This window comes from Desemzia sp. FAM 23988 (genome assembly GCF_045528365.1).
Taxonomy (GTDB): Bacteria; Bacillota; Bacilli; order Lactobacillales; family Carnobacteriaceae; genus Desemzia.
This window is the reverse complement of sequence record NZ_JBGQQS010000018.1, coordinates 1-49,806: the sequence shown is the minus strand read 5'-3', so window position 1 is coordinate 49,806 and position 49,806 is coordinate 1. Positions and strand designations below refer to the sequence as shown.

50 protein-coding genes, 4 pseudogenes and 1 riboswitch are annotated in these 49,806 nt (G+C 35.3%); of the genes and pseudogenes, 13 read left to right on the top strand and 41 right to left on the bottom strand.

The window, feature by feature from the left end; translation table 11 throughout:
• Positions 1-250: 250 nt before the first annotated feature.
• From ACEN4L_RS10140 to lacA (ACEN4L_RS10100), 9 genes are all read right to left on the bottom strand, one after another.
• A complete protein-coding gene (locus tag ACEN4L_RS10140; RefSeq protein ID WP_071862908.1) occupies positions 251-1,150 on the bottom strand; it encodes an aldose 1-epimerase family protein in 900 nt (299 codons plus the stop codon).
• A 20-nt stretch (positions 1,151-1,170) separates the two neighbouring features.
• Complete coding sequence (locus ACEN4L_RS10135) at positions 1,171-1,443, bottom strand: DUF3884 family protein (protein WP_002305107.1); 273 nt, start codon at positions 1,441-1,443, stop codon at positions 1,171-1,173.
• A gap of 22 nt (positions 1,444-1,465) precedes the next feature.
• Positions 1,466-2,872, bottom strand: a complete 1,407-nt coding sequence (lacG, locus tag ACEN4L_RS10130; protein WP_407097556.1) for a 6-phospho-beta-galactosidase — start codon at positions 2,870-2,872, stop codon at positions 1,466-1,468.
• Positions 2,873-3,018: 146 nt separating this feature from the next.
• The gene (locus ACEN4L_RS10125) at positions 3,019-4,725 is read right to left on the bottom strand and encodes a lactose-specific PTS transporter subunit EIIC (protein WP_407097557.1); all 1,707 of its coding nucleotides are present in this window, start codon (positions 4,723-4,725) and stop codon (positions 3,019-3,021) included.
• Positions 4,725-5,042 carry a PTS lactose/cellobiose transporter subunit IIA gene (locus ACEN4L_RS10120; protein ID WP_002290550.1) on the bottom strand — a complete coding sequence of 106 codons (318 nt, stop codon included), beginning with the start codon at positions 5,040-5,042 and terminating at the stop codon, positions 4,725-4,727. Before ACEN4L_RS10120 ends, ACEN4L_RS10125 begins: the two co-directional genes overlap by 1 nt.
• 27 nt (positions 5,043-5,069) lie before the next feature.
• Complete coding sequence (gene lacD / locus ACEN4L_RS10115; RefSeq protein WP_002290551.1) at positions 5,070-6,050, bottom strand: tagatose-bisphosphate aldolase; 981 nt, start codon at positions 6,048-6,050, stop codon at positions 5,070-5,072.
• Positions 6,051-6,052: 2 nt separating this feature from the next.
• Positions 6,053-6,985 (bottom strand): tagatose-6-phosphate kinase, encoded by a 933-nt coding sequence (lacC, locus tag ACEN4L_RS10110; RefSeq protein ID WP_002290553.1) that lies wholly within the window; start codon positions 6,983-6,985, stop codon positions 6,053-6,055.
• Positions 6,986-6,995: 10 nt separating this feature from the next.
• Positions 6,996-7,511, bottom strand: coding sequence for a galactose-6-phosphate isomerase subunit LacB (gene lacB, locus ACEN4L_RS10105; RefSeq protein ID WP_407097558.1), 516 nt, complete (start codon positions 7,509-7,511; stop codon positions 6,996-6,998).
• A gap of 16 nt (positions 7,512-7,527) precedes the next feature.
• Entirely contained in the window at positions 7,528-7,953 is a 426-nt protein-coding gene (lacA, locus tag ACEN4L_RS10100; RefSeq protein ID WP_407097559.1) for a galactose-6-phosphate isomerase subunit LacA, read from the bottom strand.
• 486 nt (positions 7,954-8,439) lie between these two features.
• On the opposite strand from lacA (ACEN4L_RS10100), the gene ACEN4L_RS10095 reads away from it, so the two are divergent.
• Both ACEN4L_RS10095 and ACEN4L_RS10090 read left to right on the top strand, forming a co-directional pair.
• Positions 8,440-9,207 (top strand): DeoR/GlpR family DNA-binding transcription regulator, encoded by a 768-nt coding sequence (locus ACEN4L_RS10095; RefSeq protein ID WP_138472684.1) that lies wholly within the window; start codon positions 8,440-8,442, stop codon positions 9,205-9,207.
• A 4-nt stretch (positions 9,208-9,211) separates the two neighbouring features.
• Entirely contained in the window at positions 9,212-10,057 is an 846-nt protein-coding gene (locus ACEN4L_RS10090; protein ID WP_407097560.1) for an HAD family hydrolase, read from the top strand.
• Positions 10,058-10,280: 223 nt separating this feature from the next.
• Here ACEN4L_RS10090 and ACEN4L_RS10085 read toward each other — a convergent pair.
• The 6 genes and pseudogenes from ACEN4L_RS10085 to ACEN4L_RS10060 form a co-directional block, all read right to left on the bottom strand.
• Positions 10,281-10,385: pseudogene (locus ACEN4L_RS10085) on the bottom strand (zeta toxin); the annotation flags it as partial.
• Positions 10,379-10,570 (bottom strand): annotated as a pseudogene (locus ACEN4L_RS10080) (recombinase family protein); the annotation flags it as partial. The pseudogenes ACEN4L_RS10080 and ACEN4L_RS10085, both read right to left, overlap by 7 nt.
• A 1,456-nt stretch (positions 10,571-12,026) precedes the next feature.
• Complete coding sequence (locus tag ACEN4L_RS10075) at positions 12,027-12,959, bottom strand: hexose kinase (protein ID WP_407097561.1); 933 nt, start codon at positions 12,957-12,959, stop codon at positions 12,027-12,029.
• Positions 12,960-13,077: 118 nt separating this feature from the next.
• A complete protein-coding gene (locus ACEN4L_RS10070) occupies positions 13,078-14,769 on the bottom strand; it encodes a PTS lactose transporter subunit IIBC (protein WP_407097562.1) in 1,692 nt (563 codons plus the stop codon).
• A 2-nt stretch (positions 14,770-14,771) separates the two neighbouring features.
• Entirely contained in the window at positions 14,772-16,226 is a 1,455-nt protein-coding gene (locus tag ACEN4L_RS10065) for a glycoside hydrolase family 1 protein (protein ID WP_407097563.1), read from the bottom strand.
• A 49-nt stretch (positions 16,227-16,275) separates the two neighbouring features.
• Positions 16,276-16,587 (bottom strand): PTS lactose/cellobiose transporter subunit IIA, encoded by a 312-nt coding sequence (locus tag ACEN4L_RS10060; RefSeq protein ID WP_029451375.1) that lies wholly within the window; start codon positions 16,585-16,587, stop codon positions 16,276-16,278.
• A gap of 224 nt (positions 16,588-16,811) precedes the next feature.
• Between ACEN4L_RS10060 and ACEN4L_RS10055 the strand changes: the two genes are divergently transcribed.
• From ACEN4L_RS10055 to lacD (ACEN4L_RS10040), 4 genes and pseudogenes are all read left to right on the top strand, one after another.
• Positions 16,812-17,570 (top strand): DeoR/GlpR family DNA-binding transcription regulator, encoded by a 759-nt coding sequence (locus ACEN4L_RS10055; RefSeq protein ID WP_407097564.1) that lies wholly within the window; start codon positions 16,812-16,814, stop codon positions 17,568-17,570.
• A gap of 23 nt (positions 17,571-17,593) precedes the next feature.
• Complete coding sequence (gene lacA / locus ACEN4L_RS10050; RefSeq protein WP_087057217.1) at positions 17,594-18,022, top strand: galactose-6-phosphate isomerase subunit LacA; 429 nt, start codon at positions 17,594-17,596, stop codon at positions 18,020-18,022.
• 14 nt (positions 18,023-18,036) lie between these two features.
• Positions 18,037-18,564: a galactose-6-phosphate isomerase subunit LacB gene (gene lacB, locus ACEN4L_RS10045; protein ID WP_087057218.1), complete on the top strand. Its 528-nt coding sequence runs from the start codon at positions 18,037-18,039 to the stop codon at positions 18,562-18,564.
• 4 nt (positions 18,565-18,568) lie between these two features.
• Positions 18,569-19,558, top strand: a pseudogene (gene lacD / locus ACEN4L_RS10040) (tagatose-bisphosphate aldolase).
• A 451-nt stretch (positions 19,559-20,009) separates the two neighbouring features.
• On the opposite strand, the gene ACEN4L_RS10035 reads toward lacD (ACEN4L_RS10040), so the two are convergent.
• Positions 20,010-20,612 (bottom strand): hypothetical protein, encoded by a 603-nt coding sequence (locus ACEN4L_RS10035; protein ID WP_407097565.1) that lies wholly within the window; start codon positions 20,610-20,612, stop codon positions 20,010-20,012.
• A 265-nt stretch (positions 20,613-20,877) separates the two neighbouring features.
• On the opposite strand from ACEN4L_RS10035, the gene ACEN4L_RS10030 reads away from it, so the two are divergent.
• Positions 20,878-21,255: a hypothetical protein gene (locus ACEN4L_RS10030; RefSeq protein ID WP_407097566.1), complete on the top strand. Its 378-nt coding sequence runs from the start codon at positions 20,878-20,880 to the stop codon at positions 21,253-21,255.
• Positions 21,256-21,542: 287 nt separating this feature from the next.
• Here the strand turns inward: ACEN4L_RS10030 and ACEN4L_RS10025 are convergent, their stop codons facing one another.
• Positions 21,543-22,622 (bottom strand): IS30 family transposase, encoded by a 1,080-nt coding sequence (locus ACEN4L_RS10025; RefSeq protein WP_407097567.1) that lies wholly within the window; start codon positions 22,620-22,622, stop codon positions 21,543-21,545.
• 116 nt (positions 22,623-22,738) lie between these two features.
• Here ACEN4L_RS10025 and ACEN4L_RS10020 point away from each other — a divergent pair, with 116 nt between their 5' ends.
• Positions 22,739-23,731 (top strand): HNH endonuclease, encoded by a 993-nt coding sequence (locus ACEN4L_RS10020; protein ID WP_407097568.1) that lies wholly within the window; start codon positions 22,739-22,741, stop codon positions 23,729-23,731.
• 246 nt (positions 23,732-23,977) lie between these two features.
• Here the strand turns inward: ACEN4L_RS10020 and ACEN4L_RS10015 are convergent, their stop codons facing one another.
• Positions 23,978-24,622 (bottom strand): hypothetical protein, encoded by a 645-nt coding sequence (locus ACEN4L_RS10015; RefSeq protein ID WP_407097569.1) that lies wholly within the window; start codon positions 24,620-24,622, stop codon positions 23,978-23,980.
• A 118-nt stretch (positions 24,623-24,740) separates the two neighbouring features.
• Between ACEN4L_RS10015 and ACEN4L_RS10010 the strand changes: the two are divergent.
• Positions 24,741-24,927, top strand: a pseudogene (locus ACEN4L_RS10010) (IS30 family transposase); the annotation flags it as partial.
• 173 nt (positions 24,928-25,100) lie between these two features.
• On the opposite strand, the gene ACEN4L_RS10005 reads toward ACEN4L_RS10010, so the two are convergent.
• The 6 genes from ACEN4L_RS10005 to ACEN4L_RS09980 all read right to left on the bottom strand — a co-directional run bounded on the left by ACEN4L_RS10005 (position 25,101) and on the right by ACEN4L_RS09980 (position 29,195).
• Positions 25,101-25,361: a JAB domain-containing protein gene (locus tag ACEN4L_RS10005; RefSeq protein ID WP_407097570.1), complete on the bottom strand. Its 261-nt coding sequence runs from the start codon at positions 25,359-25,361 to the stop codon at positions 25,101-25,103.
• Between the two features lie 608 nt (positions 25,362-25,969).
• Positions 25,970-26,875, bottom strand: coding sequence for a hypothetical protein (locus tag ACEN4L_RS10000; RefSeq protein ID WP_407097571.1), 906 nt, complete (start codon positions 26,873-26,875; stop codon positions 25,970-25,972).
• Positions 26,868-27,089, bottom strand: coding sequence for a hypothetical protein (locus ACEN4L_RS09995; RefSeq protein WP_230523995.1), 222 nt, complete (start codon positions 27,087-27,089; stop codon positions 26,868-26,870). The genes ACEN4L_RS10000 and ACEN4L_RS09995 overlap by 8 nt, the downstream gene beginning before the upstream one ends.
• A 78-nt stretch (positions 27,090-27,167) precedes the next feature.
• Positions 27,168-27,271, bottom strand: a riboswitch (SAM riboswitch).
• Between the two features lie 105 nt (positions 27,272-27,376).
• Positions 27,377-27,547 carry a hypothetical protein gene (locus ACEN4L_RS09990; protein WP_407097608.1) on the bottom strand — a complete coding sequence of 57 codons (171 nt, stop codon included), beginning with the start codon at positions 27,545-27,547 and terminating at the stop codon, positions 27,377-27,379.
• Positions 27,548-27,555: 8 nt separating this feature from the next.
• Positions 27,556-28,830 carry a Y-family DNA polymerase gene (locus ACEN4L_RS09985; RefSeq protein WP_407097607.1) on the bottom strand — a complete coding sequence of 425 codons (1,275 nt, stop codon included), beginning with the start codon at positions 28,828-28,830 and terminating at the stop codon, positions 27,556-27,558.
• Positions 28,831-28,859: 29 nt separating this feature from the next.
• Positions 28,860-29,195: a hypothetical protein gene (locus tag ACEN4L_RS09980; RefSeq protein WP_407097606.1), complete on the bottom strand. Its 336-nt coding sequence runs from the start codon at positions 29,193-29,195 to the stop codon at positions 28,860-28,862.
• A gap of 423 nt (positions 29,196-29,618) precedes the next feature.
• Here ACEN4L_RS09980 and ACEN4L_RS09975 point away from each other — a divergent pair, with 423 nt between their 5' ends.
• Positions 29,619-30,932: an IS1380 family transposase gene (locus ACEN4L_RS09975; RefSeq protein ID WP_407097605.1), complete on the top strand. Its 1,314-nt coding sequence runs from the start codon at positions 29,619-29,621 to the stop codon at positions 30,930-30,932.
• 270 nt (positions 30,933-31,202) lie between these two features.
• Here ACEN4L_RS09975 and ACEN4L_RS09970 read toward each other — a convergent pair whose 3' ends face one another.
• From ACEN4L_RS09970 to ACEN4L_RS09935, 8 genes are all read right to left on the bottom strand, one after another.
• Positions 31,203-31,412, bottom strand: coding sequence for a hypothetical protein (locus tag ACEN4L_RS09970; RefSeq protein ID WP_079650692.1), 210 nt, complete (start codon positions 31,410-31,412; stop codon positions 31,203-31,205).
• Between the two features lie 165 nt (positions 31,413-31,577).
• Positions 31,578-32,396: a GyrI-like domain-containing protein gene (locus tag ACEN4L_RS09965; RefSeq protein WP_407123611.1), complete on the bottom strand. Its 819-nt coding sequence runs from the start codon at positions 32,394-32,396 to the stop codon at positions 31,578-31,580.
• Positions 32,397-32,648: 252 nt separating this feature from the next.
• Positions 32,649-32,978, bottom strand: coding sequence for a hypothetical protein (locus tag ACEN4L_RS09960; protein ID WP_092480960.1), 330 nt, complete (start codon positions 32,976-32,978; stop codon positions 32,649-32,651).
• 91 nt (positions 32,979-33,069) lie between these two features.
• Entirely contained in the window at positions 33,070-33,774 is a 705-nt protein-coding gene (locus ACEN4L_RS09955) for an FAD-dependent oxidoreductase (RefSeq protein ID WP_407097603.1), read from the bottom strand.
• Positions 33,775-33,964: 190 nt separating this feature from the next.
• A complete protein-coding gene (locus ACEN4L_RS09950) occupies positions 33,965-34,564 on the bottom strand; it encodes a nitroreductase family protein (RefSeq protein WP_092480958.1) in 600 nt (199 codons plus the stop codon).
• 159 nt (positions 34,565-34,723) lie between these two features.
• Entirely contained in the window at positions 34,724-35,116 is a 393-nt protein-coding gene (locus ACEN4L_RS09945; RefSeq protein WP_407097602.1) for a DUF1398 family protein, read from the bottom strand.
• A 374-nt stretch (positions 35,117-35,490) separates the two neighbouring features.
• A complete protein-coding gene (locus tag ACEN4L_RS09940; protein ID WP_407097601.1) occupies positions 35,491-36,324 on the bottom strand; it encodes a histidinol-phosphatase HisJ family protein in 834 nt (277 codons plus the stop codon).
• 29 nt (positions 36,325-36,353) lie between these two features.
• Positions 36,354-36,980, bottom strand: coding sequence for a sugar O-acetyltransferase (locus ACEN4L_RS09935; RefSeq protein ID WP_407097600.1), 627 nt, complete (start codon positions 36,978-36,980; stop codon positions 36,354-36,356).
• Positions 36,981-37,106: 126 nt separating this feature from the next.
• On the opposite strand from ACEN4L_RS09935, the gene ACEN4L_RS09930 reads away from it, so the two are divergent.
• The gene (locus ACEN4L_RS09930) at positions 37,107-38,090 is read left to right on the top strand and encodes an ROK family protein (RefSeq protein WP_407097599.1); all 984 of its coding nucleotides are present in this window, start codon (positions 37,107-37,109) and stop codon (positions 38,088-38,090) included.
• Between the two features lie 312 nt (positions 38,091-38,402).
• On the opposite strand, the gene ACEN4L_RS09925 is transcribed toward ACEN4L_RS09930, so the two are convergent.
• The 9 genes from ACEN4L_RS09925 to ACEN4L_RS09885 all read right to left on the bottom strand — a co-directional run bounded on the left by ACEN4L_RS09925 (position 38,403) and on the right by ACEN4L_RS09885 (position 47,543).
• The gene (locus ACEN4L_RS09925; protein ID WP_407097598.1) at positions 38,403-38,855 is read right to left on the bottom strand and encodes a DIP1984 family protein; all 453 of its coding nucleotides are present in this window, start codon (positions 38,853-38,855) and stop codon (positions 38,403-38,405) included.
• Positions 38,856-39,250: 395 nt separating this feature from the next.
• Complete coding sequence (locus ACEN4L_RS09920) at positions 39,251-40,315, bottom strand: Gfo/Idh/MocA family protein (RefSeq protein ID WP_407097597.1); 1,065 nt, start codon at positions 40,313-40,315, stop codon at positions 39,251-39,253.
• Between the two features lie 15 nt (positions 40,316-40,330).
• Entirely contained in the window at positions 40,331-41,299 is a 969-nt protein-coding gene (locus tag ACEN4L_RS09915) for a sugar phosphate isomerase/epimerase family protein (protein WP_407097596.1), read from the bottom strand.
• A 57-nt stretch (positions 41,300-41,356) separates the two neighbouring features.
• Positions 41,357-42,076: a ThuA domain-containing protein gene (locus ACEN4L_RS09910; RefSeq protein ID WP_407097595.1), complete on the bottom strand. Its 720-nt coding sequence runs from the start codon at positions 42,074-42,076 to the stop codon at positions 41,357-41,359.
• A gap of 15 nt (positions 42,077-42,091) precedes the next feature.
• Complete coding sequence (locus ACEN4L_RS09905) at positions 42,092-43,201, bottom strand: Gfo/Idh/MocA family protein (protein WP_407097594.1); 1,110 nt, start codon at positions 43,199-43,201, stop codon at positions 42,092-42,094.
• Positions 43,202-43,286: 85 nt separating this feature from the next.
• Positions 43,287-43,901: a DUF624 domain-containing protein gene (locus ACEN4L_RS09900; RefSeq protein WP_407097593.1), complete on the bottom strand. Its 615-nt coding sequence runs from the start codon at positions 43,899-43,901 to the stop codon at positions 43,287-43,289.
• Between the two features lie 7 nt (positions 43,902-43,908).
• The gene (locus tag ACEN4L_RS09895) at positions 43,909-44,796 is read right to left on the bottom strand and encodes a carbohydrate ABC transporter permease (RefSeq protein ID WP_407097592.1); all 888 of its coding nucleotides are present in this window, start codon (positions 44,794-44,796) and stop codon (positions 43,909-43,911) included.
• 15 nt (positions 44,797-44,811) lie between these two features.
• Positions 44,812-45,732, bottom strand: a complete 921-nt coding sequence (locus ACEN4L_RS09890; protein ID WP_407097609.1) for an ABC transporter permease — start codon at positions 45,730-45,732, stop codon at positions 44,812-44,814.
• Between the two features lie 134 nt (positions 45,733-45,866).
• A complete protein-coding gene (locus ACEN4L_RS09885) occupies positions 45,867-47,543 on the bottom strand; it encodes an extracellular solute-binding protein (RefSeq protein WP_407097591.1) in 1,677 nt (558 codons plus the stop codon).
• A 186-nt stretch (positions 47,544-47,729) separates the two neighbouring features.
• Between ACEN4L_RS09885 and ACEN4L_RS09880 the strand changes: the two genes are divergently transcribed.
• Together ACEN4L_RS09880 and ACEN4L_RS09875 are read left to right on the top strand one after the other, a co-directional pair.
• Positions 47,730-49,229, top strand: a complete 1,500-nt coding sequence (locus tag ACEN4L_RS09880) for a response regulator (RefSeq protein ID WP_407097590.1) — start codon at positions 47,730-47,732, stop codon at positions 49,227-49,229.
• Positions 49,216-49,686, top strand: coding sequence for a hypothetical protein (locus tag ACEN4L_RS09875; RefSeq protein ID WP_407097589.1), 471 nt, complete (start codon positions 49,216-49,218; stop codon positions 49,684-49,686). Before ACEN4L_RS09880 ends, ACEN4L_RS09875 begins: the two co-directional genes overlap by 14 nt.
• Positions 49,687-49,806 lie beyond the last annotated feature (120 nt).

Here is a 49,806-nt window from a genome sequence, read left to right as displayed (position 1 = left end):
GTGAGACGGGGACGATGGTGTGATGGGGTTGTTTTGGCATAACAAAAATTCCTCCTTCTGATTAAGATAGTCTTATCATACAGGAAGAATTTCCGGCTTTCTATGCGGTTAATTTCATCGGGCTTACGTTGACATAGACCCACAAAAAACTTAAAAACCTTGCGATGTAAGACTGGCACGGAGAAGACCAATCTATCATCACAAGGTAAGAGTATTCAAATCTTATTGAAGACTCAAATAATAACAAATTTTAATTAAGGATAGTAATATCATAGATTTTTCTAGAAGTTTCTTGAGGTGAAATTTTCGTTACCTGTCTTTTATCTTCTAAGAAATTACCTTCTTCAAGTGAAGTGGAGAGACCACTCCAAGGTTCCAAAGCAATGAATGGACTTTTATTAGTTGTAGACCACAGAATCAAGTTCGGAAAATCATCAAAATCTACTCGAAGACCTTTACCAGACTTCCTTGACCGAAGCGTTACGCTACGAGACTTGAGCTGGTCAAGTGTAATGGCATCATGGGAAAAAAGTGAGTAGTCCAAATCGAGAATCTTTTGATTTTCCAAAAAAGGTGTCCGATCTTGCAAATCTAATAATCCTGTCTCAGGAAAACTCTTTGGTATCGAGCAAGACTCAACCTCACTAAATTCAATATAATAATCCTCATAGTTTTCACCTTCTACTAAAGGACAATTGAATGCTGGATGGGCTCCAATAAAGTAAGGCATTGTTTTTTCCATTTCCAAGTTCGTTACCTGAAATTCGGTTCTAATTGATTTACCATTCAAGGTATAAACAACTCTCAGTTCAAACTGATATAGGTAATTATCAAGCATCTCAGCATTTGGTTTAATACTAAAGGTCACGCTATTATCATTGACTTCTTCCAGAATAAATTCTTCTTTTCGAACAAAACCATGTCTACGAATAAGACCTGTAAAAAAGGGTCTTTCTTGAGGTCTATAAATAGCCCAATCATTTCGTAAACTACCACAGATAGGAAATAGAATAGGCGCCTGTCCATTCCAATAATTTGGATCAGCTTGCCAGAGATACTCTATCCCATCCTTGTCTTTAATCGAAGTCAGTTGACCACCCAGTGTTTTAAACTGAACAGTAAGATACTCGTTTTTTAATTCGATAGTCACAACTAATTCCTTTCTTTTTATTATTGGAAAGGCAAATAATTTACCTCGAAGTGAATAGTCTCACGTATTTCTACATCGAGTGATTGTAAAAATTCCCATTCAAATGCTGATAACTCTAAATCAGAATGGCAAATCCACTCTTTTCCAGTTGAAACATACCATTTACCACATTTTAGCAACGGGGTAGCTTCAAGCTCAGGAATCATAGGACAATCTTCGAAACTAACAATATATACCTTTTCAAAGCCTGGTCTAAATAAGTGTTGTACTTTTTCTAAAGTATCGGATAACAATTTTTTACATTTTCAAGTAATATTACTCTATCACTTGAGTTTCTGCTACTTTCTTATACCAATGAGCTGATTTCTTAGGATAGCGTTCTTGCGTGTCAAAGTCTACATAGAATAGTCCATAACGTTTTTCGTATCCGTTTGACCATGAGAAGACATCCATAAGTGACCAGATGAAGTAACCTTTAACATTTGCACCATCCGCAATTGCGTCTGATAAAACTTCCAAGTGTTTCTTCACGTAATCAATACGACCATCATCATAAACGGTATTATCTACAAACTCATCTTTGTATCCAAGACCGTTTTCAGTGATGTAAATCTTCTTGTAGTTTGGATAATCATTTTTCACTCGCATGATTTGGTCATACAAGCCTTCAGGATAAATAATCCAGTCCCAATCCGTTCTAGGCACATAATCTGGTGCGATTCGGCGACCAACACCTTTAATCTGGTACTTAGAACTTCCTTTTTCACCCTTACCATTGTGAATGATTTCAGTCTCACCATCAAAGGCTTGCATCCAATCACTCATGTAGTAGTTGATACCAAGGAAATCGTTCAAATCTTTAGCTGCTTCAAGTGCTTGGAAGTCTTCATCACGAAGATCAAGTTCTCCACCATTTTCAGCTAGGATGTGGTTGACCCCTTCCATCGTTTTATCTGAATAGTGTCCAAGGTAGGTTGCATCCAAGATAAATTTGTTATGGATGATATCTTCTAACTCAGCGGCACGAACATCTGCTGGATTTTCTGGATCATAAGGGTATTTGGTTGGCAACGCATGTACTACACCAATTTCGCCTTTATAACCTTTATCTTTATACAATTTCACAGCACGTGCATGAGAAACCATCATATTGTGGTGTGATTGGAAGACTTTGGCAAGATCATATTGAATGCCTGGAGGGAATTTACCAACCAAGTATTGACCATCTCCAATTGGGCCAATTTCATTGAAAGTTGTCCAGTAGTTTACTTCTGGGAACTCTTCAAAACAGAAAGCGGCATAATCTACAAAGTGTTCTATATTTTCGCGGTTTAAGAAATCTCCATCTGAGTGAAAAACTTCTGGTGTGTCAAAGTGGTGCAAAGTCACGAATGGCTCAACATGACATTTGTGGCACTCGGCAAAAAGATTATGGTAGAATTCAACACCTTTTTCATTTACTTCGCCATAGCCAGTTGGGAAAATACGAGACCAGGCAATTGAAATACGAATACCATTAACGCCATATTTTTCAGCTAATTCTAAATCAACAGGATATTTATGGTAAAAATCACTTGCAGGCTCTGCTGTGTACCAATAATTGTCTTCAAGATACTTATCCCATGCAACTGGGCCTTTACCATCCGTGTGAGTCGCACCTTCTGCTTGATAAGCAGCTGTAGCACCACCAAAAATAAAATCTTTAGGAAGTATTTTAGTCATAACTATAAATCCTTTCAAAAAAAGCATTTGAGACGATATTCTGAGTTCCGGAAACCAAGGAAATGAAATGAAATGCAATGATATGGTTAACAATATTATAAGGAACTGAAAGAATAATCTCGTCTCAAATAACTTTTACAAATTTATTAATCAAACTGTTGTTGAACAAATGCAAGAGCACCTTGTCCATCACGTGTCAATTTGATATATTGAGCTCCTTCAGTTTTTGCAAGTTTAATGCCCAATTTATCTGTTTCAGCCTTCATATCATCGAAGTTTGAAGCGACCTGTGGAGCCAAGATAACCAAGTCAAACTCTGGCAACATTTCACGGTGAGCACCGTAACCACCCGCTGCCGCTTTGACTGGAACATTGTATTCTGCTGCTGCTTTGTTCAAGGCATTGGCAAGCAAGCCACTTGTACCTCCACCTGCACAAAGAACAAGGACATTAGTTTCTTTTGTGATATTATTGTTTGCTGCTACATCTTCTTTAGCAACGCCTGCTTTTCCAAGAACGGCATCTGCTTTAGCAGTATTGAAGTTTGCAGCTACTTTTTCTTTAAGAGCATCGTTTGTTTTACTAGAACGTTCTTCTTCAAGAATTTGTTCATCGTATACCTTAACAAATGGGTAATAAATGATAGTATCAACAACTACCAAGAGTCCGGCTAAGATAAATGATAGAACTTGGAAGTTAGTACCGAGTACAATTCCCAACGGACCAGGAGTAACCCATGGAAGGTTGGCAGAGAATGAGTTCATGTTCAATGTGTCAACAAAGAATTTAAAGATCCAAACGTTGACAATCGGAGCGAAAATGAACGGTACAAAGAAAATCGGATTCAATACGATTGGTGCACCAAATAAGATTGGCTCATTAACCCCAAAGAATGTTGGAACAACTGAGGCACGTCCGATGGCACGGTTACGTTCTGATTTACAAATCCACATGAACAAGAATGGAACAATCAATGTAGCTCCTGTTCCACCCATGGTAACAATAAACATTTGAGTACCAGAAGTGATAACTTTATCTGCATGTTGTCCAGCTTGGATAAGATGCAAGTTGGCATCGATATTGGCATAAGTGATAGCAGCGATTGCTGGTTCGACAATTGAAGGACCGTGGATACCAACAAACCAGAAGAAGGCATAAGCACCAAAGATAAGTGTAATTCCAAGGTAACCATCTGCAGCTGAGAAGAGAGGAGCAAGAAGGGTACCGATTGATTCTGCAACGGTTACACCAAGAGTTCCCTTAACAATGAGTTCAAGTCCATAAAGGAGAACAACCGATACAGTGAATGGAATCAAGTCTTTAAATACTTGAGAGATATTTGGTGGAACCTCTTCAGGCATACGAATAGTAACATTATTTTTCACACAGACCTTGTAAACATTAACTGTCACAAAGGCTGCAATAAATGCTGTCAAAAGACCTTTTGTTCCCATGAAGGCTGTCAAGAAGCCTCCTTCTTTTGCAGGCTCAGCTGCCATCAAAAGGAACCCTACCATAGACGCTAGCATCGTAGATAAGAAGTTAATCTGATTGGTCGCAGGTAGGTCACGGTTCATTGAGTCCGTCAAAGCTTTAGCGGTAGTACCACCAACAAAGAATGCTAGGATACCCATCGAATAGCTATAAGGAGTCATCAAGAAGGTCTCAATGTCTTTTGACCAGTGGAATCCCCAAGCATTTGGGACATAGGCAATAAGGATAAAGATAGATGAGAAAAGGATGACTGGCATACCAGCGATAAATCCATCACGAATAGCACGAAGATAGATGTTTCGAGAGATTTTCTCAAAGAATGGTTTCCCTTTCTCAATAAGTTCAATGAGTTTATGCATTATTTTGCTCCTCTTTTATAAAGTTCGATGAGGTGATGAATCACATCTTTTAATAAGACAGTAGTCATTAAGTGGTCCTGACCATGCATCATGGTAACGCTGTATGGAAGTTCCTCCCCAGAAGCTTCTCGAGCCAACATAGCTGTCTGAGAATTGTGAGCCTCTGCAATACAGCTTCCTGCTTCTACTACAAGACTATCTGCCTTAGCGAAATCACCATTTTCAGCCGCTTTAAGCGCTTCTAAAAGTTTAGAGCGAGCATCTCCAGCATAAGCAACAATTTCAAACCCTAAGAGAGTCATTTCTTCTCTGTTCACAACAATATCCTCCGTTTTATGTTTTTACTATACTTTATCAGTCCATGGACTAGCTGTTTTAACAAGAACTTTGTTAAGTTCATCAATATTTTCGAATCCAGTAGTACGCAACCATTCACGTGCTGCTTTTTCACCTTCTTTGATGTAAGGTTCTACAGATCCTGCCCAAGTAGCACGTCCACAAAGCACACCATTAAACTTGGCACCTGAGTCGTGAGCAAATTGCAATGTTTCTTGGAACAATTTAGCAGATACACCTGCACTTAGGTAGATGTATGGAAGGTTAGTCGCTTCTTCTTGTGCTTTAAAGAAGTCAGCAGCTTCAGCTTTACTGTAAACCACTTCACCATCAGCAAAACCTTCGACATATTTAACGTTAACTGGTACTTCTACTTTAAGAACATCAATGTTAAAGCGTGGATCAGAGAAAACTTTCATCGCTTCAATGACTTTGCGAGGTTTCACTTTTGCATATTCAACAGAACCTGCATCTGAGATTTCTTCATCATAAGCAAGGATTTCCAAGAAGAAAGGAATATCTTCAGCGACACATTCAGAACCAACACGTTCAATATAAGCTTGTTTTTGTTGGTTAAGTTCATCTGAGCTGTCTACATCATAGTAAAGCAAGAACTTAACGGCATCAGCGCCTTGCTCTTTGATACGTTTTGCAGACCAAACATCCAAGCAGTCAGGCAAACGTTTTGTACTTGATGTATCATAACCTGTTTTTTCATAGGCAAGAAGAAGACCTGCTTCTTTATCCAATGCTTTTGTTGCTGGAAGTCCATATTCAGGGTCAAGCAACATTGAAGAAGCGTATTTTGTAAGTTCATCAGCAACCAAAACCTTTAGTTCTTCCATTTGAGCTACAGTTGGTTCTGTATCTTGATACTGTGCCATCAAACGTTTCAAAGCACCACGTTGGTCAAATGCCAAAGCTGAGATAACACCGTTTTTATCTGAAATTTTTTCCAAAGATTTGCGTTTCTGTTCTGTAAGTACCATTTTCATACCTCTTTTACTCCAATTTGTGAGTTTAGTGTTTCGTAATTAGTCATATTCACATGCCCTGTCATTGTTTCTTGAGCATTTAACATACCCAATGTCATCGCATGTTTTAATAAGTCAGCGTCACTTTTTTTACTATTTAAAGCTGATGCAATACCAGCTACCGTTGAGTCCCCTGATCCGACTGGATTAACAACTGGGATATCAGGAATATCTACCTTATAGAAAACATCACCATGTTTTGCAAAGGCACCGTTTCGACCTAATGAGACCACTATCCATTCGATACCACTAAAAAGTGACTCTTTAAGAACGTCTTTGAGTTCTTCAATATCTTTTGTTACTTCTTTTCCAAGCAACTGTGAAAGTTCCTCATTATTAGGTTTGATGGCAGTAGGTTTAGCCGACGATTTTAGAACTGTTTCAAGAGGTGCACCTGAACAATCCAAAACGACTGCTACTCCTTCATCCGAAGCAAGTTGGATAAGTTTTTCATAATAATCGTTGGGAAGTCCTGAAGGTAAACTTCCTGAAATTGTCACAACTTCTGATTGTTTAATAAGATTGCTATAGTGGTCAAGAAAGCCTTCTGCTTCTTCATGAGAAATTGTTGGTCCTTGTTCCAAAATTTCTGTTTGGTTACCCTCGTGTAAGATAGCAATACAGTTTCTAGTGTTTCCTGAGATTTTATAAAAAGCTGGACTAACAGGAGATTGTTCTAATTCGCTTTCAATAAATTCACCAATTTTACCACCTAAGAAACCTGTAGCAGTAACTTTATCACCAGATTCATACAAGACTCTAGTAACATTTAAGCCTTTTCCACCAGCTGTCTTACTAACATCTTTCACCCTATTCACTGTATCAATTTTCAATGTTTCTAGAGGATAAGAGATGTCTACTGAAGGATTTAGTGTGACTGTCAGAATCATTTGTTATACCTTAATCGTGGTAGTCACCACGGTCCCATCTTTCAAGGAATTCTGTAAAGAAATCTTCATCTACTTGATGTGCATTATGTGTTTCAACGTGTTCGATTTTTGCAATCAATTTTTTATTTTCTTCTGTTGGTTTGTACTCAGCTTCAATGAAAGCTTCAATGATGTCATTCATAAGAAGACCACCAGTAATCATTCCACCGAAACCGATAACATTCGCATTTAACTCTTCTTTTGCATATATAGCTGATGTCATATCACGAACCAACGCTGAGCGAACACCTGGAACTTTATTGACTGCATTGTTAATGCCGACACCTGTACCACAGATACATACTCCCAAGTCTGCTTGACCACTTACTACTGCTTCACCGACTTTTTTACCATAGATAGGGTAGTGAGTACGTGCGTGGTCATATGCCCCGAAATCAAGGACCTCATGTCCTTTTGATTTCAAGAATTCTGATACTGCCATTTTTTCATCTGTGACAATGTGGTCACATCCAATTGCGATTCTCATTCCTTAACTCCTTTTCTTAACACATCTTGTTAAGCATATCTACTCGGATTTGATGACGTCCGCCATCATATTTACCATTGACGAAACCTTTAGCGATGTTTTTAGCAAGCTCATCACCGACGATTTCAGCGCCAACCGTAATCATTCGTGAATTGTTATGTCCACGTGTCATATAAGCTGAGCGTTCATCTGAAACTTCTGCTGCAACCATACCTTTAATTTTAGTTGCTACCATGAATGGACCAGCTCCATAAGCATCAATTACAATACCTAAGTTTTGCTCATCTTTATTTACTTCAGAGGCAACTGCCAAGGTAACATCAACAAAATCTTGTCCGTCCTTAGTCACATCAATTACCTCAAAACCTTCTTCTACAAGAAAATTTTTCACAATATCTTTTAATCTCGTACCTTTGAGATCTGCACCAACAACAATAGCCATTTTGACCACCTCCTAAATTTTAGAAAGAAATGCTACGTAGAAGTAGAAAACATTTTGCAAAATGTTCGAAAAAACGTTTTCGTCATTTCTTTGTTTATATAATATCAAACATTCAAACAAAAAGCAACGCTTTTTGTTTATTTTTTGTTTTTTTATTTGTTTTTTTAAAAAATAGATAACACCGTTAAATTATTGTTCATTTTTGTTCATTTAATCCATCACAAAATGGACGTGAAATATCTATTCAAGTATTACAAAAGTCTTTTACTTTCTATAACTTACTGATTAAGAGGTCCTACTTTATTTTCGTCTTATACAAAATCTGACCTAAGCTAATATACGTCAATCCTCTGTTCTTATTTCATCATCTAACATTTGTTTTTGTTTGAAATTGTTTGTTTTACCTTGAAAATATTGTCTTTTATGATACAATTAAAAGAGAATTATCTTTGGAAAAAAATTACTTTATGAAAGAAGAGTCTTCATATGAACAAAAAACGACGATTAGAAAAAATTTTAGATATGTTAAAGATTGATGGGACCATAACCATAAAAGAAATAATAGATGAACTAGATATTTCCGATATGACAGCCCGTAGAGACCTTGATGCTCTAGAAGCTGATGGACTTTTAACACGTACTCATGGTGGTGCACAATTGCTTTCCTCTAAAAAGCCACTTGAAAAGACACATATCGAGAAGAAAAGTCTAAATACAAAAGAAAAAATTGACATTGCTAAAAAAGCCTGCTCTTTAATCAAAGATGGCGATACTATTTTTATTGGACCCGGAACTACACTTGAACAACTGGCATTAGAATTGAAAGGTCGTAAAGGTTATAAAATTCGTGTCATTACAAATAGTCTCCCTGTGTTCTTGATTCTAAATGGTAGCGAAACCATTGATTTATTGCTTCTTGGCGGTGAATATAGAGAAATAACTGGAGCTTTTGTAGGTTCAATGGCTTCGACAAATTTAAAAGCAATGAGATTTGCCAAAGCTTTTGTTAGTGCAAATGCTGTTACCCATAATTCTATTGCTACATATAGTGACAAGGAAGGTGTGATTCAACAACTTGCCCTAAACAATGCTGTAGAAAAATTCTTATTAGTAGACAGTACTAAATTCGATCGATACGATTTCTTTAACTTCTATAATCTAGATCAACTCGATACCATCATTACAGATAACCAGATTAGCCCTCAACACTTAGAGGAATTTAGCCAGTACACTACTATTTTAAAAGCGGACTAGAATTATGACTTATAAAAATATTGTTTTTGACCTTGATGACACTCTTTATGACCATCAACTCCCCTTTAAACGTAGCGTTGAGAAATGTTTTCCAACGATTGATATCCAACAAATAGATAACATTTACAAACGTTTCAGATATTGGTCTGATGTTGCTTTTCCTAAATACACGAAAAAACTCATCAGTATTGAGCAGCTTAGAATTTTTCGCTGTCAGAAGACTATGGAAGAATTTGGCATCGATAGTATTTCTAGGACAGAAGCTCTAGACTTCCAAGCTGACTATGAATATGAACTCGATCAGATTACGATGATTCCTGAGATACATCAACTACTGCTGGCTCTACATAAAAACCACATCCCAATAGGTATTCTAACTAATGGCCCTGTTGACTTACAGAGTCGAAAACTTCAAAATATTGGTGCCTATCAATATTTTGAAAAGCAAAATATCATCATTAGTCAGTCCACTCACGGAGGAGCTGCAGAAAATAGCTATGAAGGTAATGTAAAAATCTTACAAAGTTACCGAAATGTCCAATTATCTAAAAGGGCTATAGAAATTCTTAAAGAGGAAATTGAGTTAAATCACCAACATATAAGATTCAATCCTGATTATAAAGATAATGGATGGATTTTTACTTCCAAAAGTCGTCATAAACCCGACTATAATGGAACACCTCTTCATTATAGTGTCCTTAACAATTTCCTCAACTCACCTGAAAATGGAAAATTAAATCGAAAAGGTAATCCAAAACGAGCAGGAATTGATATTGATAATAAACTTAGTTTTAATAAACATATTACGACCCATATATTCCGTCATACGCATATTAGTTTCTTAGCATAGCAAGGAATACCCCTAGAAGCAATTCAAGACCGTGTAGGGCATTCTAGAGGTAGTCGTGTAACAGAAATTTATTTGCACATCACTAAAAAAACAAAGGATCAAATTATACCTATCCTTGATACTCTTACACAATAAGTGTGGCAAATCTGTGGTAAAACATAAGAAAAAGGCTTGTCCATATTGGACAAACCCTTTATTTTCAAGCTTATATAACCTAATTAAGCTTTACCAGCTGATTAGAATAGGATGTTGCATGTTTTACTACGTCTTTTTCATAGAGTTTCACTAATTCGTCAAAATTTGGGTGCTGTTGTTTGAACGTATCGTTATATCTCCTTCTCTAATAAAATTAAGCATTTCTTTCAAAGCAGGTCTATTTGTATCTTTACCACTTATTTTTTCTGTATATAATTTATAACACCCTGCTTCACTTAATCTTTTTAATTGTCTATTAAGATTCTGATCTTTGCTACTAACTCTTGCATAGCCTATTCTATGTTTTTCCTTATTCAATAAAACCACCTTTTCGTATATGACCTATTTAAATGTCCTAACGTATATATTATAAATAAAACATCCTAAAAATGCACCTGTAACAACATTTATTTATATCTAATATTACTTTTCATTTTTTAGGTGTTTAAGGTGTACTCTAATGACCTAATTATATATATATCGAATTTATTTTATTTTTGTTCATTTAATCTCTTGACTTTAATCTTTACAAAAACTAGGGTAGCGATAGGCTTTGGTTTCGAGTTATGGGCAGACTTATCCCTTGTATCAAATGGAAAAAGTCTGCATTATCTTTCAAAACTAGGTCCAGCTGACGGCATGGATCTGAGAAAGTTCCCTTTAGACTGTATTTAACGCTCTCTGGGGCGTTAATACGAACGCTTTAATACTTACTCCTTGTCGACTGTTTGACTGTCTTTCGACAACTGCTTTCGCTTCTTATATGCGTTCTTCCTTACCAGTTATACAGAGCCTGTCCCACCGCTTACTAGAAAATATTTGCTTTTGATCGCAAAGTATCTACAAAGTCCATAAGTATCATCAGCGCTTGTTTTACAAGTTAATCATGCTTATTCGTACAGTACAGGGTGCTTTAACCCACAACATAATTTTTTGCGTTTTACCATGAGTAGCACAAACTACTTTTAGGCTTTTACTTGAGCATTGACAAATCTTTACTCAATTAGGACATTAAACATAAGGGATATGCTATCTAACGCCCCACCAATTCCTTTTAACTACGGCTCGTGACACCACATTCAATTTCTTTATAATATTCAATTTTAACATCAAAAAAAGGGCATCAGTTATTCGACTGATGCCCTTTTTCTATCTATGTATTTTGCTAGAATCTATCCAGTACCCCTTGATGTAAACGTTTATATAAATGTACAAAATTGACAATACCAGAAATTATGGTAAAATGTACTTATAAACTTGATAAACAAGTGGGCGTTAGACAGATTTCATTGATAGGGCGTTATCAATCGAAATTCTTCTGAAATTATTTTGCGATAATTTCGGAAGCTAGCGCTTTTTTTTGCGCTTTTTTCCAACTGCTCTTTATTTGATTAAAATCAGTATAACGATTTATACATCTTATTGCAAGGAAAAAGATATAAAATACTAAATTAATTTTATTTAAACATTACACTATAATTCCATTATAGTATTGTATTTTTAGTTTGTCATTAAAAATCATACCAATAACGTTTAGAACAATTCTTATGCATAGTTCCCTATAAAACAAGTTGAAATCGTCTGTAAAAGCTCGTCAGAAACATAATTTCATATCATCTTATAGACTTATTTAAGCCTATATAAAAAATACCGTAATTCCTATCCCTTCTTCATCTTCAATTGCATTATAAAATGTTTCCATCAAGAATTTTAAATTGATTGATAGAAAAAAACCAAGAAAAAGATTTATCTTCCTCTTGGGTACTAAATAGAATTATTTAATTTTTATAATTTTCACTTGTTCGAATAATGCTTCGAAATTATCTACATTAATATATCCCGTTTTTTCTTCTTGTGTGTTAAGCATACCAGTAACCATCCCAGTTTTTATAACAACTTCAGGGGTTTCATTTTTATATAAAGCGTATGCCAAACCAGCGATCGTTGAATCTCCAGAACCAACTGGGTTTTTTACATCAATTGTTGGAATCTCGACACGGTAGTAATTATTTTTATTCTTAACTAAAGCACCATCTGCTCCTAAAGTTACAACAATCCATTCAATGCCATCGAATTTTTCATCTTCTAAAGCTTCAACCAGTGTTGGTTCTGACTTAATTTCTTTTCCAATTAAGTCCGCGATCTCAGTTTCGTTTGGTTTGATTAGAAAGGGTTTGTAGTCACTTTCGATACTCCTTTTCAAAGTGGCACCTGAAGTATCTAACAAAACTCTTGCATTAGCCAGAGTTGCTTTTTCAGTTAATACTGAATAAAAATCGTGATGAATACCTTTAGGCAAGCTGCCTGAAATGGTCACATAGTTCGCATCTGATAATATTTTTTCGAAGTTTGCTATATAGTTAGCTTGTTCTTCTTTTGATACTTGGGGGCCTGATTCTAAAATTTCAGTTTGTTGACCTTCATGTAAAACAGCGATACAACTTCTCGTTTCACCTGCTATTTTTGAGAAGGCGTGGTGAATCCCATCTTTATCTAATTGATCGGTTAAGTAATCTCCAAAATGACCCCCAACAACACCCGTAGCTTTAACAGGTGCGCCTAATTGGGTCAATACTCTGGCAACATTTAATCCTTTTCCTCCCGCTGTTTTTGAAACCTGGGCAATTCGATTAACGGTATTTATGTGTAATTGTTCCAATGGATAGGTAATATCAATGGATGGATTCATCGTCACGGTTAAAATCATTTTAAAACTCCTATATTGTTCACTGATTTTTGTAAAAAGATACCCAAGAAAAAAATGTCTGTCTTCTTGGGTAACAAATAAAAATATTTAGTTTACATTTAATGGCTATTTGACCATTTTAGAATTGGGTCATTACAAAGTCCATGGCTTTTTCGGGATCATTTGTTAATGATATATATTCTGTACCTTTCGTTTTTATTAATTTAATCCCCAGTTTATCTGTATCTTTCTTTATTACTTCATAATTAGATGCTACTTGAGGGGCTAAAATAACTAAATCATAGTCACTTAAAATATCATTATGGGACCCATAACTACCAGCAGTGGCTTCTACATCCGTGTTATATTTCTCTGAAGCTTTATTTAAAGCATTACTCAACAACCCACTGGTTCCTCCACCTGCGCAAAGGACGAGTACGTGTTTTCTTTCATCTAGAACAGTATTCGATGTAGGTATTGCTTCCTCTGGGACCTCTGGAAAACTTATTTCCTTCGTATCCTCTTGTACATCTATTGTTTCTATTTCATCACTATTTGCTTCCGCAGCTAATTCATCTTCGTATACTTGATTATCATATACTTTAAAGAATGGGAAATAAATTAACGCATCCACTATAAGTAACACAATAGCTAATACAAATGAAAGTGGGTGGAAACCAGCTGCAATAGGAATGCCAATTGGTCCTGGTATGGTCCATGGTAAGACGAATATAAAGGCAGTCATCCCAAGGACTTCAACAAACATTTTAAAGATCCAAATATTTACGATAGGTGCTAAAATAAATGGAATGAAAAACACAGGATTAAGTACTATAGGCGCTCCAAATAAGATTGGCTCATTCACAGCAAATGTACTTGGAATAAAAGTTGCCTTTCCTACAGCTTTGTTTCTTTTTGATTTAGAGAAGAACATAAATAAATATGGAACTACTAATGTCGCTCCTGTTCCTCCAAATGTCATAACAAACGCTCTCGCCGGGTCCGTTAATAACTTTGTAGCTCTTCCCCCTGCTAAGTGGGTTTGAATATTGATATCTATATTTAAATATTCAACAGCAGAAGTTGCTGGTCGAACGATAGATGGACCATGAATCCCAATAAACCAGAAGAAAGACATGGCTCCTGCTATAAGAGCTAAACCAAAGTAACCGTCTGAAGCAGTAAATAATGGCTGAAAAATGCCAATGAGCCATTCTGCAAAACTTGTACTAAAAGTTGATCTGACTATAAAATCCACTAATAATGTGATGGAAATTGTAGCGGCAAAAGGAGCAATATCCGCAAAAGCTTGGGATATATTGGGTGGAACCTCTTCTGGCATCTTTATAATAATTTCTCTTGTTACAAAGAATTTATAAACGTGTACCGTTAAGATAGCTGCTACGAAAGCAGTTATCAACCCAGACGTCCCCATAAATGCAGTTGCAAAGCCATTTTCTATTTGGTCTACCGATAAGATTAAGAAACCTGAAATAGCTCCCATTGAAATGGAGTTACTATTTAATTTATGTTTATTCGGTAAGTCTCTATTGAAAGAGTCGGTTAAAGCTTTTGACGTATTACTCGCAACAAGCAAACCAACAATTCCCATTGTGTACCTATATGGCTTCATTATCCACAGTTTAGTCGCTTCACTCCAATGATATCCAAAAACTTCTGGGAGATTCGCCACTAACATAAACAAACTAGAAAATAAGATAACAGGCATCGCTGCAGTAAAACCATCTTTAATAGCTCTTAAATATTTGTTTCTAGATAACTTTTCAAAAAAAGGTTGCGCCTTTTCTATTTGTGCTATTAAATTATTCATAATTACTCATCCTCGCTATGAATGACTTCTTTATTAAATAGATAATCTCCATTCGATTCAATCACTTTATGGTACCAGTCAAAACTCTTCTTTTTATATCTTTTCATCGTTCCTGTCATATCATCATAATAATCAACAAAGATAAAGCCCCAACGTTTTTCCATTTTACCTGTTGAACCGCTAACAAAATCCATTACAGCCCAATTTGTATACGCAATAACTTCTACACCATCACCGATTGCTTTGTTTAGCTCTAATAGATAGTCACGTAAACTGTCGATTCTATAATCGTCAATAACCGTTAACTCTCCATTTTCATCTTCTTCTGGTTCCTCAATCTTAGAAAAACCATTTTCAACAATCATTTGTGGTAAGTGATAACGATCGTGAACGATATTTAGAATATGTCTTAATCCAATCGGATCAATTTTCCATCCCCATTCGTTTTCTTCAAGTTCTGGATTTCGTAAACCACTGATAACATTAACGTCTTTATCTGAAATATCTTCATAATCGTGTCTAGCTACTCCACTGTTGTAATAGCTATAAGCTACAAAGTCTACTGTGTGATCTTTAATGAGTTGTAGCTCTTCTTTTGTAATATCTAATTGTAAATTCTTTTCTTTTACTTCTTTAATTTTATAGTCAGGATATTCTCCAAAAGCATGAACATCCGTAAAGAATAACATCTCACGCGTCTCGAAAAAGGCTTGTAGAGCATCTTCAGGTTTAGGCGTTAATGGATAAATCGGTCCAATCGTTGTCGTACAACCTAACTGCAATTCAGGATTAATTTCTTTAGCAATCTTAATTGCTTCTGAATTCGCTACAAATCTATTATGAAATACCTGGAAATGAAGCGATTCATCCATTGTACTCGGATCTTGAGTTACTCCTGCTGAGAAAAGAGGCATCTCATCAGATATATTCACCTCATTAAAGGTCAACCAATATTTAACTTTATGGTGATACCTCTCAATAATCGTACGAACATATTTTTTGTAGTATTCAATGACCTTTTTATTCGCAAAGCCATTGTAATGATCCGCTAAATAGAGAGGTATTTCTCCAGAATGAGTAATTGTTACGATTGGCTCAATTCCGTAAGATAATAATTCATCGAATAAATCATCATAAAATTGCAAACCTGCTTCGTTCGGCTCTTCTTCAATTCCATTTGGATAGATTCTAGTCCATGCAATCGATGTACGAAATGCCTTCAATCCTAACTCTGCAAAAAGAGCAACATCTTCTTTATATCTGTCATAAAACTCTATTGCTCGATGCTTCAAATTTCCTGGTTCCGGATGCTTTGTACGCCCTTGTCTTGTACCATTAGGCACTACATCAGCAACTGCCGGTCCTTTACCATCTCTATCCCATGCTCCTTCAAAATGATATGCTGCTGCCGCACTTCCAAAAAGAAAACCATCCGGAAAATTATTCCGTTCAACCATTTTACATTCTCCTTTATTTTAAAATGTTATTAGAAAAACTATGGATTATTTAAGGTTTATAGATATCCATTAAAAACTCTAAGATATCTTTTAACAAAATTGTCGTCATTAAATGATCTTGACCGTGTACAAAGATGAATCCCAATTCAACTTCTTCTCCGCCTGCTTCTTTTGCTAACAATTGAGTTTGGCTATTATGGGCTAAGTTTAGACTAGCATTTCCTTCTTCAATTAATTGTTTGACTTCTTCTTTACTTTCTCCATTTTTAACTTTTTGAATTGCTTCTATGAAATTTGATCTTGCTTCTCCTGAATACGCGACAATTTCAAAACCAATCCTTGCTACTTGTTCTTTGTCCATTATATACATCTCCCCACATCTATTCGTTTTGTTTGTTTAATGTTCGTTACAAACAATATAAACCGTTTTCATATGTTTGTCAAGGCTAAACATCTATTTAACATAATTACTTTAAACAGTTGACATCCTTGCCTCATATTTGTATTATAACCTCAAACAGCTTATGCTCGATTCAAACATTTAATTGTTTGTTTATCACTGTAAAGTCGATTGGAGGTACAGGAATGATTAAAGAGCGTCGTCACAGAATGATTTTGCAACTATTAGATGAAAAAAATGCCGTGAAAGTTTCCGATTTAGTCGAAACACTCAACGTAACAGATATGACTATTCGAAGAGATTTACAAGAACTAGAGGACGAGAACCTTCTTATAAGGACACACGGAGGGGCTCGTAAAACTGAAAATCAAACTTTACCATTTCTAGAGTTGAGTCATCAAACAAAAAGAGAAATTAATCCGGATGAAAAGAATGAAATCGCTCAATTGATCGCCTCAAATATCCATGATAACGAAACAGTATTTCTAGGATCGGGTTCTACAATTGAATTGGTTTATGATTATCTGGATTTAAATCATGCGAAAATTATTACAAATTCAATATACGTCTTTGACAAGTTCAAATACGATGAAAGATACGAATTGATATTAACGGGTGGAACCTATCGCTCTAAAACAGGCTCATTCACCGGCACAATAGCAAATGATTTTATTTCTACTATTAATGTAGAAAAATCATTTATAGGGGTTAATGCTTTAAATGAGTATTCTCTATACAATGCAAATGAAGATGAGGGTGTTATCCAGCGTTCCATTTTAAAGAACTCTCGTAAAAAATATGTCATTGCAGACTTTGAAAAATTCGACAAAGTGGATTTTTATCAATTTTACGACTTAAGAGATATCGATTATTTAATTACAGATAGTAAAGTGCCTCAAGAGACGAAAGACAAATATTCCAAGTGGGTACAAATAATTAATTAAAAACGAAAAATGGAGGAAAAAATATGAACTTATATTTATCTGCTGATAAGGATGGCCAAGAATTAAAAGAGATTCTTGAAGCCTACTTAGTAGAAGAAGATTTCCAAGTCATCGATCTAACAGAGTCTCCTGCAGAAGACTTTGTCGAATCTGCTAATCTAATTGTCCAAAAATTAAAAAAAGATGAAGAAGGATTAGGAATCGCCATAGATGCCTATGGTGCGGGAAGCTTCATGGCCGCTAACAAATATAAAGGAATCGTAGCTGCTGAAGTTTCAGATGAATGGTCTGCTTACATGACTAGAAGACATAACAATGCTCGTATTATTACATTAGGTAGTCAAATTGTTGGAACGGAACTTGCGAAAACTACTGCTAAAGCATTTGTGACTGCGGATTATGACGGTGGACGTCACCAAATCCGTGTCGATATGCTCAACGCTATGTGCTAGGGAGGATTTAAAAGATGAAAATTGCAATTGGTTGTGATCACATTGTTACAGATTTGAAAATTGCTGTAGCGGATCATTTTAGAGAATTAGGTCATGAAGTTATGGATGTTGGAACTTACGGTTTTGTCCGTACACACTATCCTATCTATGGTAAAAAAGTTGGCGAACTCGTTGCTTCAGGTGAAGCAGATTATGGCGTAGTGATTTGTGGAACAGGTGTCGGAATTTCTAACGCTGCAAACAAAGTACCAGGCGTTCGAGTGGCTCATGTGCGCGATATGACAACGGCTTTATACGCTCGCCGTGAATTAGATGCAAACGTGATTGGTTTCGGCGGTAAAATTACGGGCGAACACCTCATTCGTGAAACGGTTGATGCTTTTATTCACGAAGAATACCAACCCACTCCTGAAAACGAAAAACTCATTGAAAAAATTAATCAATTAGATGAAGGAATTACTTCCACTAAAGAAAACACAGACGAACAATTTGATGAATACTTAGAAAAATGGGACCAAGGATTTTATAATGACGAGGAGTAGAAAAATGTTACAACTAACTCATAATAAAAAAGATGCATTAGACCGCTTATCTTCAACAGACGGAAAATTTTATGCATTAGCCATTGATCAACGTGGTGCAATGAACAGAATGTTTGATGATTTAGGTATTGAAGCAACTACTGAAGATATTCAAGCCTTAAAAAAAGGTGTATCTGAAGAATTAACACCCTACGCTTCATCCATTTTATTAGACCCAGAATATGGTTTACCTGGTGCAAAAGTACGCCATGAAAAGGCAGGTTTGCTTTTAGCCTATGAACAAACAGGTTTCGATCCGGATCAACCGGGACGCCAACCCCGTTTAATTGAAGATTTATCAGTTGCTCGTATAGTCGAAGAAGGATCAGACGGTGTAAAGCTACTATTATACTACGACGTTGATGAGAGCGATGAAATTAATGACAAGAAGAAAGCCTTTGTTGAACGTGTAGGGAGTGAATGTGTGGGCAAAGATGTTCCTCATTTCTTAGAAATCTTAACGTATGATGCTAACATGGAAGATACGAAATCCGCATAATATGCAAAAGTTAAACCGCACAAAGTGAATGAAGCGATAATTGAATTCTCTAAACCACAATACAATGTGGACGTTTTAAAGGTGGAAACACCCGTAAACATGAACTTTGTTGGAGGTTACTCAGAAGGTGAAGTTGTTCACACTAAAGAAGAAGCGGCTAAATACTTTAAAGAGCAAGACGAAGCCACTCACTTGCCTTTTATTTTCTTAAGTGCAGGGGTAAGTGCTGAGTTATTTATGAGGACCTTAGAATTTGCTCAAGAAGCCGGTTCGACATTTAACGGTGTGTTATGTGGACGCGCAACTTGGAAAGGTGTGGTTGAACCGTTTGCTACAGAAGGTGAAGATGCCGCTAAAGAATGGTTACGTACCGAAGGTAAAGAAAACATCACTAAATTAAATAAAGTCATTGTCCGCACAGCAACTTCTTGGCACGATATTATAGAAGTAGAATAAATATTTATTATAAAGGCCACTCAATTCATTGAGTGTCTTTTTTACGGTTCTTTGTCAATTGGGTTGATAATAATATCTAGAGGATACAGTCAATCTGTATTCTCTTTTTTAGATTTGAAAAATAAATACTTATGGATAAAATATTAGAGTAGTGCGGTTCATTTTTTATAAGCCCCTGATTTTGAATCGGTGACCTTTAGACTTTCAGCAAGAAAAATCGTGACTAGATTATAACTAGGACTAAAAAATGAACCAGCGACCTCCAAATACTTGGCTTCTCCAACAACATCACAATGAGCGCCAATCTCCCCACCTGTCAAGTGTCCTGACTTTAACAATCCAAAATCCGTCGCCTTGTTGATTCAGCTAACACTTTAAATATTTCTTAAAATCCCATCCGCACTCCTCTTTTCTAAGCAATCTTATTTATATTTATTTAGCTATTTTTTATCTATTTATTTGTCACAATGGGCGATAATGTTAAATCACCAAAAGTTTCTTTTACTTCTTCTAAAATAGCTGTAAATGTAAATTCACTTTCATTTTTATTAATAGAAAAAGTAATTGGTTCATCATCTGTATCAGGTTCATTTAGGGTTATGTTATCTTCTTCTTCATCTATTGAATAATTAAAACCTCGTTGAAATAAGTTTGAATTAAAAGTAACCGTACTTTCGCTGAAACTAGCTGTATAAGCTTCTCCATTTGTTGAAACAACATTCCAATTGTTTTCTTGAAGTTCATCTTGTATAGACTGACTGCAACCTGCTAAAGCAAAAGAGAATAGCAAGATGAAAAGTCCTGTGAATATTTTTTTCATAATTGTTCTCCTTTGCTTGGCTTGTTCGATTTCTGTTTTGATCATTGGAATGTTATCAACGCTCATGATCAGACCGCCTTGCTTATTTAGTCCGAGTGCTTTGCGTTCCTTTTGGTATTCCAACGTCGAGATCCGTCCCTCTTGTGCTTCTATTTCACGAAGAAGAGTTCTAGCCTTATCTTCCAGCTGCTCTTGCCTATTAAAAAAAGACCGACCATTTGCTTTGTCATTCATCGGTTGCCCGTTTGTTTGTGCTTGATGGTCAAAAACTCTTGAGTTATGGTTCCGACTCAATTATTGTTACTAAAAATATGGGCTATAAAATAAATGTTTGTGTGAAAATAAGTAAATAAACTTTATACAATGACAGATGATAACCATATTTAAGCTGAGCAAATAATTGAATAAATACAGAAAATAAATAAATATATTTTTATTAAACTTTCAATTTATAAACTATAGTATAATTAAAAAAACGTGTTTTTAAGGAGGCGTACATATGTTAATTGTTGAGACTAAAGAACAGTTAAAGAAAGCTAAAAAAGAAAAGCAAGAAGAATTTATAGTTATAGGAGAGCTAGCACAAAAGTTATACAAAACAAGAAAAATATCTAACTTAAGCGAAAAAGCAGCAATTGGCCTAACTATAGCTTTTGGGGTAGGAGCAGCAGCAACGCCATTTACAGGCGGTTTATCACTAGGAGCAACAGGAGCAGTGGCAACAGCTGCCACTACGACAGTAGGAGGGGCTCAAGTAGTATACGTGGCTATGTCTATAGGAGGCATTTTACTTTTATTTGCCCTTTATAAAGATTACGACGTTGATTTTGAAGTTAGCGCTGATAGAACAGTTAGAGTCAAATGTACCAAAAAATAAAAATACTTTTATTATTTATCAGACACTTATAATCGACATACATAAAATGTTAGGAATTAAATAATTTATATACCTATTTTGGGATACCCTATATAATTAGATGATTATACTTGTGTCTTTTTTGTTATTTTTTCTTTAAAATGCTCTATTAAATATTGTTTACATAATGCAAATTAATAATAAACGTAAATTTCAAGTTTAAGTTAGCCACTTGTAGTTACTCTGTTTTACGTTTTAATATCTAGCTATCGAACTGTAATGAGTCCTGTTTGTTAAAAATTCACGAATCAAGTGGCCATACGTTCTTGTTGGAATGCTTTCACGAAACAGTCATGTGGTGTTTGATAATCTAAGATTCTTCTAGGATAGTCATTCATCCATTGTTGAATTCGTAAGCATTGAGCTTCGTTCACATCAGTCATCGGCTTCCCTTTGGGAAGGAAACGGCGAATCAATTTATGCTGGTTCTCGCTTGTCCCGCGTTCCCATGAAGTATAAGGATGACTAAAATAGACATCCACTACATCTTGCAAGGCTTCGTGCAGTCCTGTGAATTCAGATCCATTGTCGGAGGTTACCGTTTTAAACAGGCAGCTAAAGTGTTCACCAGCACGCTCTCGCAATACATGAACTGCCTGGTCAACTGAATGAGCGTCTTTTCCATTCAATTTTAAGATGACTTCAAAACGTGTTTGCCTTTCGGCTAACATCAGTAAAACGGCATCTGATTTCACCTTGTTTCCTACAACAGTATCGATTTCCCAATGGCCGAATGTTTCTCGAGTTCCGATGATTTCTGGACGCTCGTCTATGGATTTTCCTAATATGCGCTTGTTAAGATTCGATTTATGATTCTGTTTTTTTATTTTGCGAGACAGCTTTTCGAGCAAGTCTAAGTTCGTTGTTTTCATGATGCCTCGATCAATCCACTGATAAAGAGTGGTGGTGCAAGGAATGATTGAAGGATTGAACAATCCCTGATTTAAGGCAAAACCAATTACAACATCTGGGGACCACTTTTCATGGATCATCTTGTCATCAGCCCAGTTAGTAAAAGCATCTGTATCGGCCCATTTGGGCCGTCTACCAGAGTTCAGACGCTCTTTATCGTAGTGAGATTGTCCTGCGTCAGCGCTATAAACAGAGTCATAATAGTCATACACTTTGCCATTTTGATTTTGGCGTTTTAATTGTGTAACTGTCCCTCTTTTGATTTCATTATGGATGGTTTGTGGAGCTCGCTCAATAACTCCAGAAATCTGTCGGTTTGAATAGCCTTCTTTTTTTAGAACCTCTATTTGGCAGCGTTCCGCATAAGAAAGGTGTTTTCCCTTACGTGAATCTATGTTATTCTTAGTTTGCGTCATGTGAATTCATCCTTGTCTATTGAGAGTTAGTGGTAACTTCAATATAACATGAAATTCACATGGCGTTTTTTAGTTAGCGGTGGCTAACTTCATTATATAATCCACCAAAAGAACTTATGGAAACAATCGATATATCTCAAGCTACTTTTTCCAAACTTTTACGTGGAGGTATGCCTAGTGAAGATGATAAAAATGCCTCTTTTAATTTACAAAAAGTAATTTCATGGCGAAATAGTCAAAACCAGTCAGATATCGAACAACTAATTATCGGTGAAGAATACAACAACAAAGAAATCGCTGAAGCTTTCAAGTGTTCAACGCAAGGAGGTATGCGTAGATCTCATACTAGTAACTCTTTAGTACTCTTTTCAGATCACTCAGGAAATTCAGTATATGAAGACATGTGGATCGACGATATCTTACACTATACTGGTATGGGATTAAAAGGCGATCAAACACTTGAAAAAACACAAAATAAAATTCTGGCCAATTCGAATAAAAATCGTGTAAAAGTTTTCTTGTTCGAAACACACCAACCGACTATACATACTTATTTAGGTCAAGTAGTTTTAACTGACGATCCTTATACTATTCAAGAGAAAGATAGTAAAGGCAATTTGCGACTAGTATACAAATTTCCTCTTAAAAAATTAGCCAGTAACTTCAGTATTAGCAAAGACACTATTGAAAAATCAGAACGCGAAAAAGAAAAAAAGATTAAAGTATTAACTCCTAAAGAAATAGCTGAAAAGGCAAAACTAATTAGCGATACAAACAAAGATCTATATGAAAAACGCATAAGTAAAGACAAGACTACTCGAGGATATCGTTACACGAAAAAGAAAGAGTTTATAAGAGATCCTTTTATCGCTACATATGTTAAGGATATTGCAAAAGGTATCTGCCAGTTGTGTGAGCAAGTAGCCCCCTTTGAAAAAGAAGGTAAGCCCTTTTTACATTCACATCATATAGAATACCTTTCAAACGGTGGATTAGACACCATTGAAAATTGTATCGCTGTATGTCCAAATTGCCATGCTCGTATTCATGAACTCGAAGATATTAAAGACAAAGAGAAATTATTAAAAAAAGTCTCTGAACGAAGCTAATGTAAAAAAACTATTTTAAGTTCTTTTCACACATGGTTTTGCCTTGCTTAGAGTTTGAAATAACCTTAGAATCGTTCTCTTTATGTTCAAAAAAACAAAAAAAGCAGAATTTTTCAGAAAAAAATGAAATACTCTGCTTTTACTACTTTATGTTTCTTTCGAACCTCTGTATAACATGTATATAATTAAAGACCACATCTTTAATTCATTCTCTGTTCTTTTTACTACCTACTTTGATTATACACCTTAAAAGTATCCATCTTGTTCTTGAATTAAATTAATAAGATCTTCATCAAAAGCGATTATCATAGAATAGGGCTTATCTATGCCGCTTTCTAAATCAATATTGGTATGCAATTGTAATCCAACAGCTACATTATCCCATAATATAGTGCGAGAATAAGAAGTCATGTTCTCTGCAATATTAGTAGTATCAGCATTTAATGGATCTGAATAACCGCTTAAATCCGTGATATTTAATTCTTCAAATACTTGCTCGACTTCACTTTTATATAAATTACTCAGTGCTACAAGGTATATGTACCCATCATTATCTACTAACACCTTCTTATGGTCACCTATAGAAAGTGTCTCTGATACATCATCTCGGCTATTGTCAGAGACAATCTCATCTTCTATATAAAAGAATTCTTTTATAAACTCTGCTGTTTCATAAGGTCTACTTGGATCAAATCCACCTACTCCTATATTTAAAGACTGCTTACCATCAACTCCGCCTGAATCAATACTAGTTTCTAAAGAATCAGATGATTTATCACTACTATGCTCAGTAGATACTTGAGTTTCATTGACCTTTTCATTACTAGTAGATTCTGTATTACTACAACCATATAAAAAAAATATTAAAGAAAGAAATAATATCTTTTTCATGTAATCCCTCCTGTTTCTTATATCGCCGATTGTAAAATTAGTCTAGACAAATAAACAAGCTATTTGTGATACATTCAAAATGTAATTCCAACTAGAGAAAACATAGGCGCCGTCACGAATGACCTACACACATATTACCACGGATGAACTGGTGATGATAGAGTCTTACTACCATCAAAACATCAAAATCTTGAAAATTACTGAGTACCTGAAACGATCTCGAACACCGGTTTATAACGCCATTAACTTATTAAATAAGGCCATAGGATCTTAAATACTACCAACAATGCAAAGAAAATAAGAAAAATATATTAAGAGCAATAAAATGTAATTGTCTTATTTATTACCTGCTATTCAGTTTTTTCCCTATTATAAAAATAACCCTTTCGGTTTCTCAAATCCTTCTTCAAGTAATTGTTCTTATATTTAATTTAGAAAAAACCAAAATCTTTAAAAGAAAACCAATGTCTATCACTAACTATGATATGTCCAAAACTTCAATTCCTAATATGCTCCCTGCCTCTACTACTCTTTCCGTAAAATACAAATCAGCTTGTGAAGGTTCTAAATTTCCACTGGGATGGGCAATATTGGAATTTAGTCTACCTTGAAAGACACGGTGTATCGCATTTATTCCATTCTGAGAATCTAAAACAACTAATAGTACCACTTCATGAGCCTCGTCTCCTATTTCAATTATTCCAATTTGAGAAGCCAAATAAGTTGAAGTTATTTTCACTTGGTATTCAACTGGTTTTTCAATTGCTACTTGTTTTACCTTAGTAATTTCAATAATTTTATTTTGTACGTTCAGTTTATTGCACCCCTCAGTTCAATTATCAACATATTTCTCTTTTGCTGAAGAGTACTTTGGATCTAACTAACTAATTCATTATGTAAATATACGTTCTTAATTTCGAATTCTGTTTTTTTATCCCTAATTATTTTATTTAAGGACAAGATTTTTATCCTTTTGATCATATAAGTTTGTGCAGATGACAATTAAAATTTATCAAACATGAAGTTGCACACAAATAATTCAACTGCTTGAATGTAAATGATCAAATAATGTATGTACGCTAATGTAAAAAGATTATTTTAGGGTCTTTTCACATATGGTTATATGGTTATCTTGCTTATAATTTGAAATTACCTTAGAATCGTTTTCTTTACTTCCATAAAAATAAAAAAAGCAGAGAATTTCAGTTTGTCTGAAATTCTCTGCCTTCTCTATTTTATATTCCTATTTGAAACTAAAATATCTTGTTTAATAATCAAATTTTTTCCAGATAGACGTAAATCTTATCAAGGTTAAACGTTCTATTATTTGTATGGATATCTGGGAACTTATTTGGGGAAAATAAATAAGTATAACTCTTCTAAAAGTGTGTCTTTTAAAAAAGGTTTCATTGCTAAATCAAATTCTTTTTTACTTTTATAACTATCACTATATTTTAAATCATACAACATAGATATCACTTTATTTCTAGGAATATCAAAACTGATATTCCTTTTTTTGAAATTTGGATAGATATGGTAAAATTCTTTAATTCGTTGTTCTTTTTCTTGTCTTTCTCTTAATTCCTGTCTTTTTCTCCATTCTACTGCTTCTTTTTCATACTCTTTTTCTCTTTTCACCTTATTTTCCAGATATTGTTGTTGCCTTTCTTCAGGTGAAATATATACTATTTCTCCACTATTTTGAAACTTTTCAGGCAGAAACAAATTGATATTGATAAGTAAACTTCTAGTTTCACTAGGTGTTAAAAAAGCACGCTCATAGCATTTCTTCAGCCATTCTCTTTTTTGAGGTTTTATTCCACCTATATACCATTCTAAAATCATTGGATATAAGTATGTATCATAACCTGGAATACCAAATTCCCCATCTGTGTCTTTTGCAATTAAAGCATGCAAAATTAAGTGTTCGAATAGATCACAATAAACTAATTGCTCTTTCTTTTGTAATTCAAATGGGTATTTATTATTAGAAATATACTCCTTGTTAGATAAATTTAGATGTTTATTTTCAGCGATATGATGACAATATAAACCTTCAGAAGTTCTTTTATAATTTCCTGGCGCAATTGATTTGATTTGCTTTCTTAAGAATTTTTTGTAGGATTTTTCTCTAAAATAATCATCTTTGCTTGGTCCATATTTATTTAACGCCAATTGTAAAATTAAGCTAGACAAATAAAAAAGAGAAACTGTTGTAAACAAGTACACTAGTTTCTCTTCGGTTTTATTCAATATAATTTCTTTTATCCTTAATATCTTCTAACATTTCAATAGTTTCTTCAATTTTAGGAAGAATTTCTTCGTACCAAGACAATCTTTTCCTACGGATTAAAACACCTACAGCATGTGGCCTTGGATCAATTTCCTCCCAATAGGATTGTCGATCCAATACGACTTTTTTAAGATCCTCAAAATACTCTTTAACTTCAACTGCACTTACTTCCATTACAACAACATCTCCTTTTATTATTTTGCAATAAAAAAAGCGCCACTTAGTAATTAAGAAGTGTTCGCCTGAATGTTTTACTTATTTTTCAAGTTTACACTTGTTGGATTTAGCACCGTTCCCTTAAGGTCGGTTGCTGAAGCATCATCGGGCCAATTCCCTCCACTTTCTCTTAATAAGTTTTGCTATTCTATTGTCAATATAAAATAGCAAAATTTCTTTAAAATGTCAATACTATGGTCGCTAAACTCGTAGTTACAGATTTCCTATTAAATTTCGTGGTTAGCTTATTTACCTTGTACAGCTATTTTGTAACTCAAAGATAAATAATAGATTAATCTATCTTCAGGTATAGTTTCTAATATACTCTCCGATAGACCCCACATAAATTCCTGTAGTTCCTCTAAAGGTATCCTGTTTTCTTCATAATTTTGTATCACTTCGTGTAATTTTTCCATATCTTTTGCTATCCTTTATGACCACCAACAAGTCCACTTCGCTGGATAGCTGTCCCTCCTTTAGTTAGGCTACTTGCATGGACTATAGAGCTAAAACCGTATTTTTCTCTAATTCTATCTACAACTAGCTCTAAATCTTCTGCAAGAATCGTTTTTTCAGCATCTTCAAACAAATTCAACTGCAATTCTTTTTTATAATCAATTTTCCCACATCGTATTCCTATTTGACGTACTGGTTGTTTTTTATAATAGGTTCTGAATATCTGCAAACAGGATTCTATAATTTTAGTATTTGACGAGGTGGGATAAATTTTCATTTGGTGACTAAATCCTTTATCTAGTATCTCTCTAGAATAGCCTATAGATAGGTGAACCACTCCTGTCTCAGCATGATGTTTTCTTAACCGTGCTGCAACTTCATCAGCCATTTCTCTGATAACTACTTCAATTTCATATTGATTTATATAATCTCTTTTTAAGATTTGGCTTTTACCAAATCCTTTAGCCTTTGGAATATATTTTTCAGAAATAATACTATGATCTATCCCATGAGCGTGATAAAAGAGCTGCTCTCCAATAACACCATGAATTCGTTTCAAAGCTTTCGCATCATACTGAGAGAGTCTATAAACAGAATCTATCCCTAATTGATAAAGATTACTTGCTGTATTTTTTCCAATTCCCCACATTTCTGTTATTGGGTGAATGTTCCAAACCTTTTCTGAAACATCTTCATAATGCCAAACCGCTATTTGCGACTTATTTTTTTTCGCTTCATTATCTAACGCTAACTTGGCTAGTAAGGGATTATCACCAATTCCAATCGCCGTCACTAGTTTTAACCGCTGAAAAATAGTGAATTGTATTTTTCGCGCTATTTCTTTTGTTGATCCGTAAAGTGCGTGTGATTTGGTCACGTCTAAAAAACTTTCGTCAATACTATAAATATGTATGTCTTCTTCAGCTACAAACTCTTGAAAAATCTGGTTAATCATCCGATTAACTTTTATATATAAAGCCATACGAGGCTCAACAATTTGGACTTTAGAGTTTTTTGGTATTTCAAAACGTCTTGAACCGGTCCGGATGCCGTATTCTTTTTTGACTCGTGGCGAAGCAGCTAAAACTAACCCTCCTTCTAAATAGGGATTGCTCATGACGACTATATAGGAGTCTAAAGGATGTATTTTCCGCTTAACTGATTCCACTGAAGCAAAAAAAGACTTAACGTCAATGCATAGAATATCGCGCCTTGGTTGATAGGTATAGTCCATCTTGATCATGATTCATACACCTCATTTCAGTCCTCATTTTATACTCTAAACCATTTAGTCCAATCATATTCTTCCACATTGCGTATCAAATCTAACTCACACACTACTATTCCTGATTCCATCGTTTGAATATAAACGTAATTCTCATAATAACCAGCAACGACGCCTACTAGATCATCTTCATATCTACCATTAAATAAGCAATCTAATTGAATGGCTACCGTTACCTTTTGACTATAAGAATAGTCAATTAAGGGATAGATAACTTCTACAGGCTGTTTCTCTTTTTTTATAATTTCTTTTCCATGCTTACGTTTTTCTTCTTTTACGAATTCATTATGCTCCGACAGTATCAAACCTTGCCACTTAGCCATTTTCCTATCTCTATAACCAGTGGTATTTGGATTGATTAGTCTATTTTTCTCTTTCGATTTATTCTCCAATTTAAACACCTTCTTGTTCTCTTTTAACCCTATTATACGAACGTGTGTTCGATATGTAAAGAAATAACGAACTCGCGTTTGCATAAATACATCGTTTAGCAATACGATAATGTGTGACACCCAATTTTTTAGAATAGTCTTGTTTACTACTTCACTCACAAAAAACTAGAAAATCAATATAATTTTTTCAGCATATAGCTCCTGAATAATTCATAGTTTTTCAAAAACGCTTCAAAAACCTTGTTATAACAGTCTATTTTGTTTCGTTTATTCGCACCCTTTGGGTGTACAAAAAGAACCCCAATCTGCTATGGTTAAAGTGACTAAACCTAACCAAAGAAAGGGGTTCTCTCAATGGCAACTTTACACGAAAATCGTCTACTTTTCAATTCAAATGTTACAGTATCTCACTCTGGTGGAAATTTGTCCTCAGATTCCGGCTTAATATTAGCAAAAGAATTCATGAACAAATTTGAGTTTAGCCAAATCTTATGTAAAAACATCCAGATTCAAGATGACCGACTGTATCATGTTCATGAAAATGAATCTATTCTGGAACAAATCATCTTGCAGTTGATTGCAGGCTATCCTACAGATTCTTCAGCCAATATATTAGCAACGGATCCTATCTTTCAAGCTGTTTTAAGCAAAAAGCGGTTGGCTTCACAGTCATCCATTTCTCGCTTTTGGGATCGGATGTCAACAGAAAATATCGTCCAGCTACAAAAGGTTAACCAGATTTTGATTGATAAAGCACGTACGATTCGAAATACGAACGAAATGATTTTCGATTTAGATTCTACTCACAGTGATACCTTTGGAAACCAAGAAATGACCGATTATAATGCGCATTACCAGACAACCGGTTATCATCCACTCGTTGCCTTTGATGGTCTTACCGGAGACGTTCTTAAAGCAGAACTTCGTTCTGGAAATGTCTACACCTCAAAAGGCGTCGCAGCATTTACTCGTCCATTATTTGAGCATTATCACTCTGTGACACCAGTAAGCACTATTATGGTACGTGCAGATAGTGGATTCGCAATGCCTGATTTGTATGAACTTTGTGAAGAGTACGATAGTTTGTATACTATCCGTTTGAAATCCAATCGTAATCTGTACAGAATCGCTGAGCAATTCGTTACCATTAAGGATCATCACGATTGGGGTAAGAAAGAAGTTCATTACTATAACGCCACTTATCAAGCAAAGTCGTGGGGAAAATCCAGAAGGACCTGCATAAAATCAACCAGAGAAGCTAGTGAATTGCTTTTTAGACATGAATTCATCATTACCAATTTTTCAAAAGACGTCTCTCCAAAAATGGTTTTCCAAACGTATTCAAAAAGAGGAACGATGGAAAATTACATTAAGGAAGCAAAAAACGGCTTTTACTTGGATAAAACAGATAGCCCACGTTTTATAGAAAATCATGCTCGTATGATCGTAAGCCTATTGGCTTACAATATCGTGAACTTCATGCGAACATTGTGTTTTACCAATGAAACGAAAGGGTATCAGGTTTCTACTATTCGCTTATTTCTCTTTAAAATTGCTGGAAAGATAGTTCATTCCGGAAGAAGACAATACTTGAAATTAAGTAGTTACGATGTTTACCAAAAGCTATTTTATCGGATTCTACAAAACATTCAGGTACTGCAGTGTTAGTTGCGTTTATTGCGCCATTCAAAAAAATTCGTTAACCATCCGATAGGATGAGTGCGCTCAAAATGAGGTCTTTCTTGAACTTAATCAGTTAGCAAAAATAAATTAAACCCTTTAGAAAAATATTTTTGAGAAAAAGAGCCATTGAGCATAAAACTAAACAGATAATTATAAAATTTGGTAGTTTATAAAAAGTATGAATTATTCAGGACCAGTTAATGATGCTAAAAAAGCCGACTTCTCTTAAAGAGAAATCGGCTTTTTGTTTATGATTTAGCGTGAAGTTTTTGGCGGTTGGCAAACATCACATTTGCGTTGATGATTGGTTTTAAATTTCTTGAATGTTTTTTCAAATGTATTGCCGCATGCACATTCAAATTCCAACTTTTGAGAAAAACCTTGGTATTCTGTCGTCAATAGTTTGCTGTCTGAATTGGTTTCAACAAACTTTTTGATTTCACCGATCGTCCATCGTTTTTGCATTCTCTTACACCTCCATATATATCACTAGCGGAGGCTTTTCGGCATCCGTTCTTTATTACTATCGTAGTGATCTTAAGCTACTCATTATAGCATGTTTTGATGGATTTAAACAGATGATGGAAAAGTTGTTCGCAACTTTGTGAACATAGTTTTTGAAATCATGGATTACTTTGCTATTACAGGGACCCAAAGCTCATTATTTGGAACTCTGTCAGGAGCCAAGTAATTCTCAATACACGGCAAATCTGCTAATTCGTAACCGGAAGTCGGCATCCATTCCGTATATAGGCGTTTCCAAGCTTCAGTGATATTAGGAAAGACAACCCAAGTACTTTTAGGGATTACTGTTTTTTCCATGTCACCAGGGTATTCAGCAGTATAGCAGCACCCTATAAGATAATCAAATTTTTCGTCTGTTATTGCGGCTTGTTTTCCGCATACTCCTAAGATTCCTTCCATTTTGCATTGCGGATTTTCCCAAGACATCTCAATGATACGCGGTACCAATCCACTAGCAGTCGCTTCTTCCCATAATTTAGGAATAGTATGAAAAGCCTCTTGTGTAACGACTTCTTGCTTGACCCCGACAATCTCAATATCAGCATCTAGCACTTCTATCCTATAATCCATTTCACTCTCTCCCTTGATCGTCATTTGAAAGAAAAGTCTTGGAAAAGCTTTTAATTCGACCCCTTTGCTGCGGGCTGTCGTTGGAGTAACTCCATGAAGGCTTTTAAAAGCCCGAGTAAAAGAATCTGGGGAGTCGTACCCGTACTTGAGAGCAAGATCAATGATCCGAACATCAGGAACATTTTGCAACTCAAATGCGGCTTGTGACAATCGCCTCCTTCTAATGTATTCTGACAGTGATATTCCGGTCAGAGCAGAAAACATCCTGGGAAAATGATATTCAGGGCAACAGGCTAGTCGGGCTGCCTCTCTCCCATCAATTTCATCGGATAAATTCTGCTCTATATAGTCCATTGCTCTATTTATTCTCTCCAGCCAGTCCATTTTCTTCTCCTCTCGTATACATACTATAGGATACAGAACTTTTTCTCCCGACAATACTTGCTCAAAAATTGTCGGGTGCTCTATTCTTTTTGAAACATTTGTTGCGCCCTCGGACAAGATACCGCTTTCATTTCTTTGTATTAGTTTTACTTTACCAGCGGGATCATCAAAAGCACCACAATAGAATGGTGCTTTTACTCTTGCGTCTGCGTCTTCTTACTATCAGCTTTCCTTCTCTTCCACAAAATCTCGCAATGCGTTAAGTTCATCTGGTGTGACGGACCGCTCATTATTGTACAACTTCTCTAAGCCGTTTTCCGGCATACCTAATTCATTTGACAGGTCTTCGTCCGACAGCCCTTCACTCTCTTGGATATCCCTAATAGTCGTAATCAGTAAAATCGCTTCGATATCCTCATCTGACAAGGCGCCTTCTTGTGACTGATCGTAATTGATCAGTTCCTTGATCGACTCTTTTCCAAGAAATTTGCCGATCCCTTCTGCTAACTCTTGCACTTGGCGCAAAATAAAGTCTTTGTCTTCTAGTCCCATCCTGAAATCCATCTCCTTGATCGCTGATTTGCTTTCGGTACTTACTCTGTTATTATAATCTTTTTTAGAGAAAGAACTAGTGAAAGTTTCGTTACTTCGCTCCAAAAAATGTATCCGAAACAATACACCTTTTAGAGATTCCTTTTTCTCGATAGCGTTTTTTGACGAACTTCAATACAGCAGGTGATCCTGAATTGAAATAATAGGCGGTATCCCCGTATTTTAAAGCGAGTTCATCCAATTTTGCAGTCGTTTCTTCTCGTGAAGTCATTTTGTGCAAATGAATCATCGGGTTGTTCTGCGCGATGCTTTCAATCTCCTCCCCAAAGAGATAATACTTCGAAGATGAGTAGACGACTTCAATTGGACGGCGAGTATCCAATTCCAACTGCTTCAGCAGTGCACGAAACGGCGTTATCCCCACCCCATTGGCGAACATCACGATGGGAGACGTTTCGTCTTTCACTTTCATCCAGCCAAATGGACCTCGTATCGTGATTTTTTCACCTGGCTGCATATTCACTAACACTTGCTTGAAACTGCTAATCTCCTTTCCCGTTCGTGTCCCAATCAGTAAGAATCCCTCTTCTGGTATCGAAGCTACTGAAAACAAACGGTACTTCCTACCTTCAACCTGCTTGTTCGGCAATGTATTAATACCGTGTTCACCCGGAACCCATGTTAATCCGGCATCATTTTTGATCTTGACGATATAGTAATCACCATAAGGATTTTCAACACTCTCAATCGGAAGCTCGCCTTGTCTGACCACGCCTTTTACATCGTTGAAGTCCATTATCTTTCCTCCTCAATGAATCAGATGAATGCTTACTATGTAAGCAACTCTTACACGGATTGTAGGCGCAGTCTTATGTGCTGTCAACGAATAACTCTGGGTGATTTAACTAAATGACTACGAAAAAAAGCACCTGAACCCCTTTTTAAAGGAGCCAGATGCTTTAAGTATCAAAGAGCGAATCGTTTGATTACTCTCCAACTACGCGAACTTGTTCGCTGCTGTCGATGAATTCTTTTGGATTTGGTTCTGCTTCGATTGAACCAAATGGCATTTGAGCGATCATTTCGTATGATGCTGGTAAGTTGAACATGTCTTTTACTGATTTGTCGAATCCTTGTTCAAAGCCAATGTTCATATGTTGTAAGCTTCCGCCTAAACCTAAGTCAGTCAATGCCAACCAGATACCGTATTGTGCATTTGCACTGTGGTGTTGTTTGTATACAGTTGCACGTTCGTTTTCGCCTAATGCACCTTTAACAGCATCGCGATCTTCGAAGAATAATACAGTACCAACGCCAGCTTTAGCGCCTTGCATTACGCCTGACATCATTTCCCACATGTCGCCTTGCATAACGTCTTTTTGAACGTCTAAGATGTGGTCCCATAATTTAACGTTGTCTTCTCCAAATACAACTACTAAACGAGTTGTTTGGCTGTTGAAAGCCGTTGGGATTTGTTGAGCTACCTCGCGAATGCGGTCAGCGATTTCTTTGTTTGATAACTCAGTGTTCGTTCCGATAGCGTAAGCTGTACGGCGTTCTTTGATTAAGTCTGTAAATTGTGTCATGTGTAAATCTCCTTTTAAGGTTTATTTGCTTTTTAGCACTTATTAATTGTAAGTTTAACAAATAAAAAGAAGTAAGTCAACACCGAATATATCGAATTCGAAATAATATTTAACTATTTTTATTCAGTTCACAAATTAATAAAACTTATTCCTTTTATCTTACACTCCTGGGATTGGTTCTAGATGTAGTACATGATGTTGGTTGTCGAAATACGTTACTTCTTTCGTTACTAAATTGCTCGTCCAAAATGGAACCCCCGCTTTTCCAGCTAGCTCACAAAACCGTTCAAAATCAATTGCTCCTGATTGTGCGGTTTTCACAGCCGACTTGAGGGCTGCAATATCGCTTCGATCAGCCACTACTTTTGGGACTCCGTTCATTTTTAACTCAACAAAGCTTTTTTCATCATAATAACGATACACCCCTTCAGCAACTAAGTAATCATAACGCTTCACACCTAATTTTTTTATTTCAGACATTAACTGAGCGAAGCCGCCAGCGTTTTCTTCTGCATTTACAGCCTGTTCAATATCTTGATAATTTAGACTCATTTGTGTTCACTCCTTTTCACGAACAACTAAACTTTCTTTGCTAATAGTTTAGTTTGATTACAATTTACCAAAAAGTTAAATTGTATCCTAATTTTTATCCTGCACAGCAATATTGATATCAAAAAAAACAATGCTAACTCCTCTTCACGAGAAATCAGCATTTCATTTATTCGTTATCTGTTTAGCGTGACGCTTTTGGTAGTTGACACACCACCATATTTTATTGATACATATTTGGAGACTTTTTTGGCATCCGTTCTGAGCAGTAGTTATCATAATCTTAAGCTCTTTATTGTAACAGTAAACTTCTAGAAATTTCTTAAGGCAGCATTGAGAAATCTATATCCATACAATTCATAAAGCTTTCTCATCAATTATAACTCATGAAAAATTGGATTCATTCTGTCAAACGTACAGAAGTGTTTAAAACCTATGTCTTTCAATAGTTTCTTTGACTCGTTAATATGAAAGCCTAAATGCTCAGGTTTGTGGCTGTCACTTCCTATTGTAATAATGGTTCCTCCAAGATCATGATACAACTTTAAAATTTCAATCGAAGGTGTCAGTCCATTTATTCCGTATCGAAAAGAAGAAGTATTTATTTCGATTCCTTTATTATCCTCAATAACCATTCTTAGGATTTGTTCAACTTTATCTTTACTATATTCAAACATATCAACTTCTTTATCTAGATACCGCCGTACCAAATCCATATGCGCCAAAACGCTATAATCTTTATAAGAAGTGACTAACTGATACATCTCATCATAGTATTTATCATAGCTTTCCTGATGTGTGTGCCCCTTTTGAAACTCTCCCGTCCAAAACTCTTTATTTCCAATCTGGTGCACCGATAACAAAATAAAGTCAAAGTCATGAGTCTGATAAAGTTTTTCAAATTGAGGAATCGTATGAGTTTGCATTCCAAACTCTAACCCTTTTTTTATGGTTATTTTGTTTGCGTATTTTCTAGAAAGTTTATCCAGCTCTGAAAAATAAAATTCGTAGTGAACATTTTTAACTTCTGTATTCTTGCCTGCCTGGAATTCTTCATCTGGTTTCCAATCTGGTTTAACCCCGTAGTCTACATGATCGGTAAAACAAATTCCCTTTAAACCCATCTGAATAGCATCTTTTACGACATCTTCCATTAAATACCAGGAATCGTCACTGTAATCACTATGGACATGATAATCCGCATAAACCATTTAAAAACCTCCTTTAAATTATCAAAAATTTATTGACCATTCTTTGCTGCATGATACTCTCGCATCGCTTTTCCCCATTTTTCCTTATCCTTTTCCCCTATGTTTCTGATCACTCTAGCTGGATTTCCTCCTACAATCGTATCATGGGGAACATCTTTGGTTACCACTGCTCCTGCGGCTACAATTGAATTTTTTCCAACTGTCACTCCAGGAAGAATCGAAGCACTTCCTCCTATCCAAACGTTATCTTCAATTACAATAGGCAGACCAAATTCAAGATCCTTTATTCTAATTTCCGCATCAGTTGGGTGACCGGCTGTGTAGAAACTTACCCGAGGGCCAACCATTACGTTGTCTCCGATGATAATCTTATTCACATCTAAAAAAATACAATCCATATTTGCATAAAAATTATTGCCTATCTCTACGTGTCGGCCATAGTCGACATATAATGGTGGATTAACATATACAGAATTTCCTGTCTTACCAAACAATTTTTTCTCTAACGCTACAATTTCTTCCTTATTTTCTATCGGCAGGCTATTAATTTTTTGTGCTAGTTTTTTGCCTTCTAACGAGCTATTCTCTGGAAATATATCTGATGCAAAATATAATTCTCCTGCTAACATTTGTTGGTAATCAAAGTCTTTTGTCATTTATTTCGTTCTCCATTTATTAACAAAGTTAATTATCTATACGCATTATACCTTTATTAACATAATTAATAAAGATGTCTTCTTTATTTTTTTCTGCTATTATTAAGTTCAAAGGAGGGCTCACAAATGAAAGCATACAACCAAAAAAACATTAAAAAACATAATCAAGATTTATTAATAGAGCTGCTTAAACAAAACGCTGCTCCAATGACTAAAAGACAATTGTCAGAACAATCTCATTTAAGCGTTGTTACAATCAATAAGCTCATTCCAGATCTTGTCCAAAGCAACACCTTCGTCGAGCTGGACACTCCTTTTGAAACTGGTGGGCGTCGTGCCATTGCTTATAAATTTAATGAACGTCGTAAATTATTTTTAATTCATCAATTCCTTGAGCAAGAAAAAAAAATGGTTGTTAATTTTTACGTTGTTGATTTATTAGGCAATATTATCGAGCGAGAGTACTTATCGTCAATAAAGTTAACCACGTTTCTTGAAACTATTTCAAATATGAAGTCAAAGTTTCCGGAAATATCCATTGCACTTTCTGGAATACCAGGAGTAGAAGTAGACAACAACTTAAAAATCATGGATTTTAAACCTTTTAGACATTTGAATCTCAATGATGAAATAACAAAAAAAATCGCTGTCGATTCATTTATCGAAAACGACGTTAATGCAGCAACTTTTGGGTATTCCACAGAAAATAACCACATTACTGCTGGAGTTTATTTTCCGGAAAGTTTTCCTCCAGGTGCTTCACTAATTATTAATCAGCACATTTTTAGAGGTTACAATAATTTAAGTGGTGAAATTAAGCATTTGCCAAATCTAAAACACAGACACTTTCCGTTGAAAAAATCAGAATTAAATTCCATATTGTCAGAAACACTTCAATCTATAATAGCTATGTATGATCCGCATGAAATCATCCTATATGTACCCGATAATTGGCTGGATCACATCAAAATAGATTTGATCATCAAAAACCTAGCTGAATTATTTCCTTACAATGTTTTCCCGAACATAACTCTTTCACAGGATTTTTCACAGAACTATTTAAATGGATTGATTAAATTAGGGTTGGAAAAAATGGCAACAGAGAATTAACCGTCTCCTCCCTTTGTTGTCTTAAAATTGACTACATTAATTTGACGAAGTATCTTATTAAAAACTTCGGACCTTTTCGCATTTTTTTGGAAATCCTGTTCAACTTAAACACCCCTTGATCTTAGATCAAGGGGTGTTTCCCTACCATAATCAAATCAGCACATGGTCATTAATTATTCATTTGTTATTATTTCTGATGTCATTGTTGAGCAGTCATTGATGATTAAAGGATCCTGCCAAACCTCATAGGGTGTACATTTGAGCCTGTACGGGCTGTGTGCTCGCCTTTGATTTCCCACCCAACAGCTTAGCTTATAAATCCACCAGCCAATTTGTTTGTTGAATCTGTCCGTCTAGTTCTCGTAATTTTTTAGAAACTACATTCATTTTTTTAGTTAATTCCTTCGTATCAACGGTTCGTACCATTCGGATTTCATTTCGTCCAAATCGTCTGATATCATTGGCTGTTTCGATAGTATTATTAAGCAGTCCGTGCTGCCTTCTTAATGATTCTCTTTCTTCCAACGCTTCGACAATCAATTTATCAGTATCATACAGATTAGCCGAAGAATTCCGCTGATTGATTTTTACGACTAACTGAGAGAATTCCTCATTCGTTTTTTGATAATCCTGGATCAATTCGTCCATACTTATATCCAATGAGTCTCCTTCTTGAATCAAGGCGTTCGCTAAAATCTCCTGTTTCAGCGAAGTTAACTTTGCTTCAAGATCCCGCCTCAAGAGTAATGCTTCCGCAAGTTTCATAGAAAAACTTCCTTTCAGTTCACGAGTCTATAAGCTTAGGGTAATGAAAAAGACACTTTTTAGCAAGAAATCTGCCGAAAGAAGTGCGATATTCTGCCGTTAGCAATTTATTTTCAGAATTATTCTCAACAAATTTTTTATTTCATCAATAATCTATCGTCTTTTCTCTACCACTTCCATACTATATTGATAAAAGAGGCTTTTCGTGACATCCGTAGTTACATTAACCTACTCGTTATAACACGATACAACTCAATTAAACAAATAAAAGACAAAAAATTTCGTCCAACAATCAAAATGATTCAAGCACAAAAGTCATCCCTTACTATATTGAAAGGGAGTAACCTTTGTGCTTGTTGTAATGCTTTTTTTATATTTTATGCTTAATTCATTTTTTAATGCAGTTGTAACTCCATTAAGTCAATGCTATTTCCATTTTCCGCCGCTTTAAAAATAGCTTCAATCACTTTCATTACACGATACACTTCTTCATTTTTAACAATAGGTTCAGCTTCCCCAACAACGACTTTAGCAAAATTCGTATAGAAAGAATCCGCAGTTACTTGAACTTCTTCAAATGTTTCCCTAATTACGGATTCCTCTGAAGGTGGAGCCATTGTTTTCGTTAATCCTTGTCCTGCTTTTATCGGTTTTGGTGCAACTACAAATTCCACATTACTTTGCTTTACAATTTCACCTTTAAGATCCCAATCGTGAATAACAGCAGTTCCAGTAGTGCCTTTTACATACCAGCGTGGAAGTTTCACGTAGTTGGTTGTCCCAACCTCTACAATAGCTTTAACGCCATTTTCAAAAGTGAGATAGCTGATAAATCCATCATCTACTTCATCGCCTAAGACATAGCTTAGATCAGCTGCTATTTTAACTAAAGGGCTATCAACTAGATCCAACAATTGATCTAACAAATGTACACCCCAATCTAGCAACATTCCTCCACCTTGTTCTTTTAAATGGCGCCAATCACCCGGTATTCCATTGGCTCCTTGAACTCGGGACTCTATTTGGAAAACATCTCCCAGCTTACGAGTCTCATATAAATCTTTAATCATTTGAAAATCGCTGTCCCAACGACGATTTTGATGCACCATAAAAACTCGGTTTTCTTGTTTTGCAATTTCCATTATTTCCGCGAAATCAATACTATTAAGTGTAACTGGTTTTTCGCAAATAACATGCTTCCCAGCTTGCAAGGCTTGAATGGCGATTGATTTATGGATATCGTTTGGTGTTGAGATTAATACCACATCAACAACTTCATCGGCTAATACTTGTTCTAGACTGCCATAAACTGTTAAACCATTCTCGACGGCATTCTGCTGACGCGTTTCCGATGTGTCGAATATACCGTGCAGTTCTACTTCTTCATTGTCTCTAATTAGTTGAGCATGAAAACTTCCCATTCCTCCATAGCCAACAATAATAACTTTTAATTTCTCCAAATTACTCAACCTTTCTTACGCCCACCACATAGATTGCGGTGTTTCTTTAATTAAAATAGATTGTAAATTCGTTACAGCTCTGCTAAATCCTTCATTAATCGACATTAATGGATCTTCGTGTTCAATACTGACTACATAGTCATAATCATACAGTCTCAAAGCACTCATCATATCTGACCATACTTGTATGTCATGTCCACATCCAACAGATCGGAAAGTCCATGCTCTGGATTTTACGTCACCATATGGTTGCATATCTGTTAAACCATACATATTGATGTTGTCTTGATCAAGGTAGGTGTCTTTGGCGTGGAAATGATGGATTGCTCCTGCTTCACCTAGTATTTTTATAGCTCCAACCGGATCAATACCTTGCCACCATAAGTGACTGGGATCAAGATTCGCGCCAATTGAATCAGATGTCTGTTCTCTCAGTTTCAAAATGGTATATGGAGTATGGCATAAAAATCCCCCATGCAGTTCAATACCGATTTTAACTCCGTATTCAGTAGCCATTTCGCCAATTTCTTTCCAATAAGGAATTAATTTATTTTCCCATTGCCAGTTATAAATATCACTATAAACTTCAGGCCAAGGACTAACAGGCCAGTTTGGTGTTTTAGCGTCATCACTGTCGCCTGCAACCCCAGAAAAAGTATTTACCACTGGAACCCCCATTAAAGAAGCTAATTGGATCGTTTTTCTTAATGTTTCATCTGCAGCTTTGGCTTCAGAAGCATCAGGAGAAATGGGGTTATTATGGCAACTAAATGCACTAATGGTTAAATTCCGTTTTTCTAACTCTGCTAAATAAGCTTCTCTTTTTTCTTCGCTTTCTAACAATTCATCAGTAGGACAGTGATGATTACCTGGATTTCCACCTGTTCCAATTTCGACGGCATCCAATCCCGCACTTTGAACTTTATCCAACATTTCTTCAAAACTTAAATTTGCAAATAATGGCGTGAATACACCTAATTTCATACTGACTTCCACTCCTCATTCTATTATTTTTAAAAATAATCTGTTGCATCTTTTCTGCTAGTTATTTTTTATTTCTTCTAAAGATGCGCTGTTTCCGTAAACTGGATACATACGTTCTGTTGGTTTACACCAATTTACTCCATTTATGATTACTTGCTGAATCTCCTTATTGTAATAGGTAGGATACGATTCATGACCCGGTTGGAAATAGAATATTTTTCCATTTCCTCTTTTGTAAGTCATCCCGCTGCGGAAAACATTTCCTCCTTCGTACCATCCAACAAAAATCAGTTCATCAGGCGTCGGCACATCAAAATGTTCGCCGTACATTTCTTCCTTCTCTAATTCAATGAATTCCCCAATTCCTTCAGCAATAGGATGACTTGGATCAATAACCCACAACCGCTCTTTTTCTTCTGCTTCTCGCCATTTCAAATCACAGCTGGTGCCCATTAATTTCATAAAAATTTTAGACATGTGCGCAGAGTGCAGCACAACTAGCCCCATTCCGTTTAGAACTCGCTTATGAACACGACTCACAATTTCATCTGCAACTTCGTCATGAGCCATATGTCCCCACCACACTAATACATCTGTCTCGTTTAATACTTCTTCAGTTAAACCATGTTCAGGTTGATCTAATACTGCTGTTTTTGTATCGAACCCAGCAGATTTGAGCACAACTTCCAGTTGTTTGTGGATGCCTTCAGGATATATTTCCTTTACTTTTTCACTTGTCTTTTCATGCCGAAATTCATTCCAAATGGTTACCTTCATTTTCTATCCCTCTTTTTAAATAGTTTGTAAAACAGTCTCAGCTTCTTCTACTTTATTCAAGTAAACTGGCGCGCCCGTTTGGGAGGATTTATAAATAGCTTCTAGTATTTGTGTGACTACTAAAGCCTCTTCCGGTTTCACAACAGGTTCTGTATCGTTTATAATACAATCAATCCATTGTTTCGCTTCTATGTCAGCCGGATTAACACCTGCCCCATCATAGAAATCAACACCTCCTGTTTCCAGCTCAACATTTTTACTGAAAAGTAAACCATGCTCTTCTCCATTGATGCATAACCCATCTTTCATATCTGCTCCGCCCTTTGTTCCGTGCAAAGTAGTTTTAGCTTCTCCTATTTCTAAGGAATTTAAAGCCCAACTCGCTTCCAAATAAATCGTAGCTCCATTTTCCATCGTGACAAAACCAAAAGCTGAATCTTCTACGTTAAATTCATTAGGATTCCAAGATCCCCATGCATTTGCAGCATTTTTGGTTTGTGATAATTTATGATGAGCGCTCCCTACCACATATTTTGGTTTATAATTATCCATCATCCATAGAGTTAAATCTAATGCATGAGTTCCTATATCAATCAATGGTCCTCCGCCTTGTGCCTCTTCATCTAAAAATACTCCCCAAGTTGGAACTGCTCTTCTACGAATGGCATGTGCCTTCGCATTATATATTTCCCCTAGCTCTCCTTCTTGACATAGCATATGTAAATGTTGGGAATCTTTTCTAAAACGATTTTGGTAACCAATCGTTAATTTTTTACCAGTCTTCTTCATCGTTTCAATCATTGCTTTTGCTTCAATAGACGTTTTAGCCATTGGTTTTTCACACATTACATGCTTTTCAGCTTCCATTGCTGCAATGGAGATTTCTGCGTGAGATATATTTGGTGTACATACATGAACAACGTCAATACTTTCATCCTTTAATAATTCTCTATAGTCGGTATAGACATTTGCTGCATCCGAACCATAATCTTCACGCGCTTTACTCGCTCGTTCTTCAATAATGTCACAAAAAGCTACAATCTCTGCATTCTCTACTGTTGCTAGCGAAGGAAGATGTTTTCCGTTTGCAATTCCCCCACAACCTATTATCCCAATTCTAATCATATTTATTACTTCCTCTCTATCTCTTCATTTGTTTTTCTATTACACTGAGACGTTCCATTAGCTCACACAAAATTCTTTTCTTTCTCTATACTTTTTTAAACAGATCGAGCAGCAAATAGGTTCTCAAAAAATGAATAAAGCTGATTCCTATAAAAATACTAATATACAGTCCAAAGACTACTAAGTACGGTGACAATAAAGTTATTACAATAGGTAGTATTGAGATCAGTAATAACAATAACGTCTTAACAGGATAATAAAACGGCAGCTTTATGATATTTATGACAGCTTGTTTAGTCGAATCTTCAAAGCGAGAAATATAAAAAAATACAACTTGAAAAAAATGAACTACTATCAAGGTAACAATTGCCACTCCTATCGTTACCCAACTGTTTAATTGATTGAATGAACTCAAATAGTTCCAATTAATGATCAATATTCCTGACAAAACTAAAATTCCTGACCAAATGATCGTACTTTGCTTTAAATTTTCTTTAAAAGATTGAAAATAAGTTGATACAATTCTCGTTTCACCTGAAGAAATCATCCGTATAGTTACTGTGAATCCAGCGGTCTGAGAAGCCCCCATAGTGAGAATTGGTAAACTAGTGATCAACATTAAAAGATTTAAAACAAATAGTCCCCATATCTTCAGAGTAACTCGATAAAATGGACCTTCTACACGAAAGAAATCTTGCATACTCTTCTTACTCCTTTACTGCACCGACAACAATGCCATGCACAAAATACTTTTGTAAAAACGGATAAATCAATAATAAAGGAACAATTGCTACAACGATTTTTGCAGCATTCAAATTACGATCAGATACCGCTAATAAGCTTTGTAGTTGTTCCGAGCTCATTCCAGCTGAATTTTGTAATGTCTCAGCAATATTTACCGACAGCGATTGAATGTAAGTCATCAACGGATAATTTTCAACCTTAGTCATATAGATTAAACCACTCATAAAATCGTTCCAACTTCCAACGATACTGAAAAGTGAAACCGTAGCTAAAGATGGCAATGAAATAGGAATATAAATTTTAGTCAAAATATTCCACGGATTGGCGCCATCTAACCATGCAGATTCTTCTAGTGATTTTGGTACACCACGGAAAAAGTTCATTACCAAAATAACACTACCAATGGGAACAGCTCCAGGTAAAATCAATGACCATACGCTGTTAATCATACCTAAGTTTTTTACGATTAAATACGTAGGGATCATTCCGCCATTAAATAGCATAGCAAAAAGAATAATGCTCATAAAAACACCTCTGGCACGGAAAAATCTCTTTGATTTTGATAATGGATAAGCTAAGGTAACAATCATAAATAAATTAATGATTAGTGAAGCAAATACTCGAAATACCGAGATACCGAACGAACGCCAAAATTGTGTATCATTAACAATACGTTCGTATGCTGCCGTAGTTAGATCTACTGGCCATAACCCTACCTTGTTTCCTGCTACTGCCGCTGAACTACTCAAAGATAATGAGATAACATTCAGCATTGGAATCAAACAAGATAAAGTAAGTAAAATAACGATTGTATAAATAGTAAACTGGCGAATACCAAATTTTTCTTTCATTTTTTTGCCCCTTTTTTAGAACATCACACGATTTGTCGATTTTTCAGCTATTTTGTTTGATACATAAATTAAAATCAAACCTACAATTGAACGAATCAATCCAACAGCAGTACCTAAGCTGTAGTCGCGTCCTATTAAACCAATACGATAAATATATGTATCTAATACATCTCCACTAGCGTAAACCGGTGGTGAATACAAGTTGTATACTTGATCAAAACCAGCGCTTAAGATACCTGGTAGAGCTAGAATTGTCATTAAAATAATAAATGGCAGCATCCCTGGTAAAGTAACATGTCGTACTTTCTGCCACCAACTCGCTCCATCCATCGTAGCCGCTTCGTAAGTTCCTGGATCAATAGATGTAATAGCTGCTAAAAAGATGATTGAATTATACCCAAACCCTTTCCAAACATCGGTCCAAATTAGTAAATGTGGAAATACTTTATTACTTCCTAAAAAATTAATTACATCTAAGCCGAATAGTTCTAGAAGTTGATTCACTGCTCCATCTAAATTAAATAGATTCACAACGACTGATCCTAAAATTACCCACGAAAGAAAATGTGGAAGGTAAACAATTGTTTGCATAGATTTTTTCATCCACTTAACACGAATTTCATTTAATAAAATGGCAAAGATAATAGGAATAATGGTGTTTAGTACTATCTTTCCTACAGCAATAAAAATTGTATTGTAAGTAACACGCCAAATGTCAGGTAGATTAAATAAGTATTTAAAATTATCCAGACCTACAAATTCAGATCCAAAAACTCCTCTAGCAGGAACAAAGTCTTGAAATGCCATAAACAGCCCAAACATAGGCCCATATGCAAAAATCAATAAAAAAATTATTCCAGGGAGCATCATTGCTAAATAGAAATGTTGATCTTTTTTGAATATTGACTTCTTCACAGGTTTTTTTATCTGTTCCATCGCTAAATAGAAATGTTGATTTTTCTTGAATATTGATTTCTTCACAGTTTGATTTTTCTGTTCCATCTTTCATTTACTCCTATCTAGAAAATGGGTCATCTGTTCAAGATAAAAATGACCCATCTATCCATTAATTACTCTTGTTCGTTTACAGCGGTCTGCATTTCATCCAAGATAACTGTCCCACCTTGGCTATTCCAATCTGATACATACTTATCAAAATTATCTAACGATTCTTCTCCTGTAACAAATTTGATAAACATTTCTTCTTCAAGTTTCCCGACTTGCGCACCACTACGTTGTTGAGAGTCTAATGTTTGAAAGATAACAACAGGTTTAACTTCATTTAAGATATTAGATTCACGAGTGCTGCCCATTACATCATTGACTGCTAAAGTTCTAGAAGCATACACGGCCCAGTCACTTGGCTCAGCATCACTTGGGTTATCTAAGTATGTTTTAATTTTGCGGGCATTGTTTTGAATCGCAAATTTAGAAATCTCCTCAATGCTAGTCTCTTCTTTTGCTGCTTGAGTTGCTAATTTAGCATCCGTGATTTCGCTTTCACTAGGAAACAATTCTATATTGAATGGTTTTACAGATCCGTCTACAGCTAACTGAGCATATTTATATAACTCTGGATATTCATTTTCCATGTTTTCCGAGTTTGCTACGTCATCAAAAACGACATTAAGCATTTCAATCAATGCTTCTGGTTTTTCAAAACCTTTTCTTATAACTACAAAACCTCCTGTTGCAGATTTATTGACTGCATTTACGTTACCATCGCCATTTTCATTTTCAATAGCATATGGGATGAATTCTGCATCTGGATTAGCAGTTTTAGCTTGTACCAATCCCCAGTCTGAAATATGCCAAGGTCCAGGCACAATCCCCAGCTCACCATTGACCATCATTGCATTTATATCATCATACGTTCTTGTTCCAAATTGCGGATCTAAAATACCCTCTTCAAATAATTCATTCATATACGCTAAAGATTCTTTCATTTCTTCTGTATTTGATCCATAGTAAACATCATTATTATCATCTTGCAAATACACTTTCGGATAGGCTCCAAATGCATTCGTGATGGCTGTTGCAGTATATCCAGAACCACCATGGTCTCCTGACGTTAACCAGTTAGCAATTGCTAATCCCTGTGTTCTTCCATTTCCTTCCGGATCTCCTTCTTGAAAGGCTTTCGCTGTTGATTCTAATTCATCTAAAGTGATTGCATGATTTCCGTCTTCATCCAATTTGATGTCTAATTGTTCTACCCAATCTTGTCGAATCCAAACCATGTTAGGACCAAAATCATTTGTTGTTCCAGGTATGGCCATTAATTGATCATCAATGGTTGCCGCATCTAGCGTAGTTCCATCATAAGAACCATAAATTTCTTTGATTTGGTCGCTGGCATATTCTTCATAGACCTCAGTTAAATCTGCCACTAAATCGTTATCCACCAATTCTTGCAAATCATCTCTAGACACTACCATCATGTCTGGAATATCTCCTGAAGCAATTGCCAATGATACTTGTCGATCGTAATCTTCACCGTTAGCTTCAAACGCACTTTCTAATTCAATGCCTAGTTTTTCTTTCAATAGTCTTCGATACGCATTATCACTGAATGAATCACCTTCTGGCAGTTTAGAGTTGGGCGCAGTCTGCTGTCCAACAGTCATAATGATATCCCCATCAGCATTTGTTGCTGTTTCTTCAGTTTGATCTCCTCCACACGCAGCCAGTACGAATGGTGTTACAGCCAAAAGAGAAAGCAATACTTTGTTTTTTATTTTTTTCATTTTTTCCCCTCCAATACTTGATATACACAGTATACGAAATCGCTTTCAAAAAATATATGAAACAATTTCCACTATTAAGGTAAAATTTCCACTTTGTAAACCGTTTTCAAAAATATGTTATTGGTAAATAAATGTATTTAGATTATACTTTGGTTGTTCAACGTTATTATTTTAGGAGGGTTTATTATGTTCAAGGTTTTAATCGTTGATGATCATCTTGATCAGCGGGAACTTATTAATTATTTGATGGAAAAGCATAGAATTTCATGGCAAGTTCATGAAGCATCAAATGGAAAAGAAGCTTTAGCAGTTTTTTCTAAACATAAATTTGATCTACTTATTACTGATATTCAGATGCCATTTGTTTCAGGAATAGAACTTGTTGAGCAAATTCGAAAAAATGATCTCTCTATCCCCACTCTTTTTATTAGTGGATACGAAGATTTTAGCTATGCAAAAAAAGCTATAGATTTACAAGCCGTAAATTATTTGTTAAAACCTATTAATCCCAAAGAATTTCATGACCAACTTGATAAGTTGGAACAACTTATTATAAAAAATAAATTTATAGAAAAAACTCATTTATACATGGAAAAACAAGACGTTTTGATTAAAATACTTAAGGGAACCCCCATGAATAAATTATCAGAAATACAGCAAAAACTGATTTTACCCCTTCTAACTAAGATAACGTATTTATTAGTTATTGATTTTAATGAGCCCAAAACTGAAAGATTAGAACACTTTCTAAGACTTCATACAAACAATTCAATTACTTTTGTAAGAACAAGTCTCTCGCAAGTAGTTTGTTTCTTACAAGTAAAAGATCGTAAGTCAGCATTAGAAAAAAAAGAATTGATTTATAATCAAATCCAATCTGAAATTCAATCTGAGGTAACAATTGAACTATCTGAACAAATTGAAAATCAAGAGAATATCTATACTGCTTATCAACAGCTTATTGAAAAGCTAAATCAAAAATTTTATCAGAAAGAGGCAAATCCTCTGTTGCTTTTAGAGCTTCCTACTCATAATAGAGAAACTGAACAACAATTAATTAATCAATTGAAAGAAACCATTTACCATCAAGACCTGAAACGATTAAAACATATTCTTTATTCTCTATTTAATCAATTTGATAGCGCTTCAATTGAATCTCCAAGTATAGTTCGTTTTTTCTTTGGAAACCTTTACCGCATTTTAGTAGAAGTTTCTGAAATAAATCCGGCAGAACTTAGAAGTGATATTAAAGTTATTTTAGAATCACAAGAATTCAAACAAATTCCTATTTCTTTTGAGCATCTATTATCTCAAATTAATCTACGCTTTATTAACTTGAATGACACAACCAACTATTATATTAGAGAAACCAAAAATTATATGATGAACCACTATCAAGAAGAATTAAGTCTAGATACTCTAGCAAAGAACGTTCATCTTGCTCCAAAATATTTAAGTAAACTATTTAAAAGCGAAGAGAACGTTGGTATTAATCAATTCCTTAACGAAATTCGTATAGAAAAAGCCAAAGAATTATTACTTTCTTTCAACTATAGAGTGAGTGACATAGGCCGGTTAATAGGTTTCAATAGTCAGTCTTATTTTATAAAAAGTTTTCAGAAATATACTGGAATGACTCCCGATCGTTTCCGTAAAACAAAGGGGGGCCTTGATGAGTTTGAATAAAATCAAATTAATTTTTCAGCGATTTTCTTTCCAAAAAAAAATTGTTGCTATCTCCTTTATATCAGGCATTTTTCCTATAGTTATTTTAACAATTTTTAGTATCGCTATTATACAACATTTTATATTATCTCAAGAAAAATCAAATAATGAAGATAATTTGACCTCTGTCTACCAGCAAATTGACCTACGTTTAAAAACTTATGAAGACGCACTTTCATTTTTATCGAGTTCAAGATTTTTGATTGATGGACTCTCTATCGAATCACCTAGTAACTTTGAACAATATGATTTGTATATGAACACACTAGTTCCTTTATTTAGTAGTATCCATTCACAACAAGACATGCTATCTAATATTACTTTATACACAACTATTGATTTATTTGATCATGGAAACTATGTTAAAAAAATTGCTACTGATGACATTACAACTAATTTCAAACTAAACAATCACTAGTGTTGCATAAATATAGTCAGAATATTCTGAATTATTATTTTCTTGAAAAAAGTAAAAAAAATCGAATGCTTACGCAAAGGATGACTATTTCCAGAAAATTTTGCTTATTTAGCTGATTCC

What these genes read in the sequence shown, in the direction of transcription:
- ACEN4L_RS10075 (WP_407097561.1), bottom strand. Translation starts at nt 12,959, where the DNA reads ATGATTTTAACCGTGACGATGAATCCATCCATTGATATTACCTATCCA.
- ACEN4L_RS09895 (WP_407097592.1), bottom strand. Translation starts at nt 44,796, where the DNA reads ATGAAAGAAAAATTTGGTATTCGCCAGTTTACTATTTATACAATCGTT.
- ACEN4L_RS10015 (WP_407097569.1), bottom strand. Translation starts at nt 24,622, where the DNA reads ATGAAAAAGATATTATTTCTTTCTTTAATATTTTTTTTATATGGTTGT.
- ACEN4L_RS09900 (WP_407097593.1), bottom strand. Translation starts at nt 43,901, where the DNA reads ATGCAAGATTTCTTTCGTGTAGAAGGTCCATTTTATCGAGTTACTCTG.
- ACEN4L_RS10070 (WP_407097562.1), bottom strand. Translation starts at nt 14,769, where the DNA reads ATGAATAATTTAATAGCACAAATAGAAAAGGCGCAACCTTTTTTTGAA.
- ACEN4L_RS10035 (WP_407097565.1), bottom strand. Translation starts at nt 20,612, where the DNA reads ATGAATGACAAAGCAAATGGTCGGTCTTTTTTTAATAGGCAAGAGCAG.
- ACEN4L_RS10090 (WP_407097560.1), top strand. Translation starts at nt 9,212, where the DNA reads ATGACTTATAAAAATATTGTTTTTGACCTTGATGACACTCTTTATGAC.
- lacC (WP_002290553.1), bottom strand. Translation starts at nt 6,985, where the DNA reads ATGATTCTGACAGTCACACTAAATCCTTCAGTAGACATCTCTTATCCT.
- ACEN4L_RS09955 (WP_407097603.1), bottom strand. Translation starts at nt 33,774, where the DNA reads ATGGACTTCAACGATGTAAAAGGCGTGGTCAGACAAGGCGAGCTTCCG.
- ACEN4L_RS09950 (WP_092480958.1), bottom strand. Translation starts at nt 34,564, where the DNA reads ATGACACAATTTACAGACTTAATCAAAGAACGCCGTACAGCTTACGCT.
- ACEN4L_RS10060 (WP_029451375.1), bottom strand. Translation starts at nt 16,587, where the DNA reads ATGGACAAAGAACAAGTAGCAAGGATTGGTTTTGAAATTGTCGCGTAT.
- ACEN4L_RS09975 (WP_407097605.1), top strand. Translation starts at nt 29,619, where the DNA reads ATGGCAACTTTACACGAAAATCGTCTACTTTTCAATTCAAATGTTACA.
- ACEN4L_RS09965 (WP_407123611.1), bottom strand. Translation starts at nt 32,396, where the DNA reads ATGGACTATATAGAGCAGAATTTATCCGATGAAATTGATGGGAGAGAG.
- ACEN4L_RS09990 (WP_407097608.1), bottom strand. Translation starts at nt 27,547, where the DNA reads ATGGAAAAATTACACGAAGTGATACAAAATTATGAAGAAAACAGGATA.
- ACEN4L_RS09930 (WP_407097599.1), top strand. Translation starts at nt 37,107, where the DNA reads ATGAAAGCATACAACCAAAAAAACATTAAAAAACATAATCAAGATTTA.
- ACEN4L_RS09905 (WP_407097594.1), bottom strand. Translation starts at nt 43,201, where the DNA reads ATGATTAGAATTGGGATAATAGGTTGTGGGGGAATTGCAAACGGAAAA.
- lacA (WP_407097559.1), bottom strand. Translation starts at nt 7,953, where the DNA reads ATGGCTATTGTTGTTGGTGCAGATCTCAAAGGTACGAGATTAAAAGAT.
- lacB (WP_407097558.1), bottom strand. Translation starts at nt 7,511, where the DNA reads ATGAGAATCGCAATTGGATGTGACCACATTGTCACAGATGAAAAAATG.
- ACEN4L_RS10095 (WP_138472684.1), top strand. Translation starts at nt 8,440, where the DNA reads ATGAACAAAAAACGACGATTAGAAAAAATTTTAGATATGTTAAAGATT.
- ACEN4L_RS09960 (WP_092480960.1), bottom strand. Translation starts at nt 32,978, where the DNA reads ATGGGACTAGAAGACAAAGACTTTATTTTGCGCCAAGTGCAAGAGTTA.
- ACEN4L_RS09925 (WP_407097598.1), bottom strand. Translation starts at nt 38,855, where the DNA reads ATGAAACTTGCGGAAGCATTACTCTTGAGGCGGGATCTTGAAGCAAAG.
- ACEN4L_RS09970 (WP_079650692.1), bottom strand. Translation starts at nt 31,412, where the DNA reads ATGCAAAAACGATGGACGATCGGTGAAATCAAAAAGTTTGTTGAAACC.
- ACEN4L_RS10055 (WP_407097564.1), top strand. Translation starts at nt 16,812, where the DNA reads ATGATTAAAGAGCGTCGTCACAGAATGATTTTGCAACTATTAGATGAA.
- ACEN4L_RS09980 (WP_407097606.1), bottom strand. Translation starts at nt 29,195, where the DNA reads ATGGCTAAGTGGCAAGGTTTGATACTGTCGGAGCATAATGAATTCGTA.
- ACEN4L_RS10030 (WP_407097566.1), top strand. Translation starts at nt 20,878, where the DNA reads ATGTTAATTGTTGAGACTAAAGAACAGTTAAAGAAAGCTAAAAAAGAA.
- ACEN4L_RS10125 (WP_407097557.1), bottom strand. Translation starts at nt 4,725, where the DNA reads ATGCATAAACTCATTGAACTTATTGAGAAAGGGAAACCATTCTTTGAG.
- ACEN4L_RS09875 (WP_407097589.1), top strand. Translation starts at nt 49,216, where the DNA reads ATGAGTTTGAATAAAATCAAATTAATTTTTCAGCGATTTTCTTTCCAA.
- lacD (WP_002290551.1), bottom strand. Translation starts at nt 6,050, where the DNA reads ATGGTACTTACAGAACAGAAACGCAAATCTTTGGAAAAAATTTCAGAT.
- ACEN4L_RS09995 (WP_230523995.1), bottom strand. Translation starts at nt 27,089, where the DNA reads ATGGAAGTAAGTGCAGTTGAAGTTAAAGAGTATTTTGAGGATCTTAAA.
- ACEN4L_RS10065 (WP_407097563.1), bottom strand. Translation starts at nt 16,226, where the DNA reads ATGGTTGAACGGAATAATTTTCCGGATGGTTTTCTTTTTGGAAGTGCG.
- ACEN4L_RS09880 (WP_407097590.1), top strand. Translation starts at nt 47,730, where the DNA reads ATGTTCAAGGTTTTAATCGTTGATGATCATCTTGATCAGCGGGAACTT.
- ACEN4L_RS09940 (WP_407097601.1), bottom strand. Translation starts at nt 36,324, where the DNA reads ATGGTTTATGCGGATTATCATGTCCATAGTGATTACAGTGACGATTCC.
- lacB (WP_087057218.1), top strand. Translation starts at nt 18,037, where the DNA reads ATGAAAATTGCAATTGGTTGTGATCACATTGTTACAGATTTGAAAATT.
- ACEN4L_RS09915 (WP_407097596.1), bottom strand. Translation starts at nt 41,299, where the DNA reads ATGAAATTAGGTGTATTCACGCCATTATTTGCAAATTTAAGTTTTGAA.
- ACEN4L_RS09890 (WP_407097609.1), bottom strand. Translation starts at nt 45,732, where the DNA reads ATGGAACAGATAAAAAAACCTGTGAAGAAGTCAATATTCAAAAAAGAT.
- lacG (WP_407097556.1), bottom strand. Translation starts at nt 2,872, where the DNA reads ATGACTAAAATACTTCCTAAAGATTTTATTTTTGGTGGTGCTACAGCT.
- ACEN4L_RS09935 (WP_407097600.1), bottom strand. Translation starts at nt 36,980, where the DNA reads ATGACAAAAGACTTTGATTACCAACAAATGTTAGCAGGAGAATTATAT.
- ACEN4L_RS10020 (WP_407097568.1), top strand. Translation starts at nt 22,739, where the DNA reads ATGGAAACAATCGATATATCTCAAGCTACTTTTTCCAAACTTTTACGT.
- ACEN4L_RS09885 (WP_407097591.1), bottom strand. Translation starts at nt 47,543, where the DNA reads ATGAAAAAAATAAAAAACAAAGTATTGCTTTCTCTTTTGGCTGTAACA.
- lacA (WP_087057217.1), top strand. Translation starts at nt 17,594, where the DNA reads ATGAACTTATATTTATCTGCTGATAAGGATGGCCAAGAATTAAAAGAG.
- ACEN4L_RS09985 (WP_407097607.1), bottom strand. Translation starts at nt 28,830, where the DNA reads ATGATCAAGATGGACTATACCTATCAACCAAGGCGCGATATTCTATGC.
- ACEN4L_RS10025 (WP_407097567.1), bottom strand. Translation starts at nt 22,622, where the DNA reads ATGACGCAAACTAAGAATAACATAGATTCACGTAAGGGAAAACACCTT.
- ACEN4L_RS09910 (WP_407097595.1), bottom strand. Translation starts at nt 42,076, where the DNA reads ATGAAGGTAACCATTTGGAATGAATTTCGGCATGAAAAGACAAGTGAA.
- ACEN4L_RS09945 (WP_407097602.1), bottom strand. Translation starts at nt 35,116, where the DNA reads ATGAGTCTAAATTATCAAGATATTGAACAGGCTGTAAATGCAGAAGAA.